The sequence below is a fragment of the Aeribacillus sp. JST-2 genome, from assembly GCF_056032925.1.
The window spans coordinates 178,723-236,393 of the sequence record NZ_JBVVUU010000001.1; the positions used below are offsets into that span (position 1 = coordinate 178,723).

Genomic DNA, 57,671 nt, shown 5'->3' on the forward strand with positions numbered 1-57,671 from the left:
TTGATGCAAATATTGAAGTACAGAGCGTCGGAGTGGTGAATATTTAATGAAAATCAAAAAAATTAAAGCTGAAACGATGCAAGAGGCAATGAAGAAAATACGTGCTGATCTTGGCCAAAATGCTGTCATTCTCAATTCAAAGGTTGTTTATTCAGGCGGATTTTTAGGTTTGTTCAAGAAAAAAATGATTGAGGTTTTAGCAGGAGTAGATGATGAACCCCTTTTTCCTGAAAGGAGCCGAGCGCCGGAAAATCCGCAAGCTTCCAGTACGGCAATGGAACCGATTTTAAATGAGATGAAGCAAATTAAAAACTTGGTTGAAAACTTATCTGTTCAAAGCGATGTACAATATTCGGAACTAAAAAACATCGATAAACAAATGGAAACAATGGGGTTATTGCCGTCAATTCGAAAGGATATCATCGATTCGTTATTGGCAATCTATTTGCTCAAACAAAAAAAGGTGACAAATGATGAGCTTCATTTTGAATGGAAAAATGAATTAATGAAGAAGGTGGCAAACATTCCATTCCAAGGGGTCACTTTTACAAAAAAATATGTGAACGTCATCGGTCCAACAGGTGTGGGAAAAACGACTACTTTAGCCAAGCTTGCCGCCATATGCAAGATTCGACATAAGAAAAAAATCGGTTTTTTAACTACGGATACGTATCGGATTGCAGCAATTGATCAATTGAAGACTTACGCGGAAATATTAAATGCGCCGCTAGAAGTTTGCTACAATTCCGATGATTTTAGAAAAGGAAAAGAAAAACTAGCGGATTGTGATCTTGTTTTTATTGATACAGCAGGAAGGAATTTTCTCAATGAGCAATATGTCAAAGATTTAAACGAAATTATTGATTTTCAAGATGAGATGGAAACCTTTCTCGTTTTTTCGTTAACATCGAAATATGAGGATATGGAAAAGGTATATGAGCATTTTTCGCATTTGCCGATTCACCAATTTATTTTCACAAAACATGATGAAACATCAACGTATGGGGCGATGTACAACATCGTATATAAGGCGAAAATCGGCGCCGGTTATTTGACCGACGGGCAGACCGTCCCTGACGACATCCATGAACTGAATCACCAGACTTTTATTCAATATTTGCTGAGGTAGTTGAAGATGGATCAAGCAGAGTCATTAAGAAAGATTGTTGTGAATGCATCGTTCCAACCTGATGTTTTACCAGCTGAACGTCATGCCAAAACGGTTGCAGTGATCAGTGGAAAGGGAGGGGTCGGCAAATCCAATTTCGTATTGAACTTTGCATTAAATTTGACACGAACACATGGTGACAACGTTTTGCTTATCGATTGTGATATTGGAATGGGCAATATCGACCTTTTGCTTGGACAGCCCTATGAAAAAAAATCCATAGTCGATTTGTTAAAAAGAAGAGACAAGATTGAAAATGTAATCAAAAACGGACCGCTGAGTTTGCACTATTTGTCAGGGGGGATCAGCTTATCAGAAGTTGTTACAGTGGATGAAGAAGAATTTCGTTTTTTTCTGAACGAACTTGAGAGAATGGTAGAAAAATATGATGTGATCTTCTTTGATATGGGTGCAGGAATCTCTAGTGAAAGTTTAAAATTTTTGCTTGCTGTTGATGAAATCATCGTCATCACCACACCTGAGCCGACATCGATCATGGATGCGTACAGTGCAATAAAACTTGTTCATCAGTTCAACAAAGAAAAAAACATCAAGTTGGTCGTCAATCGGTATCAAAAGAAAAGAGAAGTTGAGGAAACCTACGAAAAAATCAAAAATACATCGGAGCGTTTTCTGCAGAAAGCGATTGAATTGCTTGGCTGTCTGCCTGAGGATGATCACGTAAAAAAAGCGGTAATGGAACAAATTCCGTTTATTTTGCGATACCCTAACGCTCCTGTTTCCAAAGCGATCAATAGTGCAACAAACATCTTCCTCAATGGTACAATGAAAAAAAGGAGTTTTATCGACTCCCTTAGATCTTTGTTTTTAAAGTAGGTGATGATTTTGAGCAGCGTCAAGGTGTTAGTCATCGATGATTCAGCTTTTATGCGGAAATTTATTTCCGATCTTCTTGAAGAAAACCATGCGATTCGTGTCATCGGAACCGCTCGGAATGGGAAAGAAGGGATTGAGAAAATTGCTGAACTCCAACCGGATGTCGTTACGCTGGACATTGAAATGCCTGTTCTAAACGGTCTTGAAACATTAAGGGTCATTATGGAGCAATATCCGCGTCCGGTCATTATGCTTTCCAGTTTAACGAAAGAGGGGGCGGAACAAACGATTCAATCGCTTGCTGCCGGCGCCTTTGACTTTGTTCCCAAACCGTCAGGCGGCATTTCTCTGGACCTATATAAAGTAAAAGAGGAGTTAATTGCAAAAGTTTTGGAAGCAAAACGGGTGAACCAAAAATTTCTGAAGGCAGATCGGGAAATTCCCAAGCCGATTAAAACGGAAATCACAAATATTAAAAGACAAAATTTAAAAAATCCGGTCATTGCCATCGGCACTTCGACCGGCGGGCCGAGCTCTTTGCAAAAAATCATGCCTTCATTTCCGAAAGACTTGCCGTCTCCCATTTTTATCGTCCAGCATATGCCGCCGGGTTTCACAAAATCATTAGCCGACCGTTTAAATGGAATATCAAAAATTGAAGTAAAAGAAGCTGATCATCAAGAAATGGTCCGCAACGGTGTCGCTTATATAGCGCCCGGCGGCAGCCACATGAAAGTTGTTGGGAGAAATGGCACTTTAATGATCGAATTGGACCATTCGGAGCGAATAGGAGGACATCGCCCTTCTGTTGATGTATTGTTTGAATCTCTATCAGAGTTGAAAAACCATCAAATCATTGCCTGTCTTTTAACGGGCATGGGTTCAGATGGGACAAAGGGATTAAAACTATTAAAAAAAATGCGGAAAACTGTTTCGATCGCTCAATCTGAAAGAACATGCACCATATTTGGTATGCCGAAGTCAGCGATTCAAGCCAATGTTGTCGACTATGTTGAAGATTTGCTTGATATACCTGCTTTAATTCAAAAGTTGATCTGAATCCAAGGAGTGTGTCGCCATGGAAATGAACCAATATTTAGATATGTTTATTGAAGAAAGTAAAGAACATTTGCAATCATGCAATGAAAAACTATTGGAACTTGAACAACATCCTGAAGATTTAAACATCGTCAACGAAATTTTCCGTTCAGCCCATACATTGAAAGGAATGGGCGCTACAATGGGATTTGAAGATTTGGCGGACTTAACCCATAAAATGGAAAATGTTTTGGACGGAATTCGCCAACAAAAACTACAAGCAACTCCGGAAATCATTGATGTCCTTTTTGCTGCTTTGGAACATTTGGAAGAAATGGTTTATTCCATTGCCGATGGCGGCGATGGCAAAAAAGATGTTTCTGAGATTGTTCAAAAACTTCTTGCGATTGAAAATGGCGATCAGCCGCCCAGAAATGAGTTGTCGACGGAAACGAAAAGTGAAGCGTCAAATAAACTTGAATTTGATGAATATGACAGAACCGTCATTCAACAATCATACGAACAAGGATTTCACGTATATGAAATAACCGTAAACTTAAGAGAAGATTGCATTTTAAAAGCGGCTAGAGCCTTTATGGTTTTTGAATTATTGGGAAAACATGGAGAAGTGGTGAAATCAAATCCTTCTGCTGATCTTATCGAGGATGAAAAGTTTGACCAATCATTTACTGTCGCATTTATTACGAAAGAAACTGCTGAATTAATTAAAAACAACTTGTTGAAAATCTCGGAAATTGTTGAAGTTGATGTTCATGAAGTGGGAGAAAATATATTCGCTGCAAGTTCTGCTCAAAAAGAGGAAACTGCCGCAACAAGTGAACAACAGACTGCTGAACAAAAGTCAGAAAACAGCCAAAAAACGAAAAAAAGCCATCAAAAGACAATTAGAGTAAATATTGAGCGTCTTGATATATTAATGAATTTATTTGAGGAACTCGTCATCGACAAAGGACGGCTTGAACAAATTTCGAAAGAATTGAATCATTCTGAATTAAGAGAAACGGTAGAAAAAATGTCGAGGGTTTCAGGGGATTTGCAAAACATCATTTTAAATATGCGGATGATTCCGATTGAAACGGTCTTTAACCGATTTCCAAGAATGGTAAGAAACTTGGCAAGGGATTTACATAAAAAAATCAATTTAGTTGTAACAGGAGCGGAAACAGAACTCGACAGAACCGTCATTGATGAAATCGGCGATCCTCTTGTGCACTTAATCCGCAATGCGATTGACCATGGAATTGAAACGCCTGACGTTCGGATTAAAAACGGCAAGAGTGAAGAGGGAACATTACGGTTGAGCGCCTATCATAGCGGCAACCACGTCTTTATTGAAATAGAGGATGACGGTGCTGGCATCAACCATAAAAAAGTTCTGCAAAAAGCAATCGAACGCGGAGTTGTGACAAATGAGGCAGCCAAATCATTGACGGAAAAGCAAATTCACGAACTCATCTTTTCTTCCGGATTTTCAACTGCCGATCAAATCTCCGATATTTCCGGACGGGGTGTCGGTCTTGATGTCGTGAAAAATACAATCGAATCGCTTGGTGGAAACATCAGCATTGAATCAGTAGAAGGGAAAGGTTCGCTGTTCTCGATTCAGCTTCCGCTTTCCTTAACGATCATTTCGGTTATGCTGATTGAATTAGGCAATGAAAAATACGGTATTCCGATTTCCTCCATTATTGAATCACTTGTGCTAAAGAAAGAGGAAATTTTACAGACCCACAACAACAAAGTGATCGACTACCGCGGCAAAATTGTCCCGCTTGTCTTTTTAAAAGATGTTTTTGATGTCGAGACGGATGAGGATCAAGAATATGTTTCAGTCGTCGTTGTGAAAAAAGGAGATAAATTGGCTGGTTTAGTTGTCGATTCTTTCATCGGTCAGCAAGAAATTGTGCTAAAACCGTTGGGGCAATATTTAACGAACGTATTTGCCATTTCAGGTGCAACCATATTAGGAGACGGACAAGTTGCGCTGATCGTTGACTGCAATGCATTGGTTCAATAATGCCTGTTTGCGTCGGAATTAATCACTCAAATGAAAAGGGGGAGACAAGGTGGCAAAAAACATTTTAAACGAACAAAAAGCGATTGTTTTTCAACTGCAGGACAAAGAATACGGGATCATCGTCAACAATGTGAAATCTATCGAAAAAATCAGTCATATTACAAGAGTTCCGGGAACTTTCGACTATATTAAAGGAGTCATTAATTTACGGGGGGTTGTCACGCCCATCATTGATTTAAGAAAAAGACTGGACATTCCTGAGAAAGAATTCACCGAACAAACACGGGTGATTATCGCCATACAAAATGAAATGGAAGTCGGTCTTATTGTTGATTCAGCAAACGATGTCGTCGATTTTTCGGAAAACGACGTGGAGCCTGCACCGAACGTAGTGGGACAAGTCGATGTCGAATATATTCAAGGTGTTGTGAAATTAGATAAAAGGCTGATCATGCTCCTCGATTTGGGAAAGGTGTTAAGCAAAGAAACTCAGAAGGTAGCGAAAAATGAGCAACATGTTTAATTTATCGCCAAAAAGATATGATGTTCTGAGAGAATTTGCCAACATCAGTGCGGGGAATGCGGCAACAAGCTTGTCCCAACTGTTAAACAAAAAAATCGAAATGAATGTTCCGGACGTTTATGTAGCAGCTTTTAATGAAGTGATGGAGCTTTTTCATGACCCCGAAACGGAAGTTGCGGCCATCCATTCCGATATCCATGGCGATATTACCGGATCGATGTTTTTCATTTTATCAACTGCCCAAGCAAAAAAATATATACAAGATATCATCCGGGAGCATTCATTCGTCCAGTCTTCTGATGTTCAAGCACTTAAACAGTCCGTCCTTGCAGAACTGGGAAACATTTTAATTGGATCATATTTATCGGTTTTGTCCAATATGACCAATTTGTTCATAAACACGACTGTTCCGGCAATAAAGTTTGATATGTTCGGAGCGATTATCAGCCATGCGCTTATAGAACTTTCTTTTGACAGCGATGAAGCGCTGATTATTGATGCCGTAATCAAGGAAACTGGTCAGGATGAAGATGATTTCATCAAAGGGCATATTTTCTTTCTCCCAGATTCGGATTCGTATAAAAAAATTTTTGAGAAATTAGAGGTTTAGCTGTCATGGAACTTTTTGAAGATGTCATTAAAGTCGGCATTGCTGATATGAATATTGCAAAAGCCCCAAGAAAAATCCGAACAACCGGCCTTGGGTCATGCGTTGGTCTTGTCATTTATGATGAAAAAATAAAGATTGTGGGTCTTGCTCATATTATGCTGCCGGATTCTTCACTCGCCAACAAAACATCGTTAAATGTTGCAAAATATGCGGATACGGCTGTAAAAGAACTGATTCATCGACTTAAACAAAACGGGGGAAAAGCCGCGCGATTCAAGGCGAAAATTGCCGGCGGAGCAGAAATGTTTCCAACTCAAAATACATCAGAAATGATGAGAATTGGACCAAGGAATGTGGAAGCTGTTCGAAAACATTTAAAAGCCTTCAACATCCCGGTCGTAGGCGAAGATGTAGGCGGAAGCAACGGAAGGACGATTGAATTTGACACGAATTCTTTGGTTTTAACGATTCGCACAGTCAATCTTGGCGTTAAGAAGATATAACACCATTGATTGGCATTTTAAGTAAGGAGGAATAAACGTGAGCCAAACGACGGCGCTAAAAAATGAAAGACAGTATTGGGACAAGTGGTTTCGCCTTCGTGATCGCGAAGCATGCAATATGCTTGTCAAAAAATATTTGCCGCTTGTCCGATATCATGTCAGCCGCATTTCAGTTGGCCTTCCGAAAAACGTCGATAAAGATGATTTAATGAGCTTCGGTTTGATGGGGTTGTATGATGCTTTGGAAAAATTTGATCCTGACCGCGATTTGAAATTTGATACTTATGCATCGTTCCGAATACGGGGAGCTATTTTGGACGGTTTAAGGAAAGAAGATTGGATGCCTAGAAGCATAAGGGAAAAAGCAAAAAAAGTAGAAGGGGCAATGGAGCGATTGGAGCAAAAATTTCATCGCAACGCTACACCAGAGGAAATTGCAGAAGAATTGGGGATGACAGCAGATGAAGTGGTACATATCGTGAATGAAAATTTTTTTGCGAATGTTTTGTCCATTGATGAACAGGTTCATGACCATGATGACGGCGAACAAATGAATATCGTTTTAAAGGATGATAAAACACCGACACCGGAAGAATTGCTTTTAAAAGAAGAATTGTATGATCACTTAGCTAAAATGATAGCAGAATTAAACGAAAAAGAACAGCTTGTATTAAGCTTGTTTTATAAAGAAGAACTGACACTGACGGAAATCGGCCAAGTGCTGAATTTATCTACTTCCCGCATTTCCCAAATTCATTCAAAAGCTTTATATAAATTGAAAGGAACATTGGAAAAGCTGTTATCATAGAACATGATGAACGAGGTTAAAATATGACTATATGGATTTTGTTAATTATAAGCTTTATTCTTCATATTTTGTCTTTCTACTTTTTAATTGTTTTCTACACGCGTCATCAAGCATTAAAGAATTTAAAAGAAGAACAGGAAAACTTATTAAAAGAGGCGGAAGATGCGCTGACCGTCTTCTTAATGGAACTGAAAGAGGAAAATCAAAAATTTTTGGAGCAAATGTCAAAAAACGATTCTCCTTCTGAAGCCTATAATCTCGACGAATTGGTGGCGCAGCAAAAAGATTCGGTGGAAATAACCGCCAACTTACAAGAAGATGAACCGGACTCATACAAAAGAAATTTGCAAGAACAAGTATTTCAACTCGCAAATGAAGGATATACTATAGAACAAATCGCCCAAAAGCTGAATGTCGGCAAAACCGAAATCGAACTGATCATGAAATTTCATAAAAAGGATTGAATTCTTGCTTGATTGCAAAACTTTCATATGTTATATTTGTTGATGGTGTTAATACACACGTTCAAAGATTCGAGCATCGGTGCTGCGCTGAGCAGTCATGCTTGAAAATGATTTGGACGGAGGATCAAAACCACTAGGAGGAATCAGAAATGTCAGTCATTTCAATGAAACAATTGTTGGAAGCAGGTGTTCATTTCGGGCACCAAACTCGCCGTTGGAATCCAAAAATGAAACGTTACATTTTTACGGAACGAAACGGCATTTACATCATTGACTTGCAAAAAACGGTTAAAAAAGTAGAAGAAGCTTACCAATTTGCAAGAGAGCTTGCTGCTGGCGGCGGTTCCATTCTCTTTGTAGGCACGAAAAAACAAGCTCAAGAATCTGTCAAAGAAGAAGCGGAACGCGCAGGCATGTTTTATGTCAACCAGCGCTGGCTTGGCGGAACGTTGACAAACTTCGCAACCATTCAAAAACGGATTACACGCTTGAAAGAAATCGAAAAAATGCAAGAGGACGGAACATTTGACGTATTGCCGAAAAAAGAAGTCGTTCGCTTGAAAAAAGAACTTGAGCGGCTTGAAAAGTTTCTTGGCGGCATTAAAGAAATGAAACAGCTTCCGGATGCTTTATTTATCATTGATCCGCGCAAAGAACGAATCGCTGTGTCAGAAGCGCGCAAATTGAATATTCCGATTATTGGCATTGTCGATACGAACTGCGATCCGGATGAAATTGACTATGTCATCCCGGCGAACGATGATGCCATCCGTGCTGTCAAACTGTTGACATCCAAAATTGCAGATGCGGTTTTGGAAGGCAAACAAGGTGAAGAAACAACAACTGCTTAAATGACCAAAAGGTGATAAGAGGGGGAAGCCTTTTATCACCTTTTTTAAGCATGCTTGTACTTTTACATATATGTTGAAGGAGGAACCTATATGGCAATTACCGCTCAAATGGTAAAAGAACTGCGAGAAAAAACCGGCGCAGGTATGATGGATTGCAAAAAAGCTTTGACGGAAACGAACGGAGATATGGATAAAGCCATCGACTATTTGCGCGAAAAAGGCATGGCAAAAGCTGCGAAAAAAGCCGACCGCATCGCAGCAGAAGGATTAACATTGATCAAATCGGAAGGGAACCAAGCTGTTATTTTAGAAGTAAACTCTGAAACAGATTTTGTTGCAAAAAACGATTCTTTCAAGCAATTAATTGAAGAATTGGCTGACCAGCTTTTATCGACAAAGGCTGCTAATTTAGAGGAAGCACTGGCCTCTAAAATGAAAAATGGTTCAACCGTTCAGGAACACATCAATGCAGCTGTTGCAAAAATTGGCGAAAAAATTACATTGCGCCGTTTTGAAGTTGTTGAAAAAAGCGAAAATGATGCGTTTGGCGCTTATTTGCATATGGGCGGACGCATCGGGGTGTTGACTGTTTTGGAAGGCACAACAGATGAAGCCGTTGCAAAAGATATTGCCATGCATGTAGCAGCTGTGAATCCGCGCTATGTTTCCCGCGATGAAGTTCCGCAAGATGTTGTGGAACACGAACGGGAAATTTTGAAAAAACAAGCATTGCAAGAAGGAAAACCAGAACACATTGTGGAAAAAATGGTGGAAGGAAGACTTGGCAAGTTTTTCGAGGAAGTTTGCTTGCTTGAGCAAAATTTTGTCAAAAATCCGGATCAAAAAGTGCGTGATGTTGTAAAAGCGCATGATGCGAAAGTAAAACGATTTATCCGCTACGAAGTTGGCGAAGGAATTGAAAAACGGCAAGAAAATTTTGCTGAAGAAGTTATGAACCAAATGAAAAAATAATGAACTCTCTTAGTAAGCGAAATAGGGAACACACGGGTGTTCCCTATTTTTAGAAATCCTTCGGTTACATCATTCAGGAAATGCACCTATGAGGAAAAAGCTTGGAGGTTGTATAGGTGAGGAAACCAATTTACAAACGAATCGTTTTAAAATTAAGCGGCGAGGCGCTTGCAGGAGAACAGGGATTTGGCATCAATCCTTCCGTCATCCAGTCCATTGCAAAACAAGTAAAAGAAATCGCCGAAATGGGGGTTGAAGTAGCGGTTGTCGTCGGTGGTGGAAATATTTGGAGAGGTAAAATTGGAAGTGAAATGGGTATGGATCGGGCGACTGCCGATTATATGGGGATGCTTGCAACCGTTATGAATTCCTTAGCTCTTCAAGATAGTTTGGAAGGGCTGGGCATTCCAACCCGAGTGCAGACTTCGATCGAAATGAGGCAGGTTGCAGAACCTTACATACGAAGAAAAGCCATCCGCCACTTGGAGAAAAAAAGAGTGGTCATATTTGCTGCCGGAACAGGCAACCCGTATTTTTCAACGGATACAACAGCAGCGCTTAGGGCTGCCGAAATTGAAGCAGATGTTATATTAATGGCGAAAAACAATGTTGATGGCGTTTATAGCGCTGATCCAAAAAAAGACGCCACAGCTGTCAAATATGAAGAATTGTCTTATCTAGATTTGCTGAAAGATGGACTGGCTGTCATGGATTCGACTGCTTCGTCGCTTTGCATGGACAATAACATTCCATTGATAGTATTTTCCATTATGGAGGAAGGCAATATTAAACGTGCTGTGTTAGGAGAAAATATTGGAACAATCGTTAGGGGGAAATAGGTATGTCGAAACAAATTCTTTCGCAAGCAAAGGAAAAAATGGAAAAAGCTTTATCAGCCTTTAAACGGGAGTTGGCAAGTGTTCGTGCTGGAAGAGCCAATGCCTCTCTCCTTGATAAAGTACAAGTCGACTATTATGGAGTTTCAACTCCTGTCAATCAATTGGCATCGATTACGACACCTGAAGCCCGTTTGCTTGTTATCCAGCCATATGATAAATCTTCCATTGGCGAGATTGAAAAAGCAATTTTGAAATCTGACCTTGGCTTAACCCCGACTTCTGACGGTTCTGTCATCCGTATTGCCATTCCGCCGTTAACCGAGGAGCGGAGAAAAGAACTGACTAAAGTAGTCCGTAAATACTCCGAAGATGCGAAAGTTGCCGTCCGCAACATTCGAAGAGATGCAAATGATGAATTGAAAAAACTAGAAAAATCCGGTGAGATTACAGAAGATGAATTGCGGGGCTATCAAGATGATGTGCAAAAATTAACGGATGAATACATCGGCAAGATTGATGCGACGACAAAAGAAAAAGAAAAAGAAATCATGGAAGTTTAATCAAAATGAATGTAAAATAGAAATGTATGAAAACCCCTCCTTCCTTTCAGGGGGTTTTTTTATTCGTTGATGGGGACAAGATTCCCCTTATCGTTTGAAATAATCGTTACATTTTCTCGCTGGAGGAATCTTATGTTTAATTTTATGAACAGACAAAAAAACCCGAGTTTGCAAAATGATGTTCCCGAACATGTCGCCATTATCATGGATGGGAACGGAAGATGGGCAAAGAAGCGCGCGCTGCCAAGAATGGCCGGCCATCGGGAAGGAATGAAAGTAGTAAAAAAAATCACGAAATTTGCCAACCATATAGGTGTAAAAGTTTTAACGTTGTACGCTTTTTCAACTGAAAATTGGAAGCGACCTAAGGCAGAGGTTAATTATTTAATGAGGCTGCCGGTAGAATTTTTATCCACTTTTTTACCGGAGTTAATGGAAGAAAATGTTCAAGTAAGGGTAATGGGAGACCAATCCCAACTCCCTAAACATACTGTAAACGCCGTCCAAAAAGCAATAGAAGAAACGAAGAATAACACGGGATTAATCTTAAATTTCGCCCTCAATTACGGAAGCAGAACAGAAATTATCGAGGCAGTGAAAAAAATTGTCAAAGATCATGAAGTCGGAAATTTAACGATTAACGATATGGATGAACAGTTGTTTTCTAAATATTTGATGACACAAGAGCTGAAAGATCCTGATTTGCTCATTCGAACGAGCGGAGAAATTCGTTTAAGCAACTTTATGCTTTGGCAGCTTGCTTACACGGAATTCTGGTTTACCGATGTTTTGTGGCCAGACTTTAATGAAGAGCATTTTATGGAGGCCATTAATGAATATAAGCAAAGAGTCCGTCGATTTGGCGGAATCTAAAAGGAGACGCAACAATGAAAACAAGGATCATCACATCAATTGCTGCACTCGCATTATTTATTCCGGTTATCGTCGTCGGCGGCTGGCCGCTGGCAATGGCTGTTTATTTGCTTTCATCCATCGCGTTGTTTGAATTATTGAGAATGAAACATATACCGTTTTATTCCATTCCAAGCGTTCTAAGCTTTCTCTTGCTGTGGATTTTAATTTTTCCAAAAGAAAGCGGCTATGACATGCTCTTCATTTTAGAAGACAAAACCGGTTTTCTTTTTTTCGCAGCCATTATCATGTTGGCCTATACGGTTTTTTCGAAAAATCGGTTTACGTTTGATGAAGCAGGTTTTATCATGATTGCTGTCTTATATGTCGGCTGCGGTTTTTATTATTTTCTAGAAATGAGAAGATTAGGGCTCGAAGAACTGTTTTTTGCCCTTTTGTCCATTTGGACGACAGATACAGGGGCTTATTTTGTTGGCAAATCAATCGGAAAAAAGAAATTGCTGCCCGAGATTAGCCCAAATAAGACAGTAGAAGGTTTTATCGGTGGAATCCTTTCAGCAGTGGCCATGGCCATTATTTTTCAATATTTTACTAATTTTTTGTCTTCCTATACAGTGGCCTTTATCGCGGCGGTTTTTGTATCGATCTTTGGCCAACTGGGAGATTTAGTTGAATCAGCTTTTAAACGGCATTATGGAGTGAAAGATTCGGGGGCGATTTTTCCAGGGCACGGCGGTGTGCTTGATCGATTTGACAGTTTGCTCTTCATTTTACCGATTTTATATTTTTTGATTCATGTGCTGTAATCGGGAATTTGGAATAGGAGTGACAATGTGAAAAATATTATTTTATTAGGTGCAACTGGATCCATTGGACAGCAAACACTAGATGTAATCAGAATGCATCGGGATCAATTCAAGCTGGTGGCGATGTCGTTCGGTCAAAACGTTGAGATTGGAATGAAAGCAATATGGGAATTTAATCCTGAATTTGTTGCTGTAGGAAATTCGTCAGTATATGAACAAATTCGACACAATCTTCCGAAAGGCTGTACAATAGTGTACGGGGATGAAGGTTTGTGTGAAGCGGCTGTTTACGATAAAGGCGATATCGTTGTCAATGCGGTTATTGGAAGCATCGGACTCATTCCAACGTTGAAAGCTATTGAAGCAAATAAAACGATTGCGATAGCGAACAAAGAAACGTTGGTAACCGCAGGAGAAATCGTCATCGAACAGGCAAGAAAACATCGAGTGAAGCTGCTTCCGGTTGACAGTGAGCATTCTGCAATTTTCCAATGCTTGCAAGGACAATTAAACAAGAACGTCGAAAAGCTTATCTTAACGGCTTCAGGCGGCAGCTTTCGCGACAAATCTAGAGAAGAATTGAAAAACGTTACAGTGAAAGAAGCTTTGAACCATCCGAACTGGTCGATGGGAGCGAAGATCACGATTGATTCCGCTACGATGATGAACAAAGGGCTTGAAGTGATTGAAGCCCATTGGCTTTTTTCAATGCCTTACGACAAAATTGATGTATTGCTCCATAAAGAAAGCATTATTCATTCAATGGTGGAATTTCATGACGGCAGTGTTATCGCCCAGCTGGGAACGCCTGACATGAAAGTTCCAATCCAATATGCGCTTACATATCCTGACAGATTCCCATTGAAAAGTGAAGAAAAACTCGATTTAGCCCAACGTGGATCACTGCATTTTGAGAAAATTGATTTTGAACGCTATCGTTGCTTAAAATTTGCATATAATTCGGGTAAAATAGGAGGTACAATGCCAACTGTTTTAAATGCTGCCAATGAAATTGCCGTTCAAGCTTTTTTAAAAGGAAGGATTTCATTTTTAAAAATCGAAGAGCTTGTGGAAAAAGCATTGGACGCACATCAGCCCCAGAGTCATCCTACATTGGAAGCCATTCAGGAGGTTGACGGACAAACGAGAGCATTTGTCCAATCATTAATTGGATAGAGGTGAATTCATCCTTGAATACAGTGATAGCGTTTATCATTATTTTTGGCGCCTTAGTATTTTTCCATGAACTAGGCCACTTAGTGATGGCAAAACGAGCAGGAATTTTATGCCGAGAATTTGCCATCGGTTTTGGTCCGAAAATTCTCTCATTTAAGGGGAAGGAAACAGTTTACACAATTCGACTTTTGCCGATCGGGGGCTTTGTCCGCATGGCCGGCGAGGATCCTGAAATGATTGATGTTAAACCTGGATATCATGTCGGGCTTTTGTTTAATCCGAAAGGTGAAGTCGAAAAAATTATTTTAAATAAGAAAGATAAGTACCCGAATGCGAAATTGATCGAGGTAGAAGAAGCAGATCTGGAACACGGGATGTATATCAGCGGTTACGAGGATGGGGAAAGAGAGAGCATAAAGCGATTTCAAGTCAGCGATACCTCCTACTATGTAGTAGACGGTGAAGAAATTCAAATCGCCCCTTATAACAGACAATTTGCTTCAAAAACGCTTGGACAGAGAACGCTTGCCATCATTGCCGGACCGTTCATGAATTTTCTTTTGGCATTTGTTGTTTTGTTTTTACTTGGATTGAACCAAGGAGTTCCAGCCAATGATCCTGTTTTTGGCGAAATCGTGCCAAACAGTCCAGCAGAACAAGCTGGGTTTAAAGAAGGCGATGTCGTCAAAGAGATTGAAGGAACTCCGATAAAATCTTGGTCAGATGTTGTCGGCACCATTAGAGCGAATCCAGAAAAGGAATTGGAATTTACCATTGAACGGGCTGGAAAAAAATTAGAACTCACCGTTACACCTGATCCAGTCAAAGCTGAAAATGAAACAATCGGTCAAATTGGTGTTTACAGTCCAGTTGAAAAATCGTTCCTTGGTTCTTTAAAATACGGCCTTGTAGGAACGTATACGTGGACGAAAGAAATCTTAACGGCGCTCGGTAAGCTTGTTACAGGCCAATTTTCCATTAATATGCTGTCAGGTCCTGTCGGTATTTATGATATGACGGGAAAAGTTGTGGAAACAGGGTTTACGAACTTGTTAAGCTGGACGGCTCTTTTGAGCATTAACCTTGGGATTATGAACCTTTTGCCAATTCCAGCGCTGGATGGCGGACGTTTATTGTTTTTTGCCATTGAAGCTGTTCGCGGAAAACCGGTTGACCGGCAAAAAGAGGGAATTGTCCACTTTATCGGATTTGCGCTGTTGATGCTGTTAATGCTCGTTGTCACTTGGAATGATATTCAAAGATTTCTATTTCAAAATTAAAAAGAACGACGTAAGAGGTGCGTGTAGATGAAACAAAGCAAGTCCTTTATCCCTACGATGCGGGAAGTTCCTGCTGATGCGGAGGTGAAAAGCCATCAGCTCCTGCTGAGGGCTGGTTACATACGGCAAACGTCCAGCGGTGTTTATTCTTACCTTCCGCTTGCACAGAAAGTTCTTAAAAAAATTGAAAACATCATTCGAGAGGAAATGGATCGCATCGGTGCGATTGAACTGCTTATGCCATCTTTGCAACAGGCGGAGCTTTGGCAGGAGTCCGGCCGCTGGTTTTCGTACGGACCGGAATTGATGAGACTGAAAGATCGCCATCAACGGGATTTTGCCCTTGGCCCAACTCATGAAGAAGTCATAACAAGCTTGGTTCGTGACGAAGTAAAATCGTACAAGCGCTTGCCGTTGACACTTTATCAGATTCAAACGAAATTTCGCGATGAAAAACGGCCGCGGTTCGGTCTTTTACGAGGCCGTGAATTTATTATGAAAGATGCCTATTCTTTTCATGCCACAAAGGAAAGCTTAGATGAAGTATATGATCAAATGCGTGAAGCTTACAACCGCATTTTTAGCCGCTGTGGACTCAATTTCCGTTCCGTTATCGCCGATTCAGGTGCAATGGGCGGAAAAGACACGCATGAATTCATGGTGCTTTCGGAAATTGGTGAAGATACTATTGCTTATTCCGATTCTTCGGATTATGCGGCTAACATTGAAATGGCTCCGGTTGTAACACACTATGAAAAATCCGATGAGCCTTTAGCTGAACTCGTGAAAAAAGAAACCCTGGACAAAAAATCAATTGAAGATGTTGCTGAATTTCTAAATGTTCCGAAAGAAAAATGCATTAAATCCGTTTTATTCAAAGTCGATGAAAAATTTGTTCTCATTCTTGTCCGCGGCGATCATGAAGTAAATGATGTGAAGGTGAAAAACTTTTACCAAGCCGATATCGTTGATCTAGCCACCCCAGAAGAAACCTTGGAAATAATGGGGGTCGCTCCGGGATTTTTAGGTCCGATCGGTGCTCCAAGTAAATTGGAAATTGTAGCGGATCATGCAGTGAAGGCAATTGTTAACGGTGTTTGCGGAGCTAATGAAAAAAATGTTCATTATGTGAATGTGAACCCGGAACGGGATTTTGCTGTTAAACAATATGAAGATTTAAGATTTATACAGGAAGGCGATCCGTCTCCTGACGGAAAAGGCGCAATCAAATTTGCAAAAGGCATTGAAGTTGGGCATGTCTTTAAGCTTGGAACAAGATATAGTGAAGCGATGAAGGCTGAATTTTTAGATGAAAATGGAAAAACAAACCCGATCATTATGGGGTGCTACGGCATAGGTGTGTCAAGAACATTATCTGCCGTTGTGGAACAATGCCATGATGATCAAGGGATTGTTTGGCCGACAGAAGTGGCGCCGTTACATATTCATTTAATCCCTGTGAATATTAAGAGTGATGAGCAGCGTGAACTTGCAGATCGTCTATATGCTGAACTGCAAACGGAAGGATATGAAGTACTTTATGATGACCGCGCAGAGCGGGCGGGAGTAAAATTTGCTGATAGTGATTTGATCGGCCTTCCTGTCCGGATAATTATCGGGAAACGTGCAAATGAAGGAGTTGTAGAAGTAAAGATAAGAAAATCAGGAGAAAGCTTTGAACTGTCTGTTTTTGAATTGAAAAAGCAATTAAATGAACTCCTTCGTTCCTAAATCGCTAACTGAAAGAGAATGAAAAAGGTATAGGGGGGTTGAGCCTGTATGAGCATAACGGAGAGGGCGGCCCCCTTAACCGTTTCAACCAACATTTTTTGGAGAGGGGGATAATCAATGGATGCAAAACTCCTTCAGGAACAAAAAGAGCGTTTCCGACTTCTTGTCAGCCAGCTTGGCATGGCTGATGATGAATTTCAGCCATATTTTCAAAATGGCGCAATCATCAAATTAACGGTTCATAAAAAATCAAAATTGTGGCATTTTCATTTCCACTTGGAACGCATATTGCCGTTTCAAATCTTTCAATTATTTTATACAAAACTGAAAAAAACTTTTTCCAATATAGCCAGCGTTACTTTTTCTATTCAAACAAACATCGCGGAGTTTGATGATAAGCTTATTGTGGACTATTGGCCGTTTTGTATTCAGGAGATTGATGGAATTTCCCCCCCGATCTTATCTCTGCTCTTTGAACAGCTGCCGGAGGTCTCAGGCCGTAAACTGACAGTTCAAACACGAAATGAAACGGAAATGGAGACGATCAAACATAAATATGCCGGACTAATTCAAAGTGTGTATTCATCGTACGGTTTTCCTCCTCTTTTGATAGATGCTGTTGTCAAAGCATCGGATGAGGCAATGAAAAAATTTCAAGAACAAAAACAAAAAGAAGATCAGGAAAAAATATTGCAAGCGATGGCTGAAATGAAAGAAAGAGCGAAAAAGGCAGAATCGAAAGAAATGCCGTCACAAGAAGGATCGCTCATCATTGGGTACAAAATTAAAGAGGAAGAAGAGATTCGGACGCTTGACAACATTATCGATGAAGAGCGAAGGGTCGTTATCCAAGGGTATGTATTTGATGCCGAAACAAAAGAACTTAAAAGCGGAAGAACTCTGTGCACTTTTAAAATAACGGACTACACGAATTCCATCTTGGTAAAAATGTTTGGTCGAGACAAAGAGGAAGCAGCGAAGCTTTCAGCAATTAAGAAAGGAATGTGGCTGAAAGTTAGGGGAAGCATCCAAAACGACACGTTTGTCCGCGATCTTGTCATGATTGCAAATGACATTAATGAAATCAATCCGCAAAAACGGCTTGACACAGCGCCCGACGGTGAAAAAAGAGTCGAACTGCACTTGCATTCACCGATGAGCCAAATGGACGCCGTGACATCGATCACCAAACTGGTTGAACAAGCAAAACAATGGGGGCATGAAGCAATCGCCTTGACAGATCATGCAGTCGTTCAATCATTTCCCGAAGCTTATGCGGCAAGCAAAAAATATGGCATGAAAATCCTTTACGGGCTTGAGGCGTACCTTGTAGATGATGGAGTGCCCATCGCTTATAATGAAACGCATCGGTTATTAACGGAAGCCACATATGTCGTCTTTGACGTTGAAACAACAGGCCTTTCGGCAGTTTATGACACAATCATTGAACTGGCAGCGGTAAAAATACAAAACGGTGAAATCATCGACCGTTTTGAATCGTTCGCAAACCCGCATCATCCGCTATCCGCGACTACGATCGAATTGACGGGCATTACCGATGATATGGTGCAAGACGCACCGGAAATTGAAGAAGTTCTCAGGAACTTTCGCGATTGGGCGGGTGACAGTATTCTTGTCGCTCACAATGCAAGTTTTGATATGGGATTCATTAACAATGGATACAAAAAACATTTGCACGGACAAAAAGCGTCCAACCCTGTGATCGACACATTGGAGCTTGCCCGCTATTTATATCCGGATTTAAAAAACCACCGTCTCAATACGCTTTGTAAAAAATTTGATATTGAACTTGTCCAACACCATAGAGCGATTTATGACGCAGAAGCGACTGGGTATTTATTGGTCAAAATGCTAAAGGATATCAAAGATCGCGGGATTTTCTATCATGATGAACTAAACGAGCGAACGGGCGATTCAAAAGCTTATCAGCGGGCAAGACCTTTTCATGCGACACTTCTAGCGCAAAATGATACAGGATTGAAAAATTTATTTAAACTCGTTTCCCTTTCACATATCCAATATTTTTACAGGGTTCCGCGTATTCCCCGCTCTGTGCTTGTCAAGCATCGGGAAGGGATTTTGATCGGTTCCGGCTGCGATAAAGGGGAGGTATTTGAGGCGATGATGCAAAAAGGAGCGGAGGAAGTGGAGGAACTCGCTGCTTTTTATGATTTTCTCGAAGTTCATCCCCCGGAAGTTTACTACCCTTTAATTGAAACGGAACAAGTAAGGAATGAAAAGGCCATTAGAGAAATCATCGCCAACATCGTAAAGCTAGGCGAAAAGTTGTCGATTCCTGTTGTCGCAACAGGCAATGTCCATTATTTGAACAAGGAAGACAAAATATACCGTAAAATACTGATCTCCTCTCAAGGTGGAGCGAATCCGTTAAACCGCCATACGTTGCCTGATGTGTACTTTCGGACAACAAATGAAATGCTGGATGCATTCCGTTTTTTAGGTGAAGAAAAAGCAAAAGAAATCGTTGTGCAAAATACGAAGTATATAGCCTCCTTAATCGGAGAAGTAAAACCGATTAAAGATGATTTATATACGCCAAAAATTGAAGGGGCGGACGAGGAAATTCGGGAAATGAGCTACAAGCGGGCAAAAGAGATTTACGGCGATCCATTACCGCAAATCGTCCAAGAACGATTGGAGAAAGAATTAAAAAGCATCATCGGCCACGGTTTTGCCGTTATTTATCTAATATCGCACAAGCTTGTAAAAAAATCGCTTGATGACGGCTACCTAGTCGGTTCTAGGGGATCTGTCGGTTCATCATTTGTAGCAACGATGACAGAAATAACAGAAGTCAATCCGCTTCCGCCGCACTATGTCTGCCCAAAATGCAAGCATTCCGAGTTTTTCAACGATGGTTCCGTCGGTTCCGGCTATGATTTGCCTGATAAAAATTGTCCGCACTGCGGGGCGAAATATAAAAAAGACGGCCACGATATCCCGTTTGAAACGTTTTTAGGATTTAAAGGAGATAAAGTGCCTGATATCGATTTGAATTTTTCGGGCGAATATCAGCCGAGAGCACACAATTATACGAAAGTATTATTTGGAGAGGACAATGTTTTCCGGGCAGGCACCATCGGCACTGTTGCTGAAAAAACAGCTTTTGGCTTTGTCCGCGGCTATATGAATGACAACTCCCTCCATTTAAGAAGCGCTGAAGTAGACAGGCTTGTCCAAGGCTGTACAGGTGTGAAGCGGACGACCGGCCAACATCCGGGAGGCATCATTGTCGTGCCAGATTACATGGATATTTACGATTTTACACCGATTCAATACCCGGCTGACGATACAAGTGCTGAATGGAGAACGACACATTTTGATTTCCACTCCATTCATGATAATTTGTTAAAACTAGATATACTCGGCCACGATGATCCGACGGTGATCCGCATGCTGCAAGATTTGAGCGGCATTGATCCGAAAACAATCCCGACGGATGATCCGGAAGTGATGAAAATTTTTTCTTCCACCGAATCGCTCGGGGTGACGGAGGAGCAAATCGGCTGCAAAACAGGGACTTTAGGAATTCCTGAATTCGGAACGCGCTTTGTCAGACAAATGCTTGAAGATACAAGACCGACAACTTTTTCAGAGCTGGTGCAAATTTCCGGGTTGTCCCACGGCACAGATGTTTGGCTTGGCAATGCACAAGAATTGATTCAAAACGGGATTTGCACGTTAAGCGAAGTGATCGGCTGCCGGGATGATATTATGGTTTATTTAATTTATCAAGGATTGGAGCCGTCGTTGGCATTTAAAATTATGGAATCTGTCCGCAAAGGGAAAGGTTTAATCCCTGAATGGGAAGAAGAAATGAAGAAAAACGGCGTGCCGGATTGGTATATTGATTCTTGCAAAAAAATCAAATATATGTTTCCGAAGGCGCACGCCACAGCCTATGTGTTGATGGCAGTCAGAATTGCTTATTTCAAAGTTCATTTTCCGCTATTATTTTATGCAACTTATTTTACAGTCCGAGCGGACGACTTTGACATTGAAACGATGATTAAAGGCAGTGCAGCGATAAGAGCGAAAATTGAAGAAATAAATGCAAAAGGGCTTGATGCATCTCCAAAAGAAAAAAGTTTATTAACAGTTTTGGAAATGGCGCTGGAGATGACAGAAAGAGGATTTTCATTCCAAAGGGTGGATCTTTACCGGTCGGATGCAAAACAGTTTATTATTGATGGCGACAGCCTTATTCCTCCGTTCAACTCCATTCCGGGTCTCGGAACAAGCGCGGCCTTGAACATTGTAAAAGCAAGAGAAGAGGGAGAATTTTTATCAAAAGAAGATTTGCAAGAGCGGACAAGATTGTCGAAAACGATTATGGAATATCTCGAAAAACATGGCTGCTTGAAAACATTGCCGGAACATAACCAGCTGTCACTGTTTTAAAATTGGTTTCAATTTGCAAACAGAATTCTGTTATGTTATATTCAATAGTGGAAATGCTAACAGATAGCCAGGAAAAAAGAGTGGGGAGCACCCACTCTTTCCTATTGGAGCCGGTTTTTATCGCAACAACTGCCAGACAAAGAACCAGGGAGGAAAATATGAATCAATCGATAACAGTTCTCGTGAAAGAATTGGCGGAACCTATTCTTGAAAGCTTGCAATTGCAGCTGGTGGACGTTGAATATGTCAAGGAAGGTAAAAATTGGTACTTGCGAGTTTTCATCGATTCAGAAGACGGGGTTGACATTGAAGAATGCGGGATGGTGAGTGAACGTTTAAGTGAAAAGCTCGATGAAATTGACCCGATTCCGCATCATTATTTTTTGGAAGTTTCTTCTCCAGGTGCAGAACGTCCATTAAAAACAAAAGCGGATTTTGAACAAGCGATTGGCAAAAACGTTTTAATTAAAACTTATGAGCCGATTGACGGTGAAAAACAATTCCAAGGAATTTTAACAAGCTTCGACGGCGGGACAGCCGAGCTGGAGATCAAAGTGAAAACAAGAACGAAACAAATAGAAATTCCATGGGAGAAAATTGCCAAGGCGAGACTTGCTGTTTCCTTTAATTTTTAATCATGAGGAGGAACGTCATTTTATGAACAGCCAACTTTTGGAAGCCCTAACGATATTAGAGAAAGAAAAGGGCATAAGCAAAGATGTCATTATTGAAGCGATAGAAGCTGCGCTCATTTCTGCTTACAAACGCAATTTTAACCAAGCACAAAATGTTCGTGTCGATATAAACCGTGAAACGGGGACAATGAAGGTGTTTGCCAGAAAAGAAGTCGTCGAAGATGTAACAGATCCCCGATTGGAAATATCCCTTGAGGATGCCGCCAAGATAAATCCGCAATACGAAATTGGCGATATTGTCGAATTGGAAGTGACACCGAAAGAGTTTGGACGGATAGCCGCGCAAACCGCCAAACAGGTTGTGACGCAGCGTGTCCGTGAAGCGGAAAGAGGCGTCATCTATTCCGAATTTATTGACCGCGAAGAGGACATTATAACTGGCATTGTTCAACGAACAGATCCGAAATTTATTTATGTCAGCTTAGGCAAAACGGAAGCGCTCCTTCCGTTATCCGAACAAATGCCGAATGAAACCTATAAACCGCATGACCGCATTAAAGTTTTCATTACAAGGGTAGAAAAAACGACAAAAGGACCGCAAATCTTTGTCTCAAGAACCCATCCCGGATTGCTGAAGCGGCTGTTTGAATTGGAAGTGCCAGAAATTTATGATGGAACCGTTGAAATCAAATCGGTGGCAAGAGAAGCCGGTGAAAGATCAAAAATTTCAGTTCACTCCGACAATCCTGAAGTGGATCCTGTAGGAGCTTGCGTCGGACCAAAAGGACAACGTGTGCAGGCGATTGTCAATGAATTGAACGGAGAAAAAATTGACATTGTCCGCTGGTCGAAAGATCCGCTTGAATTTGTTTCTAATGCCTTAAGCCCTTCGAAAGTTTTAGATGTCAATGTGAATGAAGAGGAAAAAGCGACCACTGTTGTTGTCCCTGATTATCAATTGTCGCTTGCAATCGGCAAAAGAGGACAGAACGCACGCCTTGCAGCGAAATTGACAGGATGGAAAATTGATATAAAAAGCGAGTCTGATGCGAAAGAACTTGGCATATATCCGCGGGAAAATAGTTCAACGGCTGTATCAGATGACGAAGAAGAACAAGACGAATAGAGGTGAGCTACCAGTGGCAAAGCAAAAAAAAATTCCGATGCGGAAATGTGTGGCAACTGGAGAAATGAAGCCGAAAAAGGAGCTTGTTCGAATCGTCCGTTCGAAAGAAGGAGATGTTTCCATCGATTTAACTGGGAAAAAAAACGGGCGGGGGGCCTACATTACACTTGACAAAGAATGCATCTTAAAAGCGAAAAAGAAAAATATGTTGGCCAACCATTTAAATGCGCCGATACCCGAATCGATCTACGATGAGTTGATTCAGCTGGCTGAAAAGGAGAACGGTTGATTCGTCATGAAAGGACAATGGAATTCTTTATTAGGGCTCGCCTTTCGAGCCAAAAAAGTTGTTTCAGGAGAAGAACTTGTATTAAAGGAATTGCGCAAGGGACGTGTGAAATTGGTTCTTCTTGCAAATGACGGATCTCCTAACACGAAGAAAAAAATTACCGATAAATGCGCTTATTATCAAGTGCCTGTCGTTTTCACAGGCAGCAGATACGAGCTAGGCCAGGCGATTGGCAAAAAAGAGAGAGTGGTCGTTGCGGTATGCGAGGAAGGCTTTGCAAAAAAACTGAAACTTCTGCTCGAATAACTACTTTGGGGGTGAACGTATGGGTAAAATGAGAGTTTATGAATATGCAAAGCAGCAAAATATTTCTAGCAAAGAGGTTATCCATGCACTAAAGGAAATGGACGTGGAGGTTTCCAATCATATGTCGATGATCGATGGCAAAACCATCGAAAAATTAAACGGGCGTTTTCATAAACAGGAGAAAAATGATCAGCGGCCGAAAAAAAATCAAAAAGAACAGCCGAAACAAAAAATGAACAAAAACCCGGAATTCAGAACGCGCATGGAAGATGATGACGAAGAAGTTATTGTGACGGCAAAGAAAAAAACGGGCAAAAAATCATTTCAAAAACGTGATAACCGCAAAGAGGAGTTTACGCACCATCCATCCAAACCGAAAAACAAAAAAAGCGGCAAAAAAAATAGAAAAGATTCCCCTCAGGAAACGCAGCAGAGCAAACAACTGCCGTCAAAAATTACGTATCAAGGCTCTTTAACAGTTGGAGAGTTGGCAAATAAGCTTCATAGAGAACCTTCAGAAATCATTAAAAAATTAATGATGCTTGGTGTTATGGCAACGATCAACCAAGAACTTGACAAAGATTCAATTGAGTTGATTGCTTCCGAATACGGTGTGGAAGCGGAAGAAGAAATCGTATTTGATGAAACAGAATTTGAAAAATATGAAATCGAAGATAAAGCCGAAGACCTTGTAAGCCGCCCGCCAGTTGTAACGATCATGGGCCACGTTGACCACGGAAAAACAACCTTGCTTGACTCCATCCGCAAAACAAAAGTTGCAGAAGGAGAAGCCGGAGGCATTACACAGCATATCGGCGCTTACCAAGTTGAAGTGGATGGAAAAAAAATCACCTTTTTAGATACACCCGGCCACGCAGCCTTTACAACGATGCGCGCTCGCGGAGCACAGCTGACGGATATTACCGTTCTTGTCGTCGCTGCAGATGATGGCGTCATGCCGCAGACAATTGAGGCGATCAATCATGCAAAAGCAGCAAATGTTCCCATCATTGTAGCAGTTAACAAAATGGATAAACCGACAGCAAATCCAGATCGTGTCATGCAGGAATTGACAGAGCAAGGGCTTGTTCCGGAAGACTGGGGAGGCGACACGATTTTTGTGCCGATCTCTGCTTTAAAAGGAGAAGGAATTCCTGAATTGTTGGAAATGATTTTGCTTGTGGCGGAAATGGAAGAATTGAAAGCAAATCCGAACAGAATGGCAACTGGAACTGTCATAGAAGCCAAGCTTGATAAAGGAAGAGGTTCTGTCGCAACATTGCTTGTGCAAAACGGAACACTTCGCGTTGGCGATCCGATTGTTGTCGGCAACACGTACGGAAAAGTTCGTGCGATGGTCAATGACGTCGGAAGACGAGTAAAAGAAGCGAAGCCGTCGACTCCTGTTGAAATTACAGGCCTTCATGAAGTACCGTTGGCAGGAGATCGATTTATGGTGTTTGAAGATGAGAAAAAAGCGCGGCAAATAGGGGAAGCGCGCGCGAAAAAACAGCTTGAAGAACAGCGAAGCGAAAAAGCGAAATTAAGCTTGGATGATCTGTTTGAGCAAATTAAGCAAAATGATATAAAAGAAATCAACTTAATCGTTAAAGCGGACGTTCAAGGATCCGTTGAAGCTCTGTCCTCTGCTTTGCAAAAAATCGATGTGGAGGGCGTGAAAGTTAAAATCATTCATACAGGTGTCGGCGCCATTACCGAATATGATATCATGCTAGCTTCGGCATCCAATGCAATCGTCATCGGCTTTAACGTCCGCCCTGATGTTAATGCGAAAAGAACAGCGGAAGCCGAACAAGTCGATATCCGCCTTCACCGAATCATTTACAAAGTCATTGAAGAGATCGAAGCGGCAATGAAAGGAATGCTCGATCCAGAATATGAAGAAAAAGTAATCGGAACCCTTGAAGTCCGACAAACATTCAAAGTGTCCAAAATCGGAACGATTGCCGGCTGCTATGTTCAAGAAGGCTCTGTCACCCGCGATAGCAGCGTTCGTTTAATTCGAGACGGCGTCGTCATATTTGAAGGGGAAATCGACACCTTGAAACGGTTTAAGGACGATGTAAAAGAAGTTTCCCAAGGTTACGAATGCGGTCTGACCATTAAAAACTTCCATGATATTAAAGAAGGAGATACGATTGAAGCATTCGTGATGGAGGAAGTTAAGCCGTAATGGTTGGGATTCTTTCATGTGAATGCATCATTTATGAAGCATCATCTCTTAAAGAAAAACGTGCAGTTGTAAAGCGTATTATTCAAAGGTTGAAAAACAAATTAAATGTGAGTGTAGCAGAATTGGATTTTCAAGATGCATGGCAGCGGACAAAAATCGGGGTTGCCTGTATTTCGTCAAACCGCATGATGACTGAAAAGGAGCTCGCATCTGCCATTCGCATGATCGACTCCTTTCCGGAAATAGAAAGAACCATTACAACGGTTGATTGGTTTTAGCTAATGAGGTGATCACATGAGCCTGAGAGCTACAAGAGTTGCTGAACAAATGAAAAAGGAATTAAGCGAAATTCTTGGGAGAAAATTGAAAGATCCTAGAATCGGTTTTGTGACCGTTACAGATGTGAGTTTGACAGGAGATTTACAAATTGCCAAAGTGTATATATCAGTTTTAGGGGATGAGCAGCAAAAAGAGGATACGATGAAGGCTCTGGCGAAAGCAAAGGGATTTATCCGCTCTGAAATTGGCTCCCGAATCCGCCTTAGAAAAACCCCTGAAATTCATTTTGAATTTGATGAATCAATCGATTATGGCAATCGTATTGAAAAGCTGATTCATGAATTGAAAAAGGATGAAAGCGAAAGCGATCAATAGCCCGATCAATCCCCGTTCTACTCTTCATGTTGAACGGGTTCTTTTTTCACATAACAGATAGAGAGGAGGCATGACTTTGGATGGTGTGCTGCTTCTTCATAAACCGGCCGGCATGACATCGCACAACTGTGTCCAAAAGATAAGGCAATTGTTTCGTACCAAAAAAGTTGGCCATACGGGAACATTAGATCCGGATGTTTCTGGGATCCTACCTATCTGCATTGGCAAAGCTACAAAGGTTGCCCAATATTTAATGTCTGAAGACAAAGAATATGTGGCAGAAGTGACGCTGGGAATTGCAACGGAAACGGAAGATGCTTCAGGGAAGGTTGTCGCGCAAAAAAAAGTCATACATCCCCCTTCAAGGCCGGAAGTTGAACGTGTTCTCAAAAATTTGCTTGGAAAGATCGTTCAGGTGCCTCCAATGTATTCGGCCGTAAAGGTAAACGGAAAAAAGCTTTATGAATATGCCCGGGAAGGAAAAATGGTCAATCGCCCAAAAAGGATTGTGACGATATTTGACATCTGCTTGCGGTCAAATATCAAACATGAGGGAAATACAGCAAGTTTTTCGATCCAAGTGTCTTGTTCAAAAGGCACCTACATCCGCACACTTGCCGTCATGATTGGAGAGCAATTGGGATATCCCGCCCATATGTCTCATTTAGTTCGAATTCGTTCCGGCCGCTTTCATTTGCACGACTGCATCACGTTTCAAACGGTCGAACAGTTTTTAGAAAGCGGTGAATTTCCAAAAGGATTTCTAACGATCGACAACGTTTTGAATCATTTGCCGAAATGGACAATAAATGATACATTAGCAAGGAAAGTACAAAACGGCTCGGTATTGACAATGCCGGAACATCTTTCATTCATCGGCAAAGATGAGATTATCGCGGTTTGGCATAATCAACACATCATCGCTTTGTATCAAAAGCATCCGCTAAAAGCAAATATGATAAAGCCAGTAAAAGTCATGAAACAGGACGAATAGAGTTGAAGAAAAGGGGAACTTTCTGTGAAAACGATAAGACTCACACATCCTCACCACTTAAAAAAAGAAGAAGTGCCAAAAGTTGTTATGGCTCTCGGATTTTTTGACGGTGTGCATAAAGGGCATCAAAAAGTGATCCGAACGGCTTTGCAAAAAGCTGAAGAGATGAATGTGGAATGTGCTGTCATGACCTTTCATCCTCATCCTTCCATTGTTTTGCAAAAAGATATTCAAGATGTGGAATATATCACACCTTTGAAAGAAAAAGAAAAATTGATTGCCAGCCTCGGGGTTGATCGTTTATATTTGGTAGAGTTTACAAAGAGCTTCAGCGCTTTATCGCCCCAAGATTTTGTTGATCAATATTTAATCGGACTTCGTGCCATTCATGTCGTGGCTGGATTTGATTTTACATACGGAAGGTACGGAAAAGGTACTATGGAAACAATGCCTCAACATTCAAGAGGCGCTTTTACGCAAACAACGGTTGAAAAGTTGACAGACGGCGATAAAAAAATCAGCTCGTCACTGATCCGAAAAGCCCTTCACAACGGGGATGTTTTTTACGCTTGCCATTTGTTGGGACGCCCGTATCAAGTCATCGGAAAAGTCATTCATGGGGAAAAACGGGGTCGTACCATCGGGTTTCCAACGGCCAATATCGAACTTTCAGACCACTATCTGATTCCGCGAACAGGGGTATATGCAGTAACAGTGCGGATTGGACAGGAAGTGCATCGGGGGGTTTGCAATATAGGTTATAAACCGACTTTTCATGACGATCAACCGGAGAAACCGAGCATAGAGGTTCATATATTTGATTTTCAACGAAGCATCTATCATGAAACGGTCACGATCAAATGGTGCAAACGTCTAAGAAGCGAGCAAAAATTTGCAGGCGTCCAGGAATTGATCTCCCAAATCAAAAAGGATAAGGAAGAAGCACTTTTGTTCTTCGAAAAATTTTCTGATTCTCCTTGCTTTTTAAAATAAAAAATAGTATTCTTATTCTTGTAACTTTAAACCGCTGCTTGGCAATGCGAATCACCGACGCTTGCTAGGTTGCCGGGGATTGATCAATAGGAGGTGGAGTAAGGATGGCATTAACGCAAGAACGCAAAAATGAAATTATCGATCAGTTCAAAACGCACGAATCCGATACGGGTTCACCGGAAGTACAAATTGCTATCCTGACAGAGAAAATCAACATCTTAAACGAGCATTTGCGCGTACACAAAAAAGACCACCATTCACGCCGCGGTCTTTTAAAAATGGTTGGGAAGCGCCGTAATTTATTAGCGTATTTGCGCAATAAAGATGTCACACGTTATCGTGAACTGATTAACAAACTTGGTTTGCGTCGATAATGGAAAGCGGGATATTTCCCGCTTTTTTAGTGTAATAAGAATTTCTTTCCACACCAATTAAGAGAAGCTAAAGACTGAAAATGTTGACAGTCAATCGGTCATAATAATACATAGCCTTTCAAAAACAGATTGTGCTATTTATTGCGAATATATATTGATTTCATTGAAAGAGGGGTTCAAAACACATATGGATCAAGAAAAACATGTCTTTTCCATCGACTGGGCCGGAAGAACTCTGAAGGTTGAAATCGGCCAGCTGGCGAAACAGGCAAATGGTTCGGTGCTTGTTCGATATGGAGATACTGTTGTGTTAAGCACGGCAACCGCTTCGAAGGAAGCAAAAGGAGTCGACTTCTTCCCCCTTACGGTTAACTATGAAGAGCGGCTTTATGCGGTCGGAAAAATTCCCGGAGGCTTCATCAAGCGGGAGGGAAGACCAAGTGAAAAAGCGATTTTAGCCAGCCGTTTGATCGACCGGCCAATCCGTCCGCTGTTTCCCGAAGGATTCCGAAATGAGGTTCAGGTCGTCAGCATGGTTATGAGCGTGGACCAAGACTGCTCTTCGGAAATGGCGGCTATGTTCGGCTCTTCGCTTGCATTATCAGTGTCTGATATTCCGTTTGAAGGACCGATTGCTGGAGTGATCGTCGGCCGTATTGATGATCAATTTATTATCAACCCGACGGTCGACCAGCTTGAAAAAAGCGATATTCATTTAGTTGTGGCCGGAACAAAAGATGCCATCAACATGGTTGAAGCAGGAGCAAATGAAGTGCCTGAAGAAACAATGCTTGAAGCGATCATGTTTGGCCATGAAGAAATCAAACGTTTAATCGCCTTCCAAGAAGAAATTGTCCAACTAATCGGCAAAGAAAAAATGGAAGTTGAACTCTACCAAATTGACGAGGAACTGGAAAAAAGGGTTCGAGAAATGGCTGGAGCCGACCTTCTTCGCGCGATTCAAGTGCCTGAAAAGCATGCGCGCGATGATGCAATCAATCAAGTAAAAGACCAGACGGTTCAAAATTTTGAACAGGAAGAAGCCGGAGAAGAGGTCGTGAAGCAAGTAAAGGAAATTTTGGCGAAGCTCGTAAAAGAAGAGGTGCGCCGCCTGATTACGGAAGAGAAGGTGCGGCCTGACGGACGAAAAATTGATGAAATTCGCCCGCTGTCATCCGCTGTTGGTTTATTGCCGCGGACACACGGCTCAGGTTTGTTTACTCGAGGCCAAACACAGGCGCTATCGATCTGCACACTTGGCGCATTAGGAGATGTGCAAATATTGGACGGGCTTGGAGTCGAAGAATCGAAGCGGTTTATGCATCATTATAATTTTCCTCCGTTCAGCGTCGGCGAAACCGGACCAATGCGCGGACCTGGAAGACGGGAAATCGGCCACGGTGCTTTAGGAGAGAGGGCGCTTGAACCGGTCATTCCGTCTGAACGGGAATTTCCATATACCATTCGCTTAGTTTCCGAAGTGCTTGAATCGAACGGATCGACTTCTCAAGCAAGCATATGCGCCAGCACGCTGGCAATGATGGACGCAGGCGTACCGATCAAAGCGCCGGTTGCCGGCATCGCGATGGGGCTTGTCAAATCAGGTGAACATTATACGATTTTGACGGATATTCAAGGAATGGAAGATGCGCTTGGCGACATGGACTTTAAGGTTGCCGGCACAGAAAAAGGCGTCACGGCCCTGCAAATGGATATAAAAATTAAAGGCTTGTCGCGCGAGATTTTGGAAGAAGCGTTAAAGCAAGCTCGTAAAGGCCGCCTTGAAATTTTGAAATCAATGCTCAAGACCCTTTCTGAGCCAAGAAAACACTTATCTCCACATGCACCAAAAATTTTATCAATGACGATCAATCCGGACAAAATCCGTGAAGTCATCGGCCCAAGCGGAAAACAAATCAATAAAATCATCGAAGAAACAGGCGTGAAGATCGACATTGAGCAGGACGGTACGATTTACATCTCATCTGTGGATGAAGAGATGAACAAAAAAGCGAAAAAAATTATTGAAGATATTGTCCGTGAGGTGGAAGTTGGCCAAATTTACCTCGGAAAGGTAAAAAGAATTGAAAAATTCGGGGCTTTCGTCGAGCTGTTTAATGGAAAAGACGGTTTAGTCCACATTTCTGAACTTGCAGAAGAACGAGTAGGAAAAGTAGAAGATGTCGTGTCCATCGGCGATGACATTTTAGTGAAAGTAATGGAAATTGATAAACAAGGACGGGTGAATTTATCTAGGAAGGCTGTTTTAAAAGAGGAAAAAGAAAAACAAAAGTCTTAACTGGAGCTAGGGAAACCCGGCTTCTTTCCATTTTTTAAGCTGCTTTGTTCTACCTTGTCCCCTTTTCACATATTTTATAGTGAAAAAGGGGATGATGAGATGAACGGGAAATGGGTGAAAATGACGGGTTTTCTATCGGTTTTTCTTCTGTCGGTCGCCTTGACAAACAACAGCTTTACAACAACCTTTATAAACGGCCTCAAAGGAAAAACCGTGCTGACATCGGCGAAAACCGACAAGCTTTACGAGGAAATTGTCAAGCGGGCCAAACATTATGAAGTGGATCCGCAAAATGCGGAAATACATAAAATTTGGAAAAAGACGCCAGGATATAATGGATTGAAAGTTGACATTGATGCCTCATATAAAAGGATGAAAGAAAAAGGTTTGTTTAATCCTCAGCTGCTGGTTTATAAACAAGTTCCGCCGTCCATTCATTTAAGCGATTTGCCGCCGGAAGCAATCTACCGCGGCCATCCGGATAAACCGATGGTGTCTTTTTTAATCAATGTTGCTTGGGGTAACGAATATTTGCCGAAAATGCTCTTTATACTAAAAAAACATCATGTAAAAGCAACGTTTTTTCTAGAAGGCAGATGGGTGAAAAACAATCCGGAATTAGCGAAAATGATTGTGGAAAACGGCCATGACATTGGCAATCATTCATATTCTCATCCAGATATGGCCAGGCTTCCAACGGCAAAAATCCGTCAGGAAATCATCCAAACGAATGAAGTGATTGAAGCAATCACAGGGAAGAAAGTAAAATGGTTTGCTCCTCCGAGCGGCAGCTTTCGCAAAGAGGTTGTAGAAATCGCTGCTGAACAGCAAATGGAAACGATTATGTGGTCAGTCGATACGATTGATTGGCAAAAGCCGAGTCCGGAAACATTGATCAACCGGGTCATGTCAAAAGTTCATAACGGTGCACTTATTTTAATGCATCCTACTTCATCAACGGCGGATAGCTTGGAAACATTAATTATATCAATGAAAGAAAAAAATTTATCAATTGGTTCGCTGACGGACATGTTTGATGAACAACGTCTTCATTGATTTTGTTGAATAGGGGGTTCCAATTTGATCAAGAAATATACATGCCAAAACGGTGTTCGAATTGTTTTAGAAACAATACCAACCGTTCGTTCGGTTTCCATCGGCGTTTGGATTGGCACAGGATCAAGAAATGAAACAAAAGAAAACAACGGCATTTCACATTTTTTGGAGCATATGTTTTTTAAAGGAACAGAAAAGAGAACTGCCAAAGAAATTGCCGAAGCCTTTGATAAGATCGGCGGCCAAGTAAACGCTTTTACATCGAAAGAATATACTTGCTATTATGCAAAAGTGCTGGATGAGCATGCAAAGTTTGCACTTGACGTGTTAGCCGATATGTTTTTCCATTCCAAATTCGATGAAGAAGAAATCAAAAAAGAAAAGAATGTCGTTTTGGAAGAAATTAAAATGTATGAAGATACGCCGGATGATATCGTCCATGATTTGTTGAGCAAAGCGGTGTACGGGGATCATCCGCTCGGTTATCCGATCTTGGGGACGGAAGAAACGCTCTCAACGTTCACAAAAAATATGTTGAAAGAATATATGGAGAAATATTATACACCTGATAATATCGTAATCTCCGTCGCCGGAAATGTGACAGACGAATTCATATCTGATATTGAAAAATGGTTTGGCAGCTTTGAATCGACATACAAGAGGCGCGTGTATCAGAAGCCGAATTTTTTGGATCAAAAAATTGCCAAGAAAAAAGAGACCGAGCAAGCGCATCTCTGCATCGGATTTAAAGGGTTAAAAGTCGATCATGACGATATTTACAGTTTGATTGTCTTAAACAATATTTTAGGCGGAAGCATGTCAAGCAGGCTTTTCCAAGATGTAAGGGAAGAAAAAGGGTTGGCGTATTCCATCTTTTCTTACCATACCTCTTATGAAGACAGCGGAATGTTGACTATTTATGGGGGCACTGGCAGCGACCAGCTTGATTTGCTGTTTGAAACGATTTTCCAAACGATTGATCAGTTGAAAAAAGACGGCATTTCCGAAAAAGAATTGTTAAATTCCAAAGAACAACTAAAAGGGAATTTAATGCTCAGTCTTGAAAGCACCAATGCGAGAATGAGCCGCAATGGAAAAAATGAACTGCTTTTGGAAAAGCACCGCACATTAGATGAAATCATTGAAACAATCAATCGTGTTGATGAAGAAAGCGTCCACCGGTTGATTCACAAAATTTTGGCGGATCGCTTTGCCCTTTCATTAATAAGCCCTGAAGGAAGTCTTCCGGCAGGTGTTTAATGCCTGCAAATGGCGGACATTTTTTTATGCTTTTTAAATATATATAAAAGAGGAAACAAGATCCAAGGGGGCAAAAGCGATTGCGTTTATCTGAATTAAGCGGAAAAGAAATTGTCGATGTCAAACGAGCCGAGCGTATGGGAGTGCTTGGACAGACCGATCTTGAAATAGACGAGGAAACAGGACAAATCACTGCTCTCATCATCCCTTCCATCAAATGGTTTGGGTTCAAAAAGCAAGGGCAAAACACCCGTGTTCCTTGGAAGCACATAAAAAAAATCGGTTCCGATATGATTATTATTGACGTTCCTCTAAATGCTTCGGAAACAAAACATTCATAAAATCAGCCGGATCCTGTCATGATCCGGTTTTTTTATTATTCATTTTCATCATTCACCTATTCCCCGCATTGTTCATAAGATACTTTAGTCAGGATAGCGAGAAGCACCTGCCGTTAATCATAAGCCATTAAGAAGGTGAAAAGTAAATGCTTACTGGCTTAAACATAGCAATCTTAGGCGGCGACGCCAGGCAGCTTGAAGTGATTGGGACGCTTGTTGAATTGGAAGCAAAATTGTTTCTTGTCGGCTATGAACAACTTGATCATGCTTATAAAAGATCAGTAAAAGTGGAAAGCGACCATATAAAACTTGATCAAATGGATGCGGTAATTCTTCCGGTATCAGGAACCGGCGGCAATGGACAGATTGAAGCTGTATTTTCGAATAGAGAAATTAAGCTGACGAAAGAAATGGTTGCCTCTACACCACCGCATTGCGTGTTTTATTCAGGAATTCAAACAAAATTTTTACATGATGTGATGACGAGCACCAATCGGAAACTGATACCTCTTCTGGATCGGGATGATGTCGCCATTTACAATTCCATTCCCACAGCTGAAGGAACGATCATGCTAGTCATTCAACATACTGATTATACAATCCACGGTTCTAATATTGCAGTTTTAGGATTTGGCAGAACAGGAATGACAGTTGCCCGGGCTTTTCAAGCATTAGGGGGAAAAGTGAAAGTCGGTTCCCGTCATTTGAACGATTTTGCCAGAATTACAGAAATGAGCTTGACTCCTTTTCATACCGACCAATTGAAAAATGAACTGCAAGATATCGATATTTGCATTAATACCGTTCCTGCGCTAATTTTAACGCCACATGTTTTATCGAACATGCCTGTTCACGCACTCATTATTGATCTGGCCTCAAAACCAGGCGGAACAGATTTTCGGTATGCTGAAAAGAGAGGCATGAAAGCAATTTTAGCGCCAGGACTTCCAGGAATTGTTGCCCCGAAAACTGCCGGCCAAATATTAGCCAATTCCCTTACAAGCTTGCTGAAGGAACAATTGAAAGAAAGGGGTATGGATGATGGATGTGAAAGATAAACGGATCGGCTTTGGATTAACTGGCTCCCATTGTACGTATGATTTGGTTTTTCCGCAAATTGAAAAACTTGTCAAAAAAGGTGCCCGTGTTGTGCCGATTGTGACACAGACTGTCGTTTCAACATCAACCAGATTTGGCGAGGCCGGAGAATGGGCAAAGAAAATTGGTGAATTGACGGGAGAAGAGATTATTGACACCATCGTCAAAGCAGAGCCGCTTGGACCCAAACAACCGCTTGATTGCATGGTCATTGCACCGCTTACCGGAAATTCATTGAGCAAATTGGCAAATGCTTTAACAGATTCACCTGTTTTAATGGCAGCAAAGGCAACAATGCGCAACCATCGCCCAGTTGTATTAGCGATCTCGACGAATGATGCACTCGGGTTGAATGGAGTGAATTTAATGAGGCTCATGGCAACGAAAAATATTTTTTTTGTACCTTTTGGCCAAGATGCTCCATTTCAAAAACCCAATTCGATGGTTGCAAAAATGGATCTATTAGTAGATACAGTAGAATCAGCCTTGGAACATAAACAACTCCAGCCGGTAATTATTGAGAATTTTCCGGAAACAGCAAAAAAATAGCAGGAATATTGCCCGTTTTGTAAATAATCAACGAATAAAACGCTTACATCAAAATTCGCCCATCACATTTTTTTTCAGCTGTGTTACAATAAAACGTAATACGAATACATGACGAATGATTTTGCAATGATTGGAAGGAGAAAGATAGAGAATGGGTGAAAAAAGCTTTCATGTAGCAGTTGTTGGAGCAACTGGAGCAGTAGGAACACAAATGATTGAAACTCTAGAAAAAAGAAACTTTCCTGTGGAAACTTTAACATTGTTGTCATCTGAACGATCCGCGGGAAAAACAGTCACGTTCAGAGGAAAAGAGATTACGGTGCAAAAGGCTGTTCCAGAAAGCTTTGAAGGGATTGATATTGCCCTTTTCAGTGCAGGCGGAAGCGTTTCTAAACAGCTGGCTCCTGAAGCCGCCAAAAGAGGAGCTGTCGTTATCGACAATACTAGCGCATTCCGAATGGACGAAAATGTTCCGCTTGTCGTTCCCGAAGTAAACGAAGAGGATGTCAAATGGCATAACGGCATCATTGCCAACCCAAACTGTTCAACCATTCAGATGGTTGTCGCATTGCAGCCGATCCGGAAAGCGTTCGGATTGAAAAAAGTGATTGTTTCCACATACCAAGCTGTTTCCGGGGCAGGAGCGCAAGCGGTTCGGGAATTAAAAGAACAATCGAAGGCCATTTTGGAAGGCAAACCGTTTCAACCGGAAATTTTGCCTGTGAAAAGTGATGAAAAACATTATCAAATTGCCTTTAATGCGATTCCGCAAATTGATAAATTCCAAGAAAATGGATTTACGTTTGAAGAAATGAAAATGATCAACGAAACGAAGAAAATCATGCATATGAGTGAACTGGAAGTGGCGGCAACTTGCGTACGATTGCCTGTGGCTGTCGGCCATTCTGAATCAGTTTATATTGAAATCGACCATGATGGTGTCACGGCTGATGATTTGCGGAATGTGCTGAAAGATGCGCCGGGCGTCACGGTGCAAGATGATCCTGACAATCAAGTATATCCAATGCCAGCTTTCGCAGAAGGCAAATATGATACGTTTGTCGGACGGATTCGCAAAGATTTAGATCGTCCAAACGGATTCCATCTTTGGATTGTTTCTGACAATCTATTAAAAGGAGCAGCACTAAACTCTGTACAAATTGCTGAAAGTTTAGTTAAACTTAATCTAGTGTAAGTTTTTCAAAAGAAGAGAGTTGACATGATTCAGCTCTCTTCTGTTTAGTTATTTTTAGAGGTGAAATGCATGGACATCGTTGTTCAAAAGTTTGGAGGCACTTCAGTCCGCGACGCAGAAGGCAGAGAACACGCATATGAACATATAAAAGATGCCTTGAAAAACGGGCAGAAAGTAGTAGCGGTCGTTTCGGCGATGGGGAGGAAAGGCGATCCATATGCTACCGATACCCTTCTAAGTTTGGTGGAAGGGGGAATGGACACCATTTCCAAACGGGAACAAGACATGTTATTATCATGTGGAGAGATTATATCAGCCGTGGTCTTCACAAGCATGCTAAATGGCAAGGGATTGAAAGCGACTGCTTTAACCGGCGCTCAAGCCGGTTTTTTGACGACAAACGAACATACAAATGCCAGAATTATTGCCATGAAATGCGATCGGCTCATTCGTTTAATGGAAACATATGATGTTGTTGTCGTGGCTGGATTTCAAGGTGCAGACTCAAACGGCGATGTCACAACAATCGGCAGGGGTGGAAGCGATACATCCGCTGCCGCCTTGGGCGCGGCTTTAAACGCGAAATATATTGATATTTTTACGGATGTAGAAGGAGTGATGACGGCAGATCCACGCATTGTAAAGGATGCCAAACCGCTTTCTTATGTCACCTATACGGAAATTTGCAACCTTGCCTATCAAGGAGCGAAGGTTATCCATCCCCGTGCGGTCGAAATCGCCATGCAGGCCAAAATACCGATCCGCATTCGGTCCACATATGCCAAATCAACAGGCACGCTTATTGCCTCGGAGCATGATCAAAGATTTCATGCGGTTTATAAAGAACGAATCATTACCGGTATTGCCCACGTACAAGATATAACGCAAATTAAAGTGGAAGCGAAAGAAGGAAATTTGGGCTTTCATTCCGAAATCTTTAAGTCGATGGCGGTAAGCGGGATCAGCGTGGACTTTTTTAACATTACGCCAAAGAGCGTAGTATATACGGTTTTTGGCGAGCTTACGGATGAAGCTGTCAGAATTTTAAAAGGGAACGGATATGATCCGATCATCACTCGTCATTGCGCAAAAATTTCAGCTGTTGGTGGAGGCATTCAAGGAGTGCCCGGCATTGCCGCTAAAATTGTTTCAGCATTGTCGGCTGAAGGAATTCAAATTTTGCAGTCGGCTGACAGCCATACAACCATCTGGGTGCTTGTCAATGAAGAAGATATGACAAAAGCAGTGAACGCATTACATAGAGCGTTCGAACTTGGAGAATAATCAGTAAGGATGTGAGGAAATGGGTATTTTTGGAAAAGTTTCGACGGCAATGGTGACCCCTTTTGATCATAATGGCAATGTAGATTTTGAGAAAACGGAAAAGCTGATTGAATATTTAATTCATCATGGGACAGATTCGATCGTTGTTGCTGGAACAACAGGGGAATCCCCTACATTGACGGCAGAGGAAAAAATCGCTCTGTTTAAACATTGCGTTGCGGTTGTCAATAAGAGAATCCCGGTGATTGCCGGAACAGGTACGAACAATACGAAACAATCGATAGAATTGACAAGAAAAGCGGAAGAAACTGGCGTGGACGCCATTATGCTTGTAGCCCCTTATTACAATAAACCAAATCAAGAAGGCATGTACCAGCATTTTAAAACAGTGGCGGAAAACACGAAACTGCCGGTTATGTTATACAATGTGCCTGGTAGAACTTCTTCAACGATAGCTCCGGAAACCGTCATCCGGTTAGCTGAAATTTCCAACATCGTGGCAATAAAAGAAGCAAGCGGAAATTTGGAAAATATGGCAACTATCATTGAACGTACTCCAGACGATTTTGCGCTGTACTGCGGCGATGACAGTTTAACACTTCCGGCATTAGCAATTGGATCAGATGGCGTCATTTCTGTAGCTTCCCATATCATCGGCAATGAAATGCAAATGATGATTAACGCTTTCTTGCGCGGTGATGTGCAAAAAGCAGGACAGCTTCACCGCAAATACCTTCCATTCATGAAAGAACTGTTCAAAGCGCCAAGTCCGGCACCGGTAAAAACAGCTTTACAACTCAAGGGGCTTGATGTCGGACCAGTAAGGCTGCCGCTTGTTCCGTTATCGATGGAAGAAAGAGCTTCTCTGCAACATATCATGAATCAGTTGGGCTAATCGCTTCGATTGGCCTATTTTTTTGCCCTTGTCTTATTGTGGGAGGAAGGGCTAGTCAGATAAAAAGCCATTCGGTGAAATGAATCTTGTCTTCCAATTCTTCCATCAGTTATAATAAGACTAAGTGCTTTGGACGGGGATATTTTTAGGGAGGCTCATTAACACATATGAAAAAAACAGAAAGAATAAAACTGATTTCCTTAGGAGGCGTTGGAGAAGTCGGAAAAAATATGTACGTTGTCGAAATTGATTCCGATATTTTTATTGTCGATGCCGGGTTGAAATATCCGGAAAATGAAATGCTTGGCATTGACGTTGTCATTCCTGATATTACATATTTACTGGAAAATAAAGAACGAGTGAAAGCGATTATTCTGACGAATGGCGCTTCGGGCAGGATCGGTGCGGTATTCCATCTGCTAAAACATCTTGACATACCTGTATACGGAACGAAGTGGACGATTGCATTAACAAAAGAACGCCTCAAGCCATATGGAATGAAGGCTGACTTCCGTGAAATCGATGTGCAAAAGCCGATTCAAATTTCACAAGTGAAAATTTCTTTCTTCCATACGTTCTCAAATGTTCCGGATTCTGTCGGTGTTTGTTTTTATACTTCGATGGGTGCGATCGTTCATACCGGCGATTTTAAATTTGAACAAACCCCCATTGGAAACAGCTACCCTGATATCCGAAAAATAGCTGAAATCGGCAATAAAGGAGTTCTATGCCTTCTTTCCGACAGCATTAATGCGGAAAAACCGGGATACACAGGTTCGGAATCTCTCATTGCCGACGTAATCAATGATTGTTTATACAGCTCGAAAGGCAAGGTAATTGTTTCGATTGCAGAGATTAACATCCATCGCATCCAACAGGTGTTCGATGCCGCTATCCAAAATGGCAGAAAAGTGGCGTTGATCGGAAAATATTTATCAAAACTTGTTGATCTTGCCAAAAAACTCCGTTATTTAAATTTTGCTGACAACTTATTGATCCCGATTTCTGAAGCTTTGAAACAACCCGATCACGATGTCATTTTTTTGGCAGCCAGTGCACAAGGCGAACCGTTATCAGAAATAGCTAAAATGGCGAAAGGGATTCATAAACAGTACAATGTCAGGAATGGTGATACCGTATTAATCGCTTCTTCTCCAACACCCGGACACGAATTAATCTATTCGAAAACGATCGATTTGCTGTTCAGAGCAGGCGCCAACGTTGTCTCCATAGACAAGAAAGGGTTTTTCTCCGGTCACGGATGCCAAGAAGAACTAAAACTGATGCTGCATTTAATGAAACCAAAATATTTTATTCCCGTTCATGGTGAATTTAAAATGCAAATTGCCCATGCCAAACTGGCTGAGTCAGTTGGCATCCGCAGAGACCATATTTTCTTAGTAGATCCCGGTGAAGTTGTTGAAATGACCAAAAAGACGGCAAAAACAGGGTCAAAGGTGACGGCAGGGAACGTGTTGATTGACGGTCTTGGAGTGGGCGACGTCGGCAATATCGTGTTAAGAGATCGGCGCCTCTTGTCTCAAGACGGCATTTTAATTGTAGTGGTTACGTTAAATAAGGAATTGAAACAAATTGTTTCGGGTCCTGAAATCATCTCGAGAGGCTTCGTGTATGTTCGTGAGTCGGAAACGTTAATTGCCCAAGCTGGCAAAATGGTGAATGAAATTATTTTGAAATGTATGGAAGATGATGCAATTGAGTGGTCCACGATCAAACAAAATATTCGCGATTACTTAAATCAATTTTTATTTGAACAAACAAAACGCCGGCCGATGATTTTGCCGATTATTATGGAAGTGTAGCAAAAAAAGCGGATGGAATGGATCCGCTTTTTTTGCATTTACGGATCTTTAAAGAACTCAGGATGGCTTTTCGCATGAAAATTTTTTTTCAGCTTATACTAACTTCATAATGGAAAGAAGAAAGGATGGTTGGTATGAGCTTTCTTGGAAATACTGGAGAGCCTTTCGTTCAGCCGATTGAAAAAGATCAAGGAAAAGGAAGCGTTGTTGAAAAAATACAACAACTCGGTCAAACGAATGTTCCGCAAATGGATCAAGAGACAAATATTCATTGTTTAACGATCGTCGGCCAGGTAGAAGGACATATCCAACTGCCGCCGCAAAATAAAACGACCAAATATGAGCATATTATTCCGCAGATCGTGGCGATTGAACAAAACCCGAAAATTGAAGGACTGCTCGTTATATTAAATACGGTTGGCGGCGATGTGGAGGCAGGACTTGCCATCGCTGAAATGCTGGCTTCAATGACAAAGCCGACTGTTTCCATTGTTTTAGGGGGAGGCCATTCAATCGGTGTTCCCATTGCTGTATCTTGCGACTATTCGTTTATCGCCGAAACTGCTACGATGACAATCCACCCCGTCCGACTGACAGGGCTGGTTATCGGAGTTCCGCAAACGTTTGAATATATCGATAAAATGCAGGAACGAGTGATCAATTTTGTGACAAAGAATTCAAATATTACAGAAGATAAATTTAAAGAATTGATGTTTTCCAAAGGAAATTTAACAAGGGATATCGGCACAAATGTCGTAGGTCAAGATGCGGTGAAGTATGGGTTAATTAATGAAGTGGGCGGGGTAGGAAAAGCGATGAACAAATTGAATGAATTGATTCAGCAGTACAAGAACGGCAAAGGAGGGGACATGCTGCAATGATATTGTATACGACAGTGCCGCAAGATCTCATCTTTCAAGAAGATGCCGGTTCCTATCAAAAACAGCGTGTTGTTCAACTGAATGGGGTTTCCCTTTTAGTCAATGGAACGGGTGAAAATGATTGGACCATAGTCAGAGTTCTATCGACGAATCCGAACCATTATTTATTGGAATCGTTTGTTCCAGGACAAAAAATACCTTATATTTCTAATTATTTGTAAATAAATAGAAAAGTGAAGTGTTTTTTTCGATACCAACATTTTCTGTTGTATGTTATAATGAAAAAACAAACAATCGTTCGCAGCCTGAAAGCGGCTGCGTTCTTGTTTTACAGAAAAGAGCAGGTGAAAAGATTGGCTAAAGTGAAGCGAAAACGGACAAAGAAAAAAACAGACTGGCAAAAGAAGCTGAAATTTGAGATCTCCGGTCTTTTGCTCCTGTCCATTTCATTGATCGCTTTAAGCGGTTATGGGGTTGTCGGGAAAGCGGTCGTTTCTTTTTTTCGTTTTTTCGCAGGTGAATGGTTTATAGTCGGTGTGCTGGCTCTTTTATGGTTGTCGTGTTATTTATTTTTCAAAAAATCGTTCCCGCCCTTTTGGACAAGAAAATGGCTCGGTTTTTATCTTATCTTCGGTTCGGTATTGCTGCTCAGCCACTTGAAACTGTTTGAACAACTGTCTCGGGAAGGTGCGTTTGCCACCCCAAGCGTTATTTTAAATACGTGGGAGCTTTTCATAAATGAACTGACAGGACAACGGAATGTTCAAGACTTGGGCGGCGGGATGATCGGTGCGGTATTGCTAGCTGCCTCCTACTATTTATTTTCCATCGGGGGGTCAAAAATTATTGCCGTTTTTCTGATTCTAATCGGGGGAATGTTGCTTACGGGCAAATCGCTTGGCAATGTCTTAGCGAAATGGCTCACGGCGGCAGGAAAGTTTTTCAAAGCGCAGTTTCTTGCATTTGTTGCGGATTTGAAAAGCTTGCCGAAATCATTCCAAACAGCAAAAAGGAAAAAAGCATCCAAAAAGCCGAAAATAAAACCGTCTGAAGCACAAACAGACGAAAAAGATGCGTCCAAACCGATCATTTCCAGTTTTACCGATCATCCGGAAATGGTTTTGAAGGAGGAACCGACGGCTGAAAAGCGGGACGAACAAATATTTGAAAAGGAAAGTGAAACAGAAAAGAAAGCTGAACCGATCGCCTTGGCGGAAGTGGAAAATAAAGACTATCAATTGCCTCCCATCGATTTATTGTCACTTCCCAAATACAACGGACAACATACTGATAAGAAAAATATTTATGATAATGCAAGAAAGCTTGAGCGGACCTTTCAAAGTTTCGGCGTGAAAGCGAAGGTCACCCAAGTTCATTTGGGGCCAGCCGTAACAAAATATGAAGTATATCCCGATGTCGGCGTTAAGGTCAGCAAAATCGTAAATTTAAGCGATGATTTGGCATTGGCGCTTGCCGCAAAAGATATTCGCATCGAAGCCCCGATTCCCGGAAAATCGGCCATTGGCATTGAAGTGCCGAATGCGGAAATCGCCATGGTTTCATTGCGAGAAGTATTGGAATCGAAAATGAACGATAAACCGGATGCGAAATTGTTGATCGGTTTGGGGCGTGACATTACAGGTGAAGCAGTGCTCGCCGAACTGAATAAAATGCCGCATTTGCTCGTTGCCGGTGCGACCGGAAGCGGAAAAAGCGTCTGCATCAACGGGATCATTACAAGCATTTTAATGAGGGCGAAGCCTCATGAAGTAAAAATGATGATGATTGACCCGAAAATGGTGGAGCTGAATGTATATAACGGCATTCCTCATTTGCTTGCGCCAGTGGTGACGAATCCGAAAAAAGCCTCACAGGCATTGCAAAAAGTTGTCAGTGAAATGGAAAGAAGATATGAACTCTTTTCTCATACCGGGACAAGAAATATTGAAGGATATAATGAAATGGTGAGAAGGCAAAACGCGGTGTTGAATGAGAAACATCCCGAACTTCCGTACATTGTCGTGATCGTAGATGAACTGGCGGACTTAATGATGGTGGCTTCGAGCGATGTAGAGGAGTCCATCACGAGATTGTCGCAAATGGCTCGTGCAGCCGGCATTCATTTAATTTTGGCAACACAGCGCCCGTCGGTGGATGTCATCACAGGGGTTATTAAAGCAAATATTCCGTCACGAATTGCTTTTAGCGTTTCATCGCAAACAGATTCCCGGACGATTTTGGATATGGGCGGAGCAGAGAAATTGCTGGGAAGAGGGGACATGCTATTTTTGCCTGTCGGGGCATCTAAGCCAATTCGTGTTCAAGGTGCCTTTCTGTCTGATGAAGAAGTGGAAAACGTTGTGAATTATGTGATTTCACAGCAACAAGCGCAATATCAAGAAGAAATGATCCCAAGTGACAACCATGAAGAACATGAAGAAGTGGATGATGATTTATACGATGAAGCCGTTGAATTAGTGGTGGAAATGCAAAGTGCGAGCGTCTCGATGCTGCAGCGGCGCTTTCGTATCGGCTATACACGGGCGGCAAGATTAATTGATGCAATGGAAGCACGAGGAGTAGTCGGTCCTTACGAAGGAAGCAAACCGAGACAAGTGCTGGTGTCCAAAAACCAATTGGATGAACGTTCGTCTTAACGGGAATAGACCATGCTAATGCGGGTTATACTATTAATAACGATAAAAAATGAGGGTGAAAACAATGGCGAAAGAAAAAAACCGCAAAAAAGCCAGGAGAACGTTAAGCAGTGCACAAGAAGTGGCTTACGCCAAAGAGTTTAAATTGGCGGAAAAAGCGGCGGGCTATTCCGACAAACAGCCGAAATATGAATAAAAATTCTTCCACTCATAAAAGATATTCACGATACCATCCTATGGATGAGGGATGTGAAACAAAAAACATTCCTCACCAATTTTGGGGGGTGGGAAGGTCATGGGAAGAGCGCATAAACAAAAAACTCGCGATAAAAACAAATCATTCTTGCCTCAAGTTCCGAAAAATTTAAAAGCTGATGGTTTAGACATCGAATTTTCCAGGGAGCTAGCCGATCAAAATGATTTAGAGGCAGCCGCCCGCGCTTCCGCAGCTAATGAAAGACAACGAAAGAGAATGAAAAATTCATAAACGACCTTTATTGGACTGTCTGTGTTACGGCAGTCCTTTTTTGTGCATAGGACGGCAGCATGTTTATTTAATTAACGATAAAAATATTATGTAAATTAAATGTTTCAAGCGTATTTCGTTTCCTTCATTCTCCAACGATTGATATAATTACTATTATGACATTGTTCTTTTCTCAAGTTGATAGGCAACAATATGTTTAAATAAAACTATTTGCTGGAAAGCAGGAGGGATAACATGGGAATATTAAATGAGCTTATAACGAATGTAAAAGGGATGAGATTACATACAATTGCAGCTCTGCCGTTTAAAACAAATTCGCTCATATTAAAAGTAAAGGCACCGTTAGATGAGAACAACGTTACCTTGAGAGCGCTTCTTCCCCACGTGCTGCAAAGAGGAACGAAAACTTATCCGACTACAACGCAGCTGAGAAAATATCTCGATGAATTGTATGGTGCAACGCTGCAAGTTGATTTATCGAAAAAAGGTGAACATCATATTATGACCTTTCGCATGGAGATACCAAACGAAAAGTTTTTGAAAAACCAAACACCTTTGTTGGAAAAAGGGATTAAACTTCTTTCAGAAGTGTTTCTTTCCCCCCCGCTTCAAAACGGCGCATTTCGTGAAGAAATTGTAGAACAGGAAAAACGAACATTAAAACAAAGAATCCAAGCGGCCTATGATGATAAAATGCGCTATGCCAATTTGCGTTTAGTTCAGGAAATGTGCAAATCGGAACCGTACCGTCTGCATGTCAACGGCGAGAAGGAACATGTTCAAGAGATTACAGCATTTCAATTGACGCAATATTATCAAAATATGCTTAACAGCAATGAAGTTGATTTTTATGTTATAGGCGACGCAGATCCTCAACACATTCAAGAAATCGTCGAGAAAAATTTTCACCTGTCCGGCTCCAGCCGGCATGTTCAAGTGAACAGTGTCCAAAAACAGGTGAACGGTGTCCGCGAGGTGATAGAAGAACAAGATGTGACACAGGGGAAGCTGAATATCGGATATCGGACGCACACAACATTTGCCGATGACGATTATTTTGTTTTACATGTTTTTAACGGCATTTTCGGCGGTTTCCCACACTCAAAGTTGTTTCGGAATGTTCGTGAAAAAGCGAGTCTTGCCTATTATGCTTCTTCCCGAATTGAAAGCCATAAAGGGTTGCTGCTCGTTATGTCTGGAATCGAAGTGAAAAACTATGACAAGGCGCTTTCCATTATACACGAGCAAATGGAGGCGATGAAAAAAGGAGATTTCACAAATGAAGAGCTGCAGCAAACAAAAGCGGTGATCAAAAATCAGCTTTTAGAGACGATCGATGTTCCCAGCGGCATGGCCGAGCTTTTATATCATAACGTGGTGGCCAAAACGAATCGGTCGATTGACGAATGGATGGAAAGAGTGGAAAAAGTCAATAAAGATGATATTGTTCAATTGGCGCAAAAAATCGAGCTTGATACTATCTATTTTTTAAAAAGGGGCGGTTCATTGTGATGAAAGAAATTTTTTTTGATCAGCTTCAAGAAACCCTTTATTATCAAAAAATGAATAATGGGTTGGATGTCTATATACTCCCGAAAAAAGGGTTTCATAAAACGTATGCAACCTTTACGACCAAATACGGTTCCATTGATAACGAATTTGTTCCGTTAGGGAAAAAAGAAATGATTCGAGTGCCCGACGGAATAGCCCACTTTTTGGAACATAAACTGTTTGAAAAAGAAGACGGCGATGTGTTTCAATCATTCAGCAAACAAGGTGCTTCATCGAATGCGTTTACCTCTTTTACAAGAACGGCTTACCTGTTTTCCAGCACGTCTAACGTTGAAAAAAATTTAGAGACGCTGCTCGATTTTGTGCAAAGTCCTTATTTTACGGAGCAAACGGTCGAGAAGGAAAAAGGCATCATTGCCCAAGAAATCAATATGTATCAGGACAATCCCGATTGGCGCCTCTATTTTGGCCTTATTCAAAACATGTATGAAAAACATCCCGTCCGTATCGACATTGCCGGTACAGTTGATTCGATTCAAAACATTACAAAAGATTTGCTTTATGAATGCTATGAAACCTTTTACCATCCCGGCAACATGCTGCTTTTTGTCGTTGGACCGGTTGACCCTGAGCATATCATTAAGCTCGTGGAAGAAAATCAGCAACAAAAAGATTTCAAACCGCAAAATGAGATAATAAAAAAAGAAGTTCATGAACGGGAAGAAGTACTAAAGCCTTTAGAAAAAATTCCTATGCATGTTCAATCATCGAAATGCTTAGTCGGCTTAAAAGCGAAAAAACCTTTTAGAACAGGCAATGAAATGCTTATATATGAGCTCACAATTGGTTTAATTTTAGAAATGCTGTTCGGAAAAAGCTCGAAGGCTTATTTGGAAATGTATGAAAAGGGGCTTATCGATGATACGTTCAGCTTTGATTACACGGAAGAATACAGCTTCGGTTTTGCCATTATCGGAGGAGATACGGATCAGCCAGATAATCTTGCGGAATCGATTCAAACAACACTGCTGAAATCGAGGGAAAGTTCTTTTCGGCAGGAAGAACTGGAAAATGCCAAAAAGAAAAAAATCGGCTCCTTATTAAGGGCATTCAATTCACCAGAATTTATCGCAAACCAATTTACGAGATACAAATTTTATGACATCAATCTATTTGATATCGTTCCTGCATTGGAAAACATCACAATGAAGGACATTACTGCCGTTTTAAACGATGCGGTCGAAGAAAAGCAGATGACCGTATGCCAGGTGGTACCGAAATGAATGGATCTGGGTGAGGAAACATGAAAACAGCGTTAGTAACCGGGGCAAGCGGGGGAATCGGAAAAGCGGTTGTCGAAAAACTTGCCAAGGAAAAGTATCAAATTTTTGCGCATTATTTTCGCAATGGCGAATCTCTTGAGACCTTAACGGCTGAATACAACCATATCATTCCTGTTCAAGCAGATTTATCATCGAAAAAAGGGGTGGAAATTCTGCTGGATCAAATGTCTGCTGCCGTCGATGTGATTGTGTTTGCGAGCGGCATTACTCATTATGGGATCATTCAAGAAGTCTCTCCAGAGATATATGATCAAATGATCCGCCTTCATTTGACAGCTCCTTTCTTCATCACCCAAAGGCTGGTTGCGAACATGATTTCAAAAAGAAACGGAAGCATCATTTTTATTTCTTCCATTTGGGGGCAGACTGGAGCCAGCTGTGAAACCGTCTATTCAATGGTAAAAGGAGGGCAAATTGCTTTTGTCAAGGCGTTAGCTAAAGAGCTGGCGCCTTCCAATATTCGAGTCAATGCCATCGCCCCCGGGTTCATCGATACGAAAATGAATGCACAGTTCTCATTAGCAGAAAGAAAAAACATTCAGGAGGAAATTCCTATGGAAAGAATGGGAAATCCTCGAGAAGTTGCCGATGCCGTTGTTTTCCTTGCGGGGGGAGGTGCCTCCTACATAACAGGTCAAGTGATTTCCGTCAATGGCGGCTGGTATTGTTAAATGATTCATTAAGCAGCATTTCCAAGTCATCCTGCAGTTTTTCGTTTCATCCCTCCGTATAAAAAAAGGTTTAAAAGAAAAAATAACATTGAACAAATAGTAAAGGAGGGGAACGTATGTCAGTGCTAGATAATTGGAGCCAATGGAAAGACTTTTTGGCGGACCGCCTTCACCAGGCGCAAAGCGGCGGCATGTCCAAAGATGTAATATCCAATTTAGCTTATGAAATTGGTGATTATTTGGCTAATCAAGTGGAACCGAAAAACCCAGAAGAAAAAATCCTTCATGATCTTTGGAGTGTTGCATCAAAAGAAGAGCAACAGGCAATTGCCAACATGATGTTAAAGCTTGTACAAAACAATGGTACACATTGAGGCGCAATTTCCGGGCAACCTACGCCAACCGCTAGGGTGCCCTTATTTTTTTATTCAGCAAAATTTCCTCTTCTCCCGTAATAATCCTTTCTTCTTTATCTGAAATGATTTATTATAAGTTATAGGTGGTTGTTTGGAGGGTTGGAGAGTGGCAGCGTACGAATGGTATTTAGAATATGAAATTCAAAAAAACCGTCCGGGGCTTTTGGGAGATATATCATCGCTTCTTGGGATGTTGAAAATCAACATTGTTACCATAAATGGCGTCAATGATATGTTCCGAGGAATGCTTTTGAGATGCGACAGCATCGAACAAATTAAAAGGCTTGAATCGATTTTAAAGACTATGGATAATATAACAGTGATCAAATTCAGACAGCCCAAGCTGAGAGACCGTCTTGCCGTTCGCCATGGCGTTTATATTCAACGGGATGCGGATGATAAAAAAACATTTCGGTTTGTACGGGACGAACTAGGAATTCTCGTTGATTTTATGGCGGAACTGTTTAAGCAGAAAGAGCATAAATTAATCGGCATCAGGGGAATGCCCCGCGTCGGCAAAACGGAGTCGATTGTTGCTGCCAGTGTTTGCGCGAATAAACGTTGGCTTTTTTTATCTTCCACATTGTTCAAGCAGACGGTAAGGGATCGGTTATTTGCCGATGAATATCATGTCAATAACGTTTTCATATTGGATGGAATTGTTTCAAGACGGCAAGGAACGGAACAGCATTGGCAGCTGGTTCGGGAAATCATGAGCCTTCCGGCGACAAAGGTTGTTGAGCACCCGGATATTTTTGTACAAAATTCGGAATATAGCATGGACGATTTTGATTACATTATTGAGCTTCGCCATCATCCAGACGAAGACATTACATATGACCCAATCGGTAAAGAACAGCCGTTTGACCATCCTTATTTTCACGGATTTGACATATAGAAAGGTGGGTACGTGTTGAGTGAGCTTGGCAACCATCTGAAACAAAAAAGGCTTGAGCAAAACCTTTCTCTTGATGAACTGCAAGAGATGACAAAAATCCAAAAACGCTATTTGGTCGGGATTGAGGAAGGGAATTTCGATGTTCTGCCCGGCAGTTTTTATGTGCGCGCATTTATTAAACAGTATGCTGAAGCTGTTGGAGTTGATCCGGAAGCAATTTTAGAACAGTATCAGCATGAACTTCCAAATACATATGAAGATATGCCTGAGCAATTGTCTAGGGTAAAAACGTACAAGGAGCCAAGCAAGGCTTCCAAGGCGCTCGATTTTTTGCCGAAGATCTTGGTGATTGCAGCAGTATTATTGGCGGCGGTTATCATTTGGATTCTGGTTCAGAAGGGAAGCAATGACGAAAGCATACAAACTGATGATGGAACCAATTCCGTAAAAATCGAAACATCAGGCGTTGAACCGAAGAAAGAAGAGGAAAATAAACAGGCAGAGGAAAACGTTGGCGAAACGGAAGAATCGCCTTCCAAAGATAAAGCCGCTCAAGGAAAGGAAACGCAGCAAACGATATCGGTAAAAGAGACGAAGAAAAAAGAAACCGTTTATGAACTGGCCAATACAGACCGGTTTGTCATTGATATCGAAACGAGCGGCAATTCATGGATTGAAGTGAAAAATACAAAAGGAAAATCGTTTTTAGCCCAAATGATGCATCAAAACGAAAAACAAACAGTCAACGTTTCTGCCGAAGAAGAAATTCGGATCGTCATTGGCGATGCCAGATTTGCGGCCATTTATGTAAATGGCCAAGCGGTTCCTTATGAAATTGATCCAAATGAACAAGTTCGTCAAGACATGGTGTTTGTATTCCAAAAGGGAAAGAATAACGGATAATTTCCATAATACAAGCAATGGAGACATGCAAAAGGAAAAAGACCATCTTGTCCAGATGGCTTTTTCTGTCTTAATACACTTTGATGCAATGGAGGCCGAAGATGAATTTACCAAACCGAATTACAGTAGCTAGAATTTTGCTTATTCCCGTTTTTATGGTTGTCATGCTTGCTGATTTTCACTGGGGAGAATGGGAATTTGGACAAGAAACAATCCCTGTAAAACATGTTGTCGGCGCCATCATTTTTATCATTGCGTCGACAACTGACTGGATTGACGGCCACTACGCGCGCAAGCTTGGCCTTGTGACCAATTTAGGGAAATTTTTAGACCCGCTTGCGGATAAATTGCTTGTTTCATCTGCTCTCATCATATTAGTGGAAATGGGAGCTGCTCCTTCTTGGATGGTCATTATCATCATCAGCAGGGAATTTGCTGTCACAGGATTGAGGCTTGTCCTTGCAGGGGAAGGGGAAGTGGTGGCCGCCAATATGCTTGGGAAAATCAAAACGTGGACGCAAATTGTGGCGATCTCCGCCCTTCTCCTGCACAATCTTCCTTTTGCATTGATTGCATTTCCGTTCGCAGATCTTGCTTTATGGATCGCTTTGGTTTTCACGATTTGGTCGGGGTGGGATTATTTTGCGAAAAACAAGCACGCATTTACAAATTCAAAATAATTCAATGGGGGAGCCTTTATGAAAGTGAATGCTGAAATCATTGCGGTCGGGTCGGAGCTTTTGCTCGGCCAGATTGTCAACACAAACGCCCAATTTATTTCGCAAAAGCTGGCGGAAATCGGCGTCAATGTTTATTATCACACTGTTGTCGGTGACAATGCTTCAAGGCTTATGCAAGCCATACAAGTTGCTCAAAAAAGATCCAATTGCCTTATTTTTACGGGTGGCCTCGGTCCGACAAAAGATGATTTAACAAAAGAGACGATTGCTTCCAGTATGAAGAAACGGCTTGTCCTAGATCAAGAGGCGATGGCAAATATTCAACAATATTTTGCCAAAACAAAGAGAAGCATGTCGGATAACAACCGCAAACAAGCGCTTGTCATAGAAGGATCCACTATCTTGCCAAACCATTATGGGATGGCGCCGGGCATGGCTTTGGAAACGGATGGGATTGTCTATATGCTCATGCCCGGTGTGCCGAAGGAAATGAAACCGATGTTTGTTCAATATGGCATTCCATTTTTGCAGAAGCAATTTCAATTAAAAGAAAAAATCATCTCACGAGTTTTGCGTTTTTTTGGCATCGGAGAATCGCAGTTGGAAACTGATCTTGAAGATTTAATTGACGGACAGACAAATCCGACGATTGCACCTTTGGCGAAAGACGGCGAAGTAACGCTGCGCCTGACTGCCAAGCATGAAAACGAAGAAGCTGCATGGAAACTGATCGATGATATGGAACATGAAATTTTAAAACGCGTTGGCGAATATTTTTATGGATATGGAGAGACTTCCCTCCACGAACAGTTGATGAATTTGCTGAAGGAGAAACAATTAACGATTGCAGCAGCCGAAAGTTTAACTGGAGGGCTTTTTTGTGAACAGCTTACGCAATTTCCGGGCGCGTCCAAAATTGTCCGCGGCGGAGTTGTTTGTTATACAAATGAAATTAAGCAGCATGTGCTTGGTGTAAAAGAAGAAACATTGAAAACGGCCGGTGCAGTCAGTGGCGATTGTGCAAAACAAATGGCGGAAAAGGTAAAAAAACTGATGAACGCAAGCATCGGCATTAGTTTTACAGGCGTCGCTGGCCCCGAGCCTTCGGAAGGAAAATCAGTCGGCACCGTTTATATTGGCGTACAGTTTGAAAGCGATCCTGCAAAGGTCTATGAACTCCATCTTTCCGGTTCCCGTGACGGAATAAGACGAAGAACATCCAACTACGGCTGCCACTATTTAATGAAATTAATAAATAAGATGGAAAACCGGTAATGCCGGTTTTTTGATTTTTCTCTAGAGATAATAAAAAAACGAATAAATGTTCCCTTTTTTCTTGGCAATTAGCTAAAAACACGATATATTAAATGTGAAGCTATGAAAAGGAGGAAAAAAGTTTTGAATAATGACCGTCAAGCGGCTTTAGAAATGGCATTAAAACAAATTGAAAAACAATTTGGGAAAGGATCCATTATGAAACTTGGCGAACAGGCCGAGCGAAAAGTCTCGACTGTTCCAAGCGGTTCATTGGCATTGGATGCGGCTCTTGGCGTAGGAGGATATCCTCGCGGGCGGATTATTGAAATTTACGGTCCCGAAAGTTCTGGCAAAACGACTGTTGCTCTTCACGCAATTGCAGAAGTTCAAGCTTTGGGTGGCCAGGCAGCGTTCATAGATGCGGAGCATGCACTAGACCCTGTTTATGCGCAAAATTTAGGTGTCAACATAGATGAATTGCTTTTGTCACAGCCGGATACAGGGGAGCAGGCGCTTGAAATTGCGGAAGCGCTCGTTCGCAGCGGCGCCGTTGACATCATCGTCATCGATTCGGTGGCGGCGCTAGTTCCAAAGGCTGAAATAGAAGGAGAGATGGGCGATGCGCATGTCGGATTGCAAGCGCGTCTCATGTCTCAAGCACTTCGGAAGCTTTCCGGCGCCATCAGCAAATCGAAAACAATTGCCATTTTTATCAATCAAATTCGGGAAAAAGTCGGTGTGATGTTCGGCAATCCGGAAACGACACCCGGCGGCCGCGCGCTCAAGTTTTATTCTTCCGTGCGTCTTGAAGTTCGGAGAGCGGAACAGTTAAAGCAAGGAAACGATATGGTGGGCAACAAAACGAAAATCAAAGTTGTCAAAAACAAAGTGGCACCGCCTTTTAGAACAGCTGAAGTGGACATTATGTACGGAGAAGGAATTTCCAAGGAAGGGGAAATCATTGATCTCGGCACGGAATTGGATATTATTCAAAAAAGCGGTTCTTGGTATTCATATCACGATGAACGTTTAGGACAGGGAAGGGAAAATGCCAAACAGTTCTTGCGGGAAAACCCGGAAATTTGCGATGCCATCCAACTGGAAATCCGCAAAGCTTACGGACTTGAATCAGATCAGTCATCTGAAGAAAGTCAGGAAGAATTTGACTTTCCAGAAGAATAATAGAACCAACAAAAAAGAGGCTGTCTCCAAAGGTCGTTAAACCGACCTTTTGGGGACAGCCTCTGTTTCTTTCTTTACTATTTGGTTATTTATTCCTTTTTTGAACTGAGAATTTCTTCTGAATTTTATCCGGTTTTTTCTTTGTTGGATCGGTTGTGGCCGCCCACTTTCTCAAATTGTGGGCAGCACAAATAAGCCCCCATTCCAAGGTAATTTTTAGGAACCCTCTTAACAAAAAGCGCTGAAATTGGACCGGCATCAATCGCCCGTCTTTTTTTGCCGCCTTGAAATGACAAGATGAAAACTTGACAAGGGTTATCCACACATTTAAAATGAATATGTATATTTTTGCATTATATTAGCAACTTTTATGAAAAATTTTCAATCTAAGAGCAAATGGTATATGCCGACACTTTTTTTATGACAAGTTCATAGCAAGAGGAGGTGAAAAAATGGGACTCATTGAAATCATCTCCATTTTGCTTGGCCTAATCGTCGGTGCAGTTGTTGGTTATTTTGTTCGAAAATCCATTGCTGAAGCGAGAATTAGCGGTGCAAAAAACGCCGCTGAGCAAATTCTTGAGGATGCGAAGCGCGATGCGGAAGCGATGAAAAAAGAAGCTCTGCTGGAAGCAAAGGATGAAATTCATAGGCTTCGATTAGACGTCGAAAAAGAAATACGAGAAAGAAGAAATGAACTTCAGAAACAAGAAAACCGTTTATTGCAAAAAGAAGAGAATCTTGATCGAAAAGACGAATCATTAGATAAACGTGAGGCGATGCTGGATAAAAAAGAAGATTCTCTAAACGAAAGACAACAGCATATTGAAGAGATGGAAAGCAAAGTGGACGAGATGGTTAAACAAGGACAAGCGGAACTTGAGCGAATTTCCGGTCTGACTCGCGAAGAAGCGAAGCAAATCATTTTGGACAGGGTGGAAAAAGAACTGTCTCATGACATTGCCGTCATGATAAAAGACGCTGAAACGAGGGCGAAAGAAGAAGCGGACAAGAAAGCGAAGGAAATTCTCTCGCTTGCTATTCAACGATGCGCTGCAGACCATGTGGCGGAAACAACCGTTTCAGTCGTCAATTTGCCAAATGACGAAATGAAAGGCCGGATTATCGGCCGTGAGGGACGGAATATCCGCACCCTTGAAACGTTGACAGGGATTGATTTAATTATTGATGATACACCGGAAGCTGTGATATTATCCGGATTTGACCCGATTCGGCGGGAGACGGCTAGAATTGCTCTTGATAAGCTTGTTCAAGATGGACGCATTCATCCGGCGCGAATTGAAGAAATGGTTGAAAAATCACGCCGTGAAGTAGACGAGTATATTCGCGAAGTCGGAGAACAAACGACATTTGAAGTCGGTGTGCACGGCCTGCATCCGGATCTGATCAAAATATTAGGCAGATTAAAGTTCAGAACGAGCTACGGACAGAATGTCTTGAAGCATTCAATGGAAGTTGCGTTCCTTACTGGGTTGATGGCAGCCGAACTTGGAGAAGACGAAATGCTGGCTAGACGGGCAGGACTTCTTCATGATATCGGAAAAGCGATCGACCATGAAGTGGAAGGAAGCCATGTCGAAATTGGTGTTGAACTGGCGACAAAATATAAAGAGCATCCAGTTGTCATCAACAGCATTGCTTCCCACCACGGTGACGAGGAACCAAAATCGATCATCGCCGTTCTTGTCGCCGCAGCTGATGCCTTATCAGCGGCGAGACCTGGGGCCCGAAGCGAAACGCTTGAAAATTACATCCGCCGCCTTGAAAAATTAGAGGAAATTTCCGAATCGTTTGAAGGCGTGGAAAAATCGTATGCCATTCAGGCGGGTCGCGAAGTCCGAATCATGGTGAAGCCCGATGCGATTGATGATCTGGAAGCACACCGGCTGGCGAGAGACATCAGAAAACGAATTGAAGAAGAACTTGACTATCCTGGTCATATTAAAGTGACGGTTATACGTGAAACGCATGCGGTTGAATATGCAAAATAAAGTGGTGCGGGGAAGGCACCGCTTTATTTTTTTTCCGCTTTATGCAAAAATGAAAATAAAAGTTTAGAAAGGGATTCATCAATGAAATTGCTATTTATAGGAGATGTGGTCGGGGCAAAAGGAAGAGAAATGATGGCGCAATATTTGCCAAAATTGAAACAAAAATTTGACCCGCATGTCGTTATTGTCAATGGCGAAAACTCGGCGCATGGGAAAGGTATGACGTTGAAAATCTATCAACAGCTGGTTTCCTACGGGGCTCAAGTGATCACGATGGGAAACCACACATGGGACAAAAAAGAAATATTTGAATTTATCGATGAAGCCAAAAACATCGTTCGGCCGGCCAATTTTCCTGAAGGGACGCCAGGAAAAGGAATTTTGTATATACCGGTGGAAGGAAAAGAATTGGCTGTCATCAACTTACAAGGCAGAACGTTTTTGCCTGCGATCGACTGTCCGTTTCGCAAAGCGGATGAACTGCTTAATGAAGCATTGAAACGAACCCCGTATATTTTCGTCGATTTTCATGCGGAAGCAACAAGCGAAAAACAAGCGATGGGCTGGTATTTGGATGGCCGCGTATCCGCTGTGGTAGGAACGCACACGCATGTTCAAACAGCTGATGAAAGAATTTTGCCGAAAGGAACCGCTTATATTACGGATGTAGGGATGACGGGTCCTTATGACGCCATATTAGGTGTCGAAAAAGAAGCCGTATTGAAAAAATTTTTAACAAGCCTCCCCATTCGTTTTGAAATTGCCGACGGCCGGGGACAACTGAATGCTGTTTTCATTGAACTTGAAGAAAGAAGCGGGAAAGGAAAATCGATCAAAAGGATCCTCATTAATGATGACCATCTGTATTTTGAATAACCAAAATGAGAATTTTTAAAAAAATGATAAACCAAGCAGGAATACAAAAAGTATTTAGTGAATATAGTATCAATGGGATAAAACCCAACAACCCAATTGTTCAAGAGGGGATGAGTCTTCCTGAAAAATGCATCTAACAGCATTTGATCCAATGAATGTTCACGAACTATTGTAAAAAATGAAGGGGGTACCAGGAATGGAAATATTAAAAGTTTCAGCAAAATCTAATCCAAACTCTGTCGCTGGAGCGCTTGCAGGGGTGTTAAGAGAACGAGGAGCAGCGGAAATTCAAGCGATCGGGGCAGGTGCGCTAAATCAGGCTGTTAAAGCGGTAGCGATTGCAAGAGGATTTGTTGCTCCAAGCGGAGTTGATTTGATTTGTATTCCTGCTTTTACTGATATTCAAATTGATGGGGAAGAACGAACCGCCATTAAGCTGATAGTGGAGCCTAGATAAGTTTTCGCCCAATCTGATTCTCTTTTCAGGGAATCAGATTGTTTTTTTATTTTAATGTTGAGAAACTCGATCGGTTTTATTATAATTTAGATAAAACAAGTTGGGGGAAGATGCTTGTTTTTTTGAGATGATAGGTCTAAAATTGAAATCGTTTAGGTTTTTAACAAAAATCTATGAACATAGATTCATAGACCTTGCACATCATTACGTTTTTCCAGATTTTTTAAATCCGAAGGAGTGTACATAGGAAATGGTAAATCAACTCTCATGGAAAGTTGGCGGACAGCAAGGAGAAGGAATTGAAAGTACAGGAGAAGTATTCGCAATAACGCTCAACCGTCTTGGTTATTACTTATATGGATACCGTCATTTTTCTTCCAGAATTAAAGGAGGGCATACAAACAATAAAATTCGCGTCAGCACGACAAAGGTGCGGGCAATCAGCGATGATTTAGATATACTTGTCGCTTTTGATCAAGAAACGATAGACTTTAATTTTCATGAATTGAAAGACGGGGGAATTGTCCTGGCAGATTCGAAGTTTCAGCCAAAAA

General features: G+C 41.6%; 58 protein-coding genes (2 of these 58 only partly in view). All 58 read left to right on the forward strand.

All coding sequences use genetic code 11. The features are described from left to right. Positions 1-47: the 3' end of a flagellar biosynthesis protein FlhA gene (gene flhA / locus AC0KTX_RS00975; RefSeq protein WP_474250352.1), read on the forward strand. Its footprint begins 1,987 nt before the window's first position; only the last 47 of its 2,034 coding nucleotides appear in the window; its start codon lies beyond the left edge, outside the window; the stop codon is at positions 45-47. Next, positions 47-1,129, forward strand: coding sequence for a flagellar biosynthesis protein FlhF (gene flhF, locus AC0KTX_RS00980; RefSeq protein ID WP_474250353.1), 1,083 nt, complete (start codon positions 47-49; stop codon positions 1,127-1,129). Before flhA ends, flhF begins: the two co-directional genes overlap by 1 nt. Before the next feature lie 6 nt (positions 1,130-1,135). Beyond that, a complete protein-coding gene (locus AC0KTX_RS00985; RefSeq protein ID WP_474250354.1) occupies positions 1,136-2,005 on the forward strand; it encodes a MinD/ParA family protein in 870 nt (289 codons plus the stop codon). A 3-nt stretch (positions 2,006-2,008) separates the two neighbouring features. Beyond that, positions 2,009-3,064: a protein-glutamate methylesterase/protein-glutamine glutaminase gene (locus AC0KTX_RS00990; protein ID WP_474250355.1), complete on the forward strand. Its 1,056-nt coding sequence runs from the start codon at positions 2,009-2,011 to the stop codon at positions 3,062-3,064. Between the two features lie 19 nt (positions 3,065-3,083). After that, complete coding sequence (locus AC0KTX_RS00995; protein ID WP_474250356.1) at positions 3,084-5,081, forward strand: chemotaxis protein CheA; 1,998 nt, start codon at positions 3,084-3,086, stop codon at positions 5,079-5,081. 49 nt (positions 5,082-5,130) lie between these two features. Beyond that, positions 5,131-5,604: a chemotaxis protein CheW gene (locus AC0KTX_RS01000; protein ID WP_474250357.1), complete on the forward strand. Its 474-nt coding sequence runs from the start codon at positions 5,131-5,133 to the stop codon at positions 5,602-5,604. Next, positions 5,588-6,214 carry a chemotaxis protein CheC gene (locus AC0KTX_RS01005; RefSeq protein ID WP_474250358.1) on the forward strand — a complete coding sequence of 209 codons (627 nt, stop codon included), beginning with the start codon at positions 5,588-5,590 and terminating at the stop codon, positions 6,212-6,214. The genes AC0KTX_RS01000 and AC0KTX_RS01005 overlap by 17 nt, the downstream gene beginning before the upstream one ends. Positions 6,215-6,219: 5 nt before the next feature. Continuing rightward, positions 6,220-6,717 (forward strand): chemotaxis protein CheD, encoded by a 498-nt coding sequence (locus AC0KTX_RS01010; RefSeq protein ID WP_474250359.1) that lies wholly within the window; start codon positions 6,220-6,222, stop codon positions 6,715-6,717. A 37-nt stretch (positions 6,718-6,754) separates the two neighbouring features. Beyond that, positions 6,755-7,525, forward strand: coding sequence for a FliA/WhiG family RNA polymerase sigma factor (locus AC0KTX_RS01015; protein WP_474250360.1), 771 nt, complete (start codon positions 6,755-6,757; stop codon positions 7,523-7,525). A gap of 23 nt (positions 7,526-7,548) precedes the next feature. Beyond that, complete coding sequence (locus tag AC0KTX_RS01020) at positions 7,549-7,989, forward strand: DUF6115 domain-containing protein (RefSeq protein ID WP_474250361.1); 441 nt, start codon at positions 7,549-7,551, stop codon at positions 7,987-7,989. Positions 7,990-8,138: 149 nt separating this feature from the next. Then, positions 8,139-8,840 carry a 30S ribosomal protein S2 gene (gene rpsB / locus AC0KTX_RS01025; protein WP_474250362.1) on the forward strand — a complete coding sequence of 234 codons (702 nt, stop codon included), beginning with the start codon at positions 8,139-8,141 and terminating at the stop codon, positions 8,838-8,840. Positions 8,841-8,930: 90 nt separating this feature from the next. Further along, the gene (tsf, locus tag AC0KTX_RS01030; protein ID WP_474250363.1) at positions 8,931-9,812 is read left to right on the forward strand and encodes a translation elongation factor Ts; all 882 of its coding nucleotides are present in this window, start codon (positions 8,931-8,933) and stop codon (positions 9,810-9,812) included. Between the two features lie 116 nt (positions 9,813-9,928). Next, the gene (pyrH, locus tag AC0KTX_RS01035) at positions 9,929-10,651 is read left to right on the forward strand and encodes a UMP kinase (protein ID WP_474250364.1); all 723 of its coding nucleotides are present in this window, start codon (positions 9,929-9,931) and stop codon (positions 10,649-10,651) included. Between the two features lie 2 nt (positions 10,652-10,653). Next, complete coding sequence (frr, locus tag AC0KTX_RS01040; protein WP_474250365.1) at positions 10,654-11,211, forward strand: ribosome recycling factor; 558 nt, start codon at positions 10,654-10,656, stop codon at positions 11,209-11,211. Positions 11,212-11,343: 132 nt separating this feature from the next. Continuing rightward, a complete protein-coding gene (locus tag AC0KTX_RS01045) occupies positions 11,344-12,084 on the forward strand; it encodes an isoprenyl transferase (RefSeq protein WP_474250366.1) in 741 nt (246 codons plus the stop codon). 14 nt (positions 12,085-12,098) lie between these two features. Continuing rightward, a complete protein-coding gene (locus tag AC0KTX_RS01050; protein ID WP_474250367.1) occupies positions 12,099-12,890 on the forward strand; it encodes a phosphatidate cytidylyltransferase in 792 nt (263 codons plus the stop codon). Between the two features lie 27 nt (positions 12,891-12,917). Continuing rightward, positions 12,918-14,066 carry a 1-deoxy-D-xylulose-5-phosphate reductoisomerase gene (gene dxr, locus AC0KTX_RS01055; protein WP_474250368.1) on the forward strand — a complete coding sequence of 383 codons (1,149 nt, stop codon included), beginning with the start codon at positions 12,918-12,920 and terminating at the stop codon, positions 14,064-14,066. Positions 14,067-14,080: 14 nt separating this feature from the next. Further along, positions 14,081-15,346 carry an RIP metalloprotease RseP gene (gene rseP / locus AC0KTX_RS01060; RefSeq protein ID WP_474250369.1) on the forward strand — a complete coding sequence of 422 codons (1,266 nt, stop codon included), beginning with the start codon at positions 14,081-14,083 and terminating at the stop codon, positions 15,344-15,346. A 27-nt stretch (positions 15,347-15,373) separates the two neighbouring features. Then, a complete protein-coding gene (locus tag AC0KTX_RS01065; RefSeq protein WP_474250370.1) occupies positions 15,374-17,077 on the forward strand; it encodes a proline--tRNA ligase in 1,704 nt (567 codons plus the stop codon). A gap of 117 nt (positions 17,078-17,194) precedes the next feature. Beyond that, positions 17,195-21,520, forward strand: coding sequence for a PolC-type DNA polymerase III (locus AC0KTX_RS01070; RefSeq protein WP_474250371.1), 4,326 nt, complete (start codon positions 17,195-17,197; stop codon positions 21,518-21,520). A 158-nt stretch (positions 21,521-21,678) separates the two neighbouring features. Then, a complete protein-coding gene (gene rimP / locus AC0KTX_RS01075) occupies positions 21,679-22,155 on the forward strand; it encodes a ribosome maturation factor RimP (RefSeq protein WP_474250372.1) in 477 nt (158 codons plus the stop codon). A 22-nt stretch (positions 22,156-22,177) separates the two neighbouring features. Further along, positions 22,178-23,281 carry a transcription termination factor NusA gene (nusA, locus tag AC0KTX_RS01080; RefSeq protein WP_474250373.1) on the forward strand — a complete coding sequence of 368 codons (1,104 nt, stop codon included), beginning with the start codon at positions 22,178-22,180 and terminating at the stop codon, positions 23,279-23,281. A 13-nt stretch (positions 23,282-23,294) separates the two neighbouring features. Next, positions 23,295-23,570, forward strand: a complete 276-nt coding sequence (rnpM, locus tag AC0KTX_RS01085; protein WP_474250374.1) for an RNase P modulator RnpM — start codon at positions 23,295-23,297, stop codon at positions 23,568-23,570. A gap of 6 nt (positions 23,571-23,576) precedes the next feature. After that, entirely contained in the window at positions 23,577-23,876 is a 300-nt protein-coding gene (locus AC0KTX_RS01090; RefSeq protein ID WP_474250375.1) for a YlxQ family RNA-binding protein, read from the forward strand. A 19-nt stretch (positions 23,877-23,895) separates the two neighbouring features. Next, positions 23,896-26,070 (forward strand): translation initiation factor IF-2, encoded by a 2,175-nt coding sequence (gene infB / locus AC0KTX_RS01095; RefSeq protein WP_474250376.1) that lies wholly within the window; start codon positions 23,896-23,898, stop codon positions 26,068-26,070. Beyond that, positions 26,070-26,348 (forward strand): DUF503 domain-containing protein, encoded by a 279-nt coding sequence (locus AC0KTX_RS01100; RefSeq protein WP_474250377.1) that lies wholly within the window; start codon positions 26,070-26,072, stop codon positions 26,346-26,348. Before infB ends, AC0KTX_RS01100 begins: the two co-directional genes overlap by 1 nt. A gap of 16 nt (positions 26,349-26,364) precedes the next feature. Further along, positions 26,365-26,724 (forward strand): 30S ribosome-binding factor RbfA, encoded by a 360-nt coding sequence (rbfA, locus tag AC0KTX_RS01105; RefSeq protein WP_474250378.1) that lies wholly within the window; start codon positions 26,365-26,367, stop codon positions 26,722-26,724. A 70-nt stretch (positions 26,725-26,794) separates the two neighbouring features. After that, positions 26,795-27,718: a tRNA pseudouridine(55) synthase TruB gene (truB, locus tag AC0KTX_RS01110; RefSeq protein ID WP_474250379.1), complete on the forward strand. Its 924-nt coding sequence runs from the start codon at positions 26,795-26,797 to the stop codon at positions 27,716-27,718. 24 nt (positions 27,719-27,742) lie between these two features. Beyond that, positions 27,743-28,711, forward strand: a complete 969-nt coding sequence (ribF, locus tag AC0KTX_RS01115; RefSeq protein ID WP_474250380.1) for a bifunctional riboflavin kinase/FAD synthetase — start codon at positions 27,743-27,745, stop codon at positions 28,709-28,711. Positions 28,712-28,815: 104 nt separating this feature from the next. After that, on the forward strand, positions 28,816-29,085 hold the full coding sequence (gene rpsO / locus AC0KTX_RS01120; protein WP_474250381.1) for a 30S ribosomal protein S15: 270 nt from the start codon (positions 28,816-28,818) through the stop codon (positions 29,083-29,085). Positions 29,086-29,272: 187 nt separating this feature from the next. Next, positions 29,273-31,384 carry a polyribonucleotide nucleotidyltransferase gene (gene pnp, locus AC0KTX_RS01125; protein WP_474250382.1) on the forward strand — a complete coding sequence of 704 codons (2,112 nt, stop codon included), beginning with the start codon at positions 29,273-29,275 and terminating at the stop codon, positions 31,382-31,384. A gap of 99 nt (positions 31,385-31,483) precedes the next feature. After that, positions 31,484-32,440: a polysaccharide deacetylase family protein gene (locus tag AC0KTX_RS01130; protein ID WP_474250383.1), complete on the forward strand. Its 957-nt coding sequence runs from the start codon at positions 31,484-31,486 to the stop codon at positions 32,438-32,440. Between the two features lie 24 nt (positions 32,441-32,464). Beyond that, entirely contained in the window at positions 32,465-33,700 is a 1,236-nt protein-coding gene (locus tag AC0KTX_RS01135) for a M16 family metallopeptidase (protein WP_474250384.1), read from the forward strand. Positions 33,701-33,780: 80 nt separating this feature from the next. After that, positions 33,781-34,041, forward strand: a complete 261-nt coding sequence (locus AC0KTX_RS01140; protein ID WP_474250385.1) for a YlmC/YmxH family sporulation protein — start codon at positions 33,781-33,783, stop codon at positions 34,039-34,041. A gap of 146 nt (positions 34,042-34,187) precedes the next feature. Then, the gene (gene dpaA, locus AC0KTX_RS01145) at positions 34,188-35,099 is read left to right on the forward strand and encodes a dipicolinic acid synthetase subunit A (protein WP_474250386.1); all 912 of its coding nucleotides are present in this window, start codon (positions 34,188-34,190) and stop codon (positions 35,097-35,099) included. Then, positions 35,080-35,688, forward strand: coding sequence for a dipicolinate synthase subunit B (locus AC0KTX_RS01150; protein WP_474250387.1), 609 nt, complete (start codon positions 35,080-35,082; stop codon positions 35,686-35,688). Before dpaA ends, AC0KTX_RS01150 begins: the two co-directional genes overlap by 20 nt. 151 nt (positions 35,689-35,839) lie before the next feature. After that, positions 35,840-36,883, forward strand: a complete 1,044-nt coding sequence (gene asd / locus AC0KTX_RS01155) for an aspartate-semialdehyde dehydrogenase (protein ID WP_474250388.1) — start codon at positions 35,840-35,842, stop codon at positions 36,881-36,883. A 69-nt stretch (positions 36,884-36,952) separates the two neighbouring features. Further along, the gene (gene dapG, locus AC0KTX_RS01160) at positions 36,953-38,167 is read left to right on the forward strand and encodes an aspartate kinase (protein ID WP_474250389.1); all 1,215 of its coding nucleotides are present in this window, start codon (positions 36,953-36,955) and stop codon (positions 38,165-38,167) included. 19 nt (positions 38,168-38,186) lie between these two features. Next, positions 38,187-39,062: a 4-hydroxy-tetrahydrodipicolinate synthase gene (gene dapA, locus AC0KTX_RS01165; protein ID WP_474250390.1), complete on the forward strand. Its 876-nt coding sequence runs from the start codon at positions 38,187-38,189 to the stop codon at positions 39,060-39,062. 167 nt (positions 39,063-39,229) lie between these two features. After that, complete coding sequence (locus tag AC0KTX_RS01170; protein ID WP_474250391.1) at positions 39,230-40,885, forward strand: ribonuclease J; 1,656 nt, start codon at positions 39,230-39,232, stop codon at positions 40,883-40,885. 134 nt (positions 40,886-41,019) lie between these two features. Further along, the gene (locus tag AC0KTX_RS01175) at positions 41,020-41,766 is read left to right on the forward strand and encodes a ClpP family protease (protein WP_474250392.1); all 747 of its coding nucleotides are present in this window, start codon (positions 41,020-41,022) and stop codon (positions 41,764-41,766) included. Next, positions 41,763-41,987 carry a YlzJ-like family protein gene (locus AC0KTX_RS01180; RefSeq protein WP_474250393.1) on the forward strand — a complete coding sequence of 75 codons (225 nt, stop codon included), beginning with the start codon at positions 41,763-41,765 and terminating at the stop codon, positions 41,985-41,987. Before AC0KTX_RS01175 ends, AC0KTX_RS01180 begins: the two co-directional genes overlap by 4 nt. A 132-nt stretch (positions 41,988-42,119) precedes the next feature. Next, a complete protein-coding gene (locus tag AC0KTX_RS01185) occupies positions 42,120-44,423 on the forward strand; it encodes an FtsK/SpoIIIE family DNA translocase (protein ID WP_474250435.1) in 2,304 nt (767 codons plus the stop codon). A gap of 64 nt (positions 44,424-44,487) precedes the next feature. Next, positions 44,488-44,619, forward strand: coding sequence for a YfhE family protein (locus tag AC0KTX_RS01190; RefSeq protein WP_474250394.1), 132 nt, complete (start codon positions 44,488-44,490; stop codon positions 44,617-44,619). 99 nt (positions 44,620-44,718) lie between these two features. Beyond that, positions 44,719-44,910, forward strand: a complete 192-nt coding sequence (locus AC0KTX_RS01195; RefSeq protein ID WP_474250395.1) for a YfhD family protein — start codon at positions 44,719-44,721, stop codon at positions 44,908-44,910. 240 nt (positions 44,911-45,150) lie between these two features. After that, complete coding sequence (gene yfmF / locus AC0KTX_RS01200; protein ID WP_474250436.1) at positions 45,151-46,422, forward strand: EF-P 5-aminopentanol modification-associated protein YfmF; 1,272 nt, start codon at positions 45,151-45,153, stop codon at positions 46,420-46,422. Next, positions 46,419-47,705 carry an EF-P 5-aminopentanol modification-associated protein YfmH gene (gene yfmH / locus AC0KTX_RS01205; RefSeq protein ID WP_474250396.1) on the forward strand — a complete coding sequence of 429 codons (1,287 nt, stop codon included), beginning with the start codon at positions 46,419-46,421 and terminating at the stop codon, positions 47,703-47,705. The genes yfmF and yfmH overlap by 4 nt, the downstream gene beginning before the upstream one ends. A gap of 20 nt (positions 47,706-47,725) precedes the next feature. Continuing rightward, on the forward strand, positions 47,726-48,436 hold the full coding sequence (gene ymfI, locus AC0KTX_RS01210; protein ID WP_474250397.1) for an elongation factor P 5-aminopentanone reductase: 711 nt from the start codon (positions 47,726-47,728) through the stop codon (positions 48,434-48,436). A 116-nt stretch (positions 48,437-48,552) separates the two neighbouring features. Then, complete coding sequence (locus AC0KTX_RS01215; protein ID WP_474250398.1) at positions 48,553-48,810, forward strand: DUF3243 family protein; 258 nt, start codon at positions 48,553-48,555, stop codon at positions 48,808-48,810. A gap of 148 nt (positions 48,811-48,958) precedes the next feature. Next, on the forward strand, positions 48,959-49,750 hold the full coding sequence (locus AC0KTX_RS01220; protein WP_474250399.1) for a DUF3388 domain-containing protein: 792 nt from the start codon (positions 48,959-48,961) through the stop codon (positions 49,748-49,750). 15 nt (positions 49,751-49,765) lie between these two features. Further along, positions 49,766-50,653: a helix-turn-helix domain-containing protein gene (locus AC0KTX_RS01225; protein ID WP_474250400.1), complete on the forward strand. Its 888-nt coding sequence runs from the start codon at positions 49,766-49,768 to the stop codon at positions 50,651-50,653. A gap of 101 nt (positions 50,654-50,754) precedes the next feature. Beyond that, on the forward strand, positions 50,755-51,333 hold the full coding sequence (gene pgsA, locus AC0KTX_RS01230) for a CDP-diacylglycerol--glycerol-3-phosphate 3-phosphatidyltransferase (protein ID WP_474250401.1): 579 nt from the start codon (positions 50,755-50,757) through the stop codon (positions 51,331-51,333). Between the two features lie 24 nt (positions 51,334-51,357). After that, entirely contained in the window at positions 51,358-52,608 is a 1,251-nt protein-coding gene (locus tag AC0KTX_RS01235; protein WP_474250437.1) for a competence/damage-inducible protein A, read from the forward strand. A gap of 102 nt (positions 52,609-52,710) precedes the next feature. After that, entirely contained in the window at positions 52,711-53,772 is a 1,062-nt protein-coding gene (recA, locus tag AC0KTX_RS01240) for a recombinase RecA (protein WP_474250402.1), read from the forward strand. A 452-nt stretch (positions 53,773-54,224) separates the two neighbouring features. After that, the gene (gene rny, locus AC0KTX_RS01245) at positions 54,225-55,784 is read left to right on the forward strand and encodes a ribonuclease Y (protein WP_474250403.1); all 1,560 of its coding nucleotides are present in this window, start codon (positions 54,225-54,227) and stop codon (positions 55,782-55,784) included. A gap of 81 nt (positions 55,785-55,865) precedes the next feature. Next, entirely contained in the window at positions 55,866-56,660 is a 795-nt protein-coding gene (locus AC0KTX_RS01250; protein ID WP_474250404.1) for a TIGR00282 family metallophosphoesterase, read from the forward strand. Between the two features lie 196 nt (positions 56,661-56,856). Continuing rightward, entirely contained in the window at positions 56,857-57,117 is a 261-nt protein-coding gene (gene spoVS / locus AC0KTX_RS01255) for a stage V sporulation protein SpoVS (protein ID WP_003181955.1), read from the forward strand. Between the two features lie 250 nt (positions 57,118-57,367). Further along, positions 57,368-57,671: the beginning of a 2-oxoacid:acceptor oxidoreductase subunit alpha gene (locus tag AC0KTX_RS01260; RefSeq protein ID WP_474250405.1), read on the forward strand. The gene runs 1,436 nt beyond the window's last position; the window shows 304 of its 1,740 coding nt (coding positions 1-304); its start codon is at positions 57,368-57,370; its stop codon lies off the right edge, out of view.

Excerpts from the sequence above, each read along its gene's own strand:
- AC0KTX_RS00985 (WP_474250354.1), top strand. The coding sequence starts at position 1,136 with ATGGATCAAGCAGAGTCATTAAGAAAGATTGTTGTGAATGCATCGTTC.
- AC0KTX_RS01050 (WP_474250367.1), top strand. The coding sequence starts at position 12,099 with ATGAAAACAAGGATCATCACATCAATTGCTGCACTCGCATTATTTATT.
- flhF (WP_474250353.1), top strand. The coding sequence starts at position 47 with ATGAAAATCAAAAAAATTAAAGCTGAAACGATGCAAGAGGCAATGAAG.
- tsf (WP_474250363.1), top strand. The coding sequence starts at position 8,931 with ATGGCAATTACCGCTCAAATGGTAAAAGAACTGCGAGAAAAAACCGGC.
- dapA (WP_474250390.1), top strand. The coding sequence starts at position 38,187 with ATGGGTATTTTTGGAAAAGTTTCGACGGCAATGGTGACCCCTTTTGAT.
- dpaA (WP_474250386.1), top strand. The coding sequence starts at position 34,188 with ATGCTTACTGGCTTAAACATAGCAATCTTAGGCGGCGACGCCAGGCAG.
- AC0KTX_RS01020 (WP_474250361.1), top strand. The coding sequence starts at position 7,549 with ATGACTATATGGATTTTGTTAATTATAAGCTTTATTCTTCATATTTTG.
- pgsA (WP_474250401.1), top strand. The coding sequence starts at position 50,755 with ATGAATTTACCAAACCGAATTACAGTAGCTAGAATTTTGCTTATTCCC.
- rpsO (WP_474250381.1), top strand. The coding sequence starts at position 28,816 with ATGGCATTAACGCAAGAACGCAAAAATGAAATTATCGATCAGTTCAAA.
- AC0KTX_RS01150 (WP_474250387.1), top strand. The coding sequence starts at position 35,080 with ATGATGGATGTGAAAGATAAACGGATCGGCTTTGGATTAACTGGCTCC.
- pnp (WP_474250382.1), top strand. The coding sequence starts at position 29,273 with ATGGATCAAGAAAAACATGTCTTTTCCATCGACTGGGCCGGAAGAACT.
- AC0KTX_RS01195 (WP_474250395.1), top strand. The coding sequence starts at position 44,719 with ATGGGAAGAGCGCATAAACAAAAAACTCGCGATAAAAACAAATCATTC.
- truB (WP_474250379.1), top strand. The coding sequence starts at position 26,795 with ATGACTTTGGATGGTGTGCTGCTTCTTCATAAACCGGCCGGCATGACA.
- rimP (WP_474250372.1), top strand. The coding sequence starts at position 21,679 with ATGAATCAATCGATAACAGTTCTCGTGAAAGAATTGGCGGAACCTATT.
- AC0KTX_RS00990 (WP_474250355.1), top strand. The coding sequence starts at position 2,009 with ATGATTTTGAGCAGCGTCAAGGTGTTAGTCATCGATGATTCAGCTTTT.
- nusA (WP_474250373.1), top strand. The coding sequence starts at position 22,178 with ATGAACAGCCAACTTTTGGAAGCCCTAACGATATTAGAGAAAGAAAAG.
- AC0KTX_RS01250 (WP_474250404.1), top strand. The coding sequence starts at position 55,866 with ATGAAATTGCTATTTATAGGAGATGTGGTCGGGGCAAAAGGAAGAGAA.
- rbfA (WP_474250378.1), top strand. The coding sequence starts at position 26,365 with ATGAGCCTGAGAGCTACAAGAGTTGCTGAACAAATGAAAAAGGAATTA.
- AC0KTX_RS01090 (WP_474250375.1), top strand. The coding sequence starts at position 23,577 with ATGAAAGGACAATGGAATTCTTTATTAGGGCTCGCCTTTCGAGCCAAA.
- AC0KTX_RS00995 (WP_474250356.1), top strand. The coding sequence starts at position 3,084 with ATGGAAATGAACCAATATTTAGATATGTTTATTGAAGAAAGTAAAGAA.
- frr (WP_474250365.1), top strand. The coding sequence starts at position 10,654 with ATGTCGAAACAAATTCTTTCGCAAGCAAAGGAAAAAATGGAAAAAGCT.
- AC0KTX_RS01180 (WP_474250393.1), top strand. The coding sequence starts at position 41,763 with ATGATATTGTATACGACAGTGCCGCAAGATCTCATCTTTCAAGAAGAT.
- AC0KTX_RS01065 (WP_474250370.1), top strand. The coding sequence starts at position 15,374 with ATGAAACAAAGCAAGTCCTTTATCCCTACGATGCGGGAAGTTCCTGCT.
- spoVS (WP_003181955.1), top strand. The coding sequence starts at position 56,857 with ATGGAAATATTAAAAGTTTCAGCAAAATCTAATCCAAACTCTGTCGCT.
- dapG (WP_474250389.1), top strand. The coding sequence starts at position 36,953 with ATGGACATCGTTGTTCAAAAGTTTGGAGGCACTTCAGTCCGCGACGCA.
- infB (WP_474250376.1), top strand. The coding sequence starts at position 23,896 with ATGGGTAAAATGAGAGTTTATGAATATGCAAAGCAGCAAAATATTTCT.
- AC0KTX_RS01130 (WP_474250383.1), top strand. The coding sequence starts at position 31,484 with ATGAACGGGAAATGGGTGAAAATGACGGGTTTTCTATCGGTTTTTCTT.
- AC0KTX_RS01100 (WP_474250377.1), top strand. The coding sequence starts at position 26,070 with ATGGTTGGGATTCTTTCATGTGAATGCATCATTTATGAAGCATCATCT.
- AC0KTX_RS01070 (WP_474250371.1), top strand. The coding sequence starts at position 17,195 with ATGGATGCAAAACTCCTTCAGGAACAAAAAGAGCGTTTCCGACTTCTT.
- rny (WP_474250403.1), top strand. The coding sequence starts at position 54,225 with ATGGGACTCATTGAAATCATCTCCATTTTGCTTGGCCTAATCGTCGGT.
- asd (WP_474250388.1), top strand. The coding sequence starts at position 35,840 with ATGGGTGAAAAAAGCTTTCATGTAGCAGTTGTTGGAGCAACTGGAGCA.
- rpsB (WP_474250362.1), top strand. The coding sequence starts at position 8,139 with ATGTCAGTCATTTCAATGAAACAATTGTTGGAAGCAGGTGTTCATTTC.
- AC0KTX_RS01215 (WP_474250398.1), top strand. The coding sequence starts at position 48,553 with ATGTCAGTGCTAGATAATTGGAGCCAATGGAAAGACTTTTTGGCGGAC.
- recA (WP_474250402.1), top strand. The coding sequence starts at position 52,711 with ATGAAAAGGAGGAAAAAAGTTTTGAATAATGACCGTCAAGCGGCTTTA.
- AC0KTX_RS01170 (WP_474250391.1), top strand. The coding sequence starts at position 39,230 with ATGAAAAAAACAGAAAGAATAAAACTGATTTCCTTAGGAGGCGTTGGA.
- AC0KTX_RS01005 (WP_474250358.1), top strand. The coding sequence starts at position 5,588 with ATGAGCAACATGTTTAATTTATCGCCAAAAAGATATGATGTTCTGAGA.
- AC0KTX_RS01175 (WP_474250392.1), top strand. The coding sequence starts at position 41,020 with ATGAGCTTTCTTGGAAATACTGGAGAGCCTTTCGTTCAGCCGATTGAA.
- ymfI (WP_474250397.1), top strand. The coding sequence starts at position 47,726 with ATGAAAACAGCGTTAGTAACCGGGGCAAGCGGGGGAATCGGAAAAGCG.
- AC0KTX_RS01010 (WP_474250359.1), top strand. The coding sequence starts at position 6,220 with ATGGAACTTTTTGAAGATGTCATTAAAGTCGGCATTGCTGATATGAAT.
- AC0KTX_RS01045 (WP_474250366.1), top strand. The coding sequence starts at position 11,344 with ATGTTTAATTTTATGAACAGACAAAAAAACCCGAGTTTGCAAAATGAT.
- AC0KTX_RS01190 (WP_474250394.1), top strand. The coding sequence starts at position 44,488 with ATGGCGAAAGAAAAAAACCGCAAAAAAGCCAGGAGAACGTTAAGCAGT.